Origin of the sequence: Allofournierella massiliensis (assembly GCF_004345265.1) — a bacterium.
GTDB lineage: Bacteria > Bacillota > Clostridia > Oscillospirales > Ruminococcaceae > Allofournierella > Allofournierella massiliensis.
The window spans coordinates 57268-114779 of sequence record NZ_SLUM01000004.1 but is presented as its reverse complement, the minus strand read 5'-3'; the positions used below and the strand labels follow the sequence as shown (position 1 = coordinate 114779).

Genomic DNA, 57512 nt, shown 5'->3' with positions numbered 1-57512 from the left:
CGGAGCCGATGTCCTTGTGGACGGCGAAGCGGCGGGTCAGACCCTTTTGCAGCAGAGCAACGGCACCCTTTGCCTGGGTTCGGTTCAGGCGGGCCAGACGGTCACCGTGGAACTGCACCCGCAGGCGGACACGCTTTCTCTGGGCGGCTGGAGTTTCGCCGTGGAGGACAGCCGGGCACTGGCCGATGCCTGCGCCCGCCTGCAGCAGCAGGGACTTCAGGTGGAGACCTTTGCCCCCGGCCTTGTGCGCGGAACCATTCAGGTGCCCCAGGGCTGCACCACCCTGTTCACCAGCATTCCCGCCGAGCCCGGCTGGCAGGTGCTGGTGGACGGTGAGCCGGTATCCACCGGCACAGGCTGGGGCGCACTGCTCACCGCGCAGATCACCCCCGGCGAGCATCAGGTCACCCTTTGCTTCACCCCCGCCGGGCTGAAGGCCGGCACGGCAGTCAGCCTGTGCAGCCTGGGCGCTGCAGCTGCCTGGCTGACGGCGCGCCGCCTTGGTCATACAGCCCAGAAAGCCCGGCCCCGCAGCCAAAAACCCTTGTAACAACGCCCAATGCTGTTAAAAATCATTTGTATATTCTTGACAAACCTTTTTTCCTGCTTTAGTATAGGTAAGGTTACGAATAGATGTAATTATATAAGAAGCGATCCAACTTAGCGATCCAATTCAGAAAGGATAACAATATGGAACGTAAAGATTTGCGCAACATTGCCATCATCGCCCACGTTGACCATGGTAAAACCACCCTGGTGGACCAGATGCTGAAGCAGAGCGGCGCGTTTCGTGAAAATCAGCAGGTGGCCGAGCGCGTGATGGACTCCGGCGACATCGAGCGGGAGCGCGGCATCACCATTCTGGCCAAGAACTGCTCCACTGTGTACAACGGTGTGAAGATCAACATCGTGGACACCCCGGGCCACGCCGACTTCGGCGGCGAGGTTGAGCGTGTTCTGAAGATGGTCAACGGCGTGCTGCTGCTGGTGGATGCCGCCGAGGGCTGCATGCCCCAGACCCGTTTCGTGCTGCAGAAGGCCCTGCAGCAGAACCTGAACCTGGTCATCGCCGTAAACAAGATCGACCGGCCCGACGCCCGCATCAAGGAAGTAATCGACGAAGTTCTGCTTCTGCTCATGGATCTGGGCGCCACCGACGAGCAGCTGGACAGCCCCATGGTGTTCTGCTCCGGCCGCGCCGGCACCGCCAGCTACAGCCCGGATGTGCCCGGCACCGACCTGAAGCCCCTGTTCGACACCATTCTGGAATACGTGAAGGGCCCCGAGGGGGACCCGGACGCTCCCTTCCAGATGCTGTGCTCCAGCGTGGACTACAACGAGTTCGTGGGCCGTATCGGCATCGGCCGCATCCAGAACGGCCGCATGAAGGTTGGTCAGGACGTGCAGGTTTGCGACTGGCACGACCCCAGCGTTTCCATCAAGGGCCGCATCACCAAGCTGTACGAGTTCAAGGCCAATGGCCGTGAGCCCGCCGAGGAAGCCTCTGCCGGCGATATTGTCGCCTTCTCCGGCATCACCGATGTGACCATCGGCAACACCCTGTGCGATCCCGCCAACGTGGAGCCCCTGCCCTTCGTGAAGATCAACGATCCCACCGTGGAGATGACCTTCGCCGTAAACGACAGCCCCTTCGCCGGCCGCGAAGGCAAGTTCGTGACCAGCCGCCAGATCCGCGACCGCCTGCAGCGCGAGCTGCTGAAGGACGTGGCCCTGAAGGTTGAGGACTCCGCCACCAGCGATTCCTTCCGCGTAATGGGCCGTGGCGAGATGCACCTGTCCATCCTGATCGAAACCATGCGCCGCGAAGGCTACGAGCTGCAGGTCAGCCCCCCGAAGGTTCTGACCCACGAGGAGGACGGCCAGCTGATGGAGCCCTTCGAGCGCGTTGTCATCGACACCCCCACCGAGTATCAGGGCGCGGTCATGACCGCTCTGGGCTCCCGCAAGGCCATCCTGCAGCAGATGGAGCCCATCGGTACCCGCGTGCGTCTGGAGTTCCGTATGCCCAGCCGCGGCCTGTTCGGCTACCGCAGCCAGTTCCTCACCGATACCCACGGCGAGGGCATCCTGAACACCATTTTTGACGGCTACGACGCCTGGTGCGGCGACATCACCTGCCGCAGCACCGGCAGCCTGGTGAGCTTCGAGACCGGCGACGCCGTGACCTACGGCCTGTTCAACGCCCAGCAGCGCGGCACCCTGATCGTGACCCCGGGCGAGAAGGTCTACGAGGGCATGGTCATCGGTTACACCCCCACCGGCGAGGACATCAGCGTGAACGTCTGCAAGACCAAGCACCTGACCAACACCCGTGCTTCCGGTTCCGACGACGCCCTGCGTCTGGTTCCCGTTTCCAAGTTCAGCCTGGAAGCCTGCCTGGAGTTCCTGGCTCCCGACGAGCTGCTGGAGGTTACCCCCGAGAACCTGCGCATCCGCAAGCGCATCCTGAACCACGACATGCGCATGAAGCAGCTGAAGGGCAAGAAGAACGGCTAAGCCGCTCCCCTTCTCTGAATCGAGCATCCGCCCCTGTGCCACCCGGCGCAGGGGCTTTTTGTATTCTTCCCGTTGACAAGCCCCCTGCCCCGCTTTATGATGAAAACAGAATTCAATGCAACGGAGGGCTCTTTGCCATGGAAGAACTGTTTGGAACCAAAAAACTGGGGTTCGGCTGCATGCGCCTGCCCCTTACCGGCCCCGCCGCCGACCCGACCAGTCAGGTGGATTTTGAAAAGACCTGCCGCATGGTGGACGATTTTCTGGCAGCAGGCTTCTGCTATTTCGACACCGCCCACGGCTACCTGAACGGCAAAAGCGAAACCGCCCTGCGCCACTGCCTGACCAGCCGCTACCCCCGGGAGCGTTACCTGCTGGCAGACAAGCTGTCCAACAGCTTTTTCAAAAGAGAGGAGGAGATCCGTCCCCTGTTCTTTTCCCAGCTGGAGGCCTGCGGGGTGGAATACTTTGACTTCTACCTGATGCACGCCATGAACGCCAACTACTACCCCAAATACTGTGCCTGCAACGCCTTCGCCGTGGCCCGGCAGCTGAAGGAGGAAGGGTACATCCGGCACATCGGCATCTCCTTCCACGACAAGCCCGCCCTGCTGGAGCAGATTCTCACCGAGCAGCCGGACATTGAGGTGGTGCAGATTCAGTTCAACTACGCCGACTACGACAGCCCCAGTGTGGAAAGCCGGGTACTGTATGAGATCTGCCGCCGCTTTCAAAAGCCCGTGATCGTGATGGAGCCGGTGCGGGGCGGCGCACTGGCCAACCTGCCTCCGCAGGCAGCCGAGAGCTTTGCCGGCATGGAGGGCAGCCCCGCCGGCTATGCCCTGCGTTTCGCCGCCAGCTTCGCGGGCGTGGGCATGGTGCTCAGCGGCATGAGCGACCCGGCCCAGATGGAGGAAAATCTGGGCCTGTTCCGGGACTTCCGGGCCCTTTCGCCCCGGGAATGGCAGGCGGTGAACGGCGCCCGGGCGGCGCTGGCCGGGCTGAAGAGCATCGGCTGCACCGGCTGCCGCTACTGCGTGGACGGCTGCCCCAAGGCCATTGCCATCCCCGAGCTGTTTGCCTGCGCCAACAGCCGGAACCTGTTCAACGACATGGGCGCCGCCACCTATTACGGCGTATGCACCCGTGGCGGCCACGGCAAAGCGGCGGACTGCATCGGCTGCGGCCAGTGCGAAGCCGCCTGCCCCCAGCATCTGCCCATCCGCCAGCTGCTGGCCCAGGTGAGCGCCCAGTTCGACACCCCCGCCGAATGATATTGGAAAGCAAATCAAAAAGCGCGGGCTCCCGTTCCAGCGGAAGGGAGCCCGCGCTCTTTTTTCTTTTTGCTTCGATCAGCGGGTCAGCGCCGCCTGTCGGCTGCCTGCCCTGCGGGTGCGCACCAGCTGCCAGACCGCTGCCGCGGCCAGCGCCAGCGTACTGAGGCCGCTCACCCAGTCCGACACGTGCTGCAGCGTGGTGCCGGTGTAGCTCACCCGCACCTGACCCGCCGGGGCATTCTCCGGCATGGTCAGCTCCACCCGACCGCCGCCGTCCTTGTGCAGCTCCAGCTGGATGGGTTCGCTGCCGTCCGCCGGGGTGAGGATGGCAGAATAGCCCTTGTACCACAGCTTGGGGATACCGTAGGGGCCGGATACCTGGCCGTCAAAGTCGAACACAAAGTCGCCATTCGGCAGATAATTGCCGGTGTAAACACCGGAGGTGTTGCTGTACTGAGCGCCCGGCTCAAAGGCGAAGGCTTTGGCGTCCACCCCGGCGGGCACCCACTCGGCACCCACCAGATAGAAGGTTTCGCCCCGCTGGCTGGTGAAGTAGTTGGAGGGGTAGTTCACCTGCTCGGGGAACTGGGTGGCGCTGACCGCCAGATCCGCCGCCCCCACCGCGAAGGCCGCCGCCAGCACCAGCACCCGGGCCCGGCGGGAGTCAAGCCCCGCCAGCAGCAGGGTAAGCGCCAGGCACACCGCCAGCTGACCGAAGGCGTTGAGCCGCCAAGGGAACTGGATGCTGTTGAGAAGGGTATCGTCCAGCATACTCCAGGGCACGAAAGGCAGCACCAGAACCGTGAGCACCACGCCCACCGCCAGAAAAACCCCGGCAGCCCGGCGTGCGCCGCTGCGCCGCCCCAATGGGCTCAGCAGCAGAGCCACCACAACCAGAATGCTCACCATGCCGGTGAGCCCAAGGCCCATGTAATTGTTCGGGGTAAACAGCCCGGCCAGATTCACCGTGTTCCAGGAAACCTGGGTCAAAGGCTCTTCGGTGACGGCGAACTTGTCGCTGGCAAACTGCTCCATCATGGGCAACCAGTAATAGCAGCTTACCAGAAGGCAGGCCCCCGCAGCGCCCAGACCGCTCAAAATCGCCCGGCGGTTCAGCACCCGGGGCAGCCGTACCAGCACCCACACAATGGCCAGCAGGCCCGCCAATGCCAGACTCACCGTATGACTGAGCACAAGGCCGGTGAAGCCCAGCCAAAGCACCCAGGGGCGTTTGGCCCCCTCCTCGGTTAAATCCCACAGGCCCCAGACCACCAGCGGCAGGAACACCATGGCCTGCACCTCGCCCACCGCGCTGCGGATGTAAAGGTTGGTAAAGTGATAGTGGCACAGGCCGTACAGCACCATCAATAAACAGCCGCCGAAGTGCTTTTTGGTGATGGCTCGCCCGGCAAAATAGCTGGTGACGCACTGAGCCGCCACACAGCCCAACATCAAAAATTTGAAGGCCAGCTCCGGCCCAAGGCCCGCCACCCGGGCCAGCGCCGCCGGATACAGAAACAGATCCGGATAGAACAGGCCGCTGGCGTAGCCGTAGCCGCCCAGCATCAGCGAATAGATGCGCACCGGCAGGCTGGAATGCCCGCCCAGCGCAGCGGCCAGCCCCTCCAGCCGCAGAATGTGGAACACGCTGTCGTGCCCGGCCACCAGATCCCGGCTGGCAAAGGGCAGCGCGCAAAGCAGCAGCACCAGCCCGGCGCAGGCAAGGCCGGTGACAAGCTCGTATCGAATGGTTTTGGTTCGCATGGATCGTTTCCGCCTTTTTCTACAATTTATGCGTATTTTTTATTATAGCACACAGCGGCGGGAATTTCCGCCCCAAAAGTTGGCATGGGCGCAAAAATGCCCCGGCGGGCCGGAAGCTGGCAACCCGCCGGGGCATTGCGCGTTTTATACGGTTATTTCATCTGGGTGTATTTCGGGGGCTGGTTTGCGCCGTCTGTGCCGGGCTGCTTTTGTGCGGAGGGCCGGGGATGCTTTTTCGCCGCCCGCCGGGCCAGCAGAACCACCACGACAATCACCACAGCCGCCACCACCAGGAAGGGCAGCAGGTAGATCAGCCCGATCACCAGCTCCTGCACCACGGCCACAAAGCCGTTCCAGCTGCCCCGGAAGGCGGAGCCCACCCGGCTGACAAAGCTGGGGCTCTGGGGGGTGAGCTCGGTGACCTCGTCCAGATAGACCTCCACCGTGCTGTATGCAATCTGATCCTTCAGAACGTTCATCTGGCCGGTGTAGCTTTCGATCTCGTACTGCACCTGGGTGCGCTGGTTCTCGATGGCCAGAAGATCCTCCAGATTTTCGGCCTTGGCGGCCAGCTCATCCAGCCGCTGGCGCTGCTGCTCCAGGCTGGCCAGCCGGGCCTCCAGATCTACGTATTCGGCGGTCACGTCCTGAGTGGACTCGCTGCGCCGGGTAAGGTTGGCGGCCTGCCCCGCCGCGTTCAGAAATTCGCTGTAATGCTCCGCCGGCACGCGCAGGGTGTAATACACGCTGCGGTCGCCCCGCTCGGCGCTGCCGCTGGTCTCGCTGCTCTGCACATAGGCCCCCGCCTGACTGGCCGCTTCCAGCAGGGCGGCGCTGGCCTGATCGTATTGTTTTGTCTCCAGCCAGAGGGTGGCGTTGTAGATGATCTTGCGGCTGTCCTGCGGGGTGAGCGCGCCGGAATCCAGGCTGGTCTGGCCGCCGGTTCCGTTGGCGGTATCGGCCACCGCACCGGCTTCCCCGCTGCCCTGTGCGATCTCCTGCACGGCAGCGGTACTGGTGGCCGTTGCGCCGGATGCTCCCCCGCACCCGGTGAACAGGCCGGTGAAAAGGGCGGCGGCAAGCGCCGCGGCGATCCATTTCTTCCTGTGCTTCATCTGTGTTCCCTCCTTGTTTTTTGGCAAAACCACCAAGTTTTCCATGCAAAGAATGTTGCCTGTCTGACCCTTATACGAAATTGCCGGGGGGATTATTGCAGCTCTTCTATAAATAAGATACAATAAAAGGCGTTGTGTCACAAGGGGGCGAACGGGTGCCCCGCTTTTTGAAGAAGGAAGTGTATTTTTGATGGGTATGAATTTTCTGGTGGGGCAGAGCGGCGGCCCCACCGCGGTGATCAATTCCAGCCTGGCGGGCGTGTATGAAACCGCTCGTGCCTGCGGCGCCGGGCGCATTTACGGCATGCACTACGGCATCGAGGGCCTGCTGGCAGAAAAGCTGCTGGATCTGGACCAGCTGCTGGGCAGCGCGCTGAACATCGAGCTGCTCAAGCGCACCCCCTCCTCCTATCTGGGCAGCTGCCGGTACAAGCTGCCCACCCCCGAGCAGGACGAAGGCGTATACCAGACGCTGTTCCGCCTGTTCGAGCGTTATCAGATCGACGCGGTGCTCTACATCGGCGGCAACGACAGCATGGACACCATTGCCAAGCTGGCCGCCTACGGCAGCCGCATCGGCAGCCCCATCCGGTTCATCGGTGTGCCCAAGACCATCGACAACGACCTGATGCTCACCGACCACACCCCCGGCTTTGGCAGCGCGGCCAAGTACATCGCCACCGTGATGAAGGAGATCATCCGGGATTCCAACGTGTACGACCTGAAGAGCGTGACCGTGACCGAGATCATGGGCCGCCACGCGGGCTGGCTGGCAGCCTCCGCCAGCCTTTCCAAGGGCGCGGACTGCGATGGCCCGGACCTGATCCTGCTGCCGGAGGTTCCCTTCAGCGAGGAGCTGTTCCTGCGCCGCGTGGATGAGCTGCGCAGGGAGAAAAACAACATCGTGATCGCCGCCAGCGAAGGTGTGCGCCGCAAGGACGGCGCCTTCCTGTGTGATCTGGCAGGCGGCGACGGTGCGGTGGACGCCTTCGGCCACAAGGTCACCCTGTCCGGCACCAGCCGGTATCTGGAGGGCCTGATTCGCCATCATCTGGGCTGCAAGACCCGGGCCATCGAGCTGTCCACCCTGCAGCGGTGCGCCAGCCACCTGACCAGCCGCATCGACGTGAACGAGGCCTATCAGGTAGGCGGCATGGCCGTGCAGGCCGCCGTTCAGGGCCAGACCGGCCGGATGAGCGCGCTGGTTCGCCGTCAGGACGCCCCCTATGTGGCGGACTGCGAGACCGTGGACGTGCAGGCCGTGGCCAACAAGGAAAAGACCATCCCCGCCAGCTGGATTGCTCCGGACGGCATGCAGGTGAACGGTTCCTTCGAGGCTTATGCCCGGCCCCTGATTCAGGGCGAGCAGATCCCCATCTATGTGAGCGGCGTGCCCCTGCACACCCGGCTGTAAGCAGCCTTTCCCCCAAACCACAAAACACCCCCAACCGGCCGGTTGGGGGTGTTTTTCTGTTTTGCTTTGCCTGCACGGCTCACAGCCTGCGCAGGGCCACGGTGCTGCCGCCGGGGGTCTTGGTGACCACCAGCTGATTCTCGATGCGGCTTTTCAGCTCCGGCACATGGCTGATGATGCCCACCATCCGCCGGCCCTGCACCAGACTGTGCAGGGTGGCCACCGCCTGCTCCAGACTTTCGGCGTCCAGCGTGCCGAAGCCCTCGTCCACAAACAGCACGTCCAGCTCCACGCCGCCGGCATAGTTCTGAATCACGTCGGACAGGCCCAGCGCCAGTGCCAGCGCCGCCTGGAAGGTCTCGCCGCCGGAAAGGCTGCCCACGCTGCGCAGCTTGCCGGTGTAGTTGTCCAGCACATCCAGATCCAGCGCCGCCTGAGTTTCGGCGGCGGTCATCTGGTGGCATTCCAGCTGATAGCGCCCGCCGGTCATGGCAAACAGCCGCTGGTTGGCCGCTTCCACCGCATCTGCAAAGTAGGTGGCCAGCACATACTGCTCAAACTTCTGCTTGCCCAGCCCGCCGGACAGCTTGCCGTTGGCGGTGGCGTCCAGCTGCTGAATCAGCTGCTGGCGCTGCTGGGCCTTTTCCAGCCGCTGGCCCGCGGTGCGCACGTCCGCCATGGTGCTCCGGTTGGCGTTCAGCCGCCCGGTTATGCGGGTGCGGGCGTCGTTCAGGGCCTTCCGCCGCTGCTCCTGCTCTTCCATCGCCTGTTCCAGCTGCCCAGGCACGCAGCCGGAGACCGGGGCGCTTTTCTGCTGCTCGCGTAGCTGGTTGTACAGGGCTTCAGTCTCCTGCCGGGCTCTGCGTGCCTGCTCCAGCTCCGTGCGCAGCCGGTCGATTTCCTCTTCGGTGTGCCGTGCGGCGGCAAAGGCATCCGCGTCCATTCCGCTTTCCGCCAGCGCCTGCTCCCAGTGCCCGGCAGCCTGCCGGGCCTCGTCGGCCGCCTGCTCCCGGGTGTTCTGCCGTTCCTTTTGCAGGCTTTCGGCCGCGGCCAGCAGCTGCTGGTATTTCTCCAGCGCCTGCTGTGTTTGCCTGATGCTCGCATCCAGCTGCTTTTGCTGCTGCTTCAGGGCGGAAAGAGTCGCTTCCGCCTCGGCCCGGCTGGCCTGGGGCAGAGCGGCCTGCAATTCAGCTGCCCGCCGCGCGGCCGAATCCCGCCGGGCGGCGGCTTTCGCCTGCTGCTCCCGCAGTTCGCTGCGCTGCCGGCGGGTCGCTTCCAGTGCTTCCCGGTCGCCGACCAGCTGATTGACCGCCGCACCGGCGGCTTCCACCGCCGCCTGCCGCTGCTGCCCCAGAGCCTCGGCCTGTTCCAGCAGCTGATCCAGTCGGCCATCCCAGTCCAGCACCAGCCGGGAAAGGGCCTTCACATCCTCCGGCGGGGGCAGCTCCTGCTCCAGCTCCGCCAGCGCCTGCCGGGCAAGCCGGATGTACTGCTCCCGGGCGCTGCCCGCCTGCGCCGTGAGGGTGCTGCTGGTTTGCAGCGCATCGTTATAGGCATTGCGGGCGGTTTCCATGGCAGTGGCCAGCGCTTCCAGCTGTTCCTTGTCCGGCGCGCCGGTCACGCCCCGGGCCGGGCTGGGATGATGCACACTGCCGCACACCGGGCAGGGCTTGCCCGGGGTGAGCTCTCGGGCCAGCAGCCCCGCCTGATCCCGCCGGTACAGCTGATCCGCGCTCATGTAAGCCTGCTGGGCCCCGTCCAGCGCGTCGCTTGCCTGCTGCAGCGTCTGGCGGGCGGCCTGCTCCTGCTTTTGCAGCTTCACCAGCTCCTGCATCTGCCGGCGCACCTCCGCCAGCGTTTTCCGGGCCTGCTGCCAGCGTTCCAGCTCCTTTTGCGCTGTCTGGGCGGCGGCGAGGGCCGCGGGCAGACTGTCCGCCAGCGCCTGTGTTTTTTCCAGCGCGGCCGCCTGCTGCTCTTCCAGCGTCTGGGCCTGCTGCTGCGCCGTTTGCAGCCGCTCCAGCTCCTGCTCGCAGGCCATCTGCTCCGCCTTCGCCTGCTCCATCCGGTCGTACTGCTGAAGGGCTTCGGCCTGCCGTTCCAGCTGAACGGTCAGCCGGGCGGCGGTCTGCTGGTCTGCATTCAACTGTTCCCGGGCCTGCGCCCACCGGGGCCCCTGAGCATTCAGCTGCGCCAGCCGGTCGCTCGCCTGCTCATACAGCCGCTCGGCCTGCTGCGCCGCCAGCCGGGCTTTTTCGCTGCCGTCCCACACCGGGGCCAGCCGGGCGGCGGTCTCCCACTGCTTCAGCCGGGCCTGCGCCGTCAGCTGTTCAGGCTCGGCGGCGCGCTGCTCCGCCAACCGCTTTTCCAGCTCCGCCAGCTGCTGCTGGCGCCGGGCGGCTTCCCGGGCGCTTTGCAGCAGACCGGCGCTCTGCTTGATGGTCTCGTCCAGCCCGGCAATCTGTTCATCCAGCCCGGCCAGTTCGCTTTCGTCCATTTGACAGATGTGCTCCGCCAGCTCCAGCACCCGGGCGCTGCGCCAGACGCAGCCCTCGTCCGCCAGCAGCTCGGCCAGCTCCGCCGCTTCCGGCTGGGGCGGTTGCCCTTCCTCCATTTCGGGCAGACGCAACCCCGCCAGATACTGGCGCAGGGAATCCACCTGCTTTTCCGTCTCGGCCCGGCTGGCGGAGGCCATCTCCTTCAGCCGCGTCTGCAGTGCGTCGCACCGCTCGGTGGCGAACACCTGCCGCAAAATGGCGCTGCGATCCCGGCCGGATTTGTTCAGCAGCTCGGCAAACTGGTTCTGGGCGATCATGGCAATCTGGCGGAACTGGTCCACCTGAATGCCCAGCAGCTCCTCCACTGCCGCGTCCACCTTTTCCTTGCCCTCGGCCACCGGGATGGCGGTTTCGCCCTCCAGGCGTTCCAGCAGTGCGTCCGCCGTGATCTCCCGGGTGCCCTCGCCCCGCTTTTTGCGCCGGGTCTGGGCGGGGCGGCGCCAGATGCGCCATACCTGCCCCCGGTGAGAGAAGGTGAGCTGAGCGCTGGTTTCCAGCGTGTCGTCCGCATAGTCGCTGCGGATCATCTTCTCGCTGCGCACCCGGCCGGTGAGCTTGCCGAACAGGGCATAGCACACCCCGTCAAACAGGGTGGTCTTGCCCGCGCCGGTGTCGCCGGTAACCAGAAACAGCCCGCCTGCACCGGCGGCTTCAAAATCCACCGTCTGACTGCCAGCGTAGGCGCCGAAGGCGGTCAGAGTCAGGGTCATTGGTCTCATGCTTCCACCTCCCGGCAAACCGGCTCCAGCACCGCCTGTTCCTCTTCACTGAGCGGACGGCCGTGCACCGACTGATAAAAATCCGCGAACTGGTCCAAAAGGCCCGCCCGCTGCAGCTGCCTTGCCCGCTGCCGGGCCTCCGCCTGCCGTGGCTGCAGCTGGGGTGCAAGCTCCAGCTTGACCAGATTGGGGTACACGCTGCGCATCCGGGCGGCAGCGTTGGGGGGAATCTGCTGGTCAGTGAGCACCGCATGCACAAAATCCCTGCAGCCCGGCTCGGCGCTTGCGATCAGCTCCTCCAGCGGGCCCTGCACCCGGCGCAGCGGCCGCAGCGGCGCAAAGGGCAACGCCTGCCAGTGCACATTTCCCTTTTCGCCCAGCTCCACCAGCACCGCCCCCTTATGGTGGCGTACCTCGCTCACCGAGTAAGCCAGCGGCGAGCCGCAGTAGCGGATGTGCTCCGCCCCCACCTTCTGGGGCCCATGGATGTGCCCCAGCGCCACATAGTCAAAACCCTCGAACGCCGCCGCGTCCACGTTGTCCAGCGTGCCCAGGTTCAGCGTCTCGGAATCGCAGGTCTCGGGGCTCTTTCCCCCGCTGGTGACAAACTGGTGGGCCATGATCAGATTACGGGCGGAAAAATCCGGCCCGGCGGCCCGGATCAGAGCGGCCACCGCGTCGGTATAGCTTTCGATGGTTTCCTCCGGCAGAGCGGCCCGCACCTGGCTGGGCCGGATGAAGGGCAGCGCCCACAGATGCACCGGGCCGAATTCATCCTCCAGCACATAGTGCTCCAGCCCGCCGGAAAACACCGCCGCCAGATGCACCCCGCCCGCTTTCAGCAGCTGGCTGCCAAAGCCCAGCCGGTCGGCGCTGTCGTGGTTGCCGCTGATCAGATACACCGGAATCTTCGCCCGGCACAGGCCGGTGAGAAATTCGTCCAGCAGCGCCACCGCGCCCACGGTGGGCACGCTGCGGTCGTACACATCGCCCGCCACCAGCACGCCGTCCACCCGGTGCTCGGTTGCCATGGCAAGGCACTGGTTCAGAATGTGGCGCTGATCCTCGTAAAGATCCACTTCGCAGAGCCTTCGCCCCAGATGCAGATCGGATAAATGCAGAAATTTCATGGTTCTTTGCCTTTCTTTGGCGCCGCATATCGCGGGCCTGCCTTGATTATACCAGAGCTGCCGCCCACTTGAAAGCCCCGCCGCCCTGTGCTACCATAGGGGCAAACCATAAAGGAAAGGCGGGAGCGAATGGATGGAACTGCGCTTGGAAGCACCCCGGCCGGAGCATCGGCAGCTGGTGGAAGACTACCGGCGGGAATTTTTGAACAGCGGCGACTCCATCGACGGCTCGGCGGGCCTTGCCTGGTGCAGCGGCTTTGACGAGTGGATGGCCCTTCTGGCCGACAATTCCCGGGACGAGACCGCCCGCCCCGGCTGCGTGGCCACCAGTGTATTTCTGGCCTTCGACGGGCCGCAGCTGGTGGGCATGGTGGACATCCGCCACCGGCTGAACGACTATCTGCGCCGGTACTGCGGCCACATCGGATACAGCGTGCGCCCCGCTTTGCGCCGCCGGGGCTATGCCACCGCCATCCTTTCGCTCGCGCTGGAGGAATGCCGCCGGCTGGGCCTTGCCCGGGTGATGCTCACCTGCGAAAAGCAGAACGTGGCCTCGGCCCGCACCATGCTGCACTGTGGTGCGGTTTTGCAGGACGAGCTGCTCATGGGCAACATCACCATTCAGCGGTACTGGATCGAGCTGTGATCCCCACCGGCGCGCCCTGTTTTTCCATGGCAGATTCACGCCGCCGTTTTTTCCTTTTCAGGTAAAACGGCGGCGTATATTTTATGGCAAACGCCATATATTAAACCATTGTTTCTCAAAAGTGTAGAATATTTTTTAGTTAATTTGTTTAAATGCCCATTGCTCCACCCTTCAAAAAGCGTTATAATAGTATCAAAATTTCATCGCAAACGCGGCCCTTCGGGCCACGGGCCGGGCCCAGTTTTGGCCCGGCCCTCGCCCTTTGCTGCGGGAAAGGAGCTCTTAGCATGAATGCCACCAACGAACTGCTGCGGGCAATTTTAAAGATGGATGAGGAGGAGCGGCTGCGCACCCAGGCCACCGAGGAATACCGGCGCGGCGCCCAGACCCGCCTGACCGAGGCAGCCCGCACTCAGGAGGCCGAGATCATGGCCGCCATGCGCACCCGGGTGGACGCCTTTTCCGCCGGGGAAAAAAACCGGGCTGACGAACGCCTGGCCAAACTGGAGGCCGGCAAACAGCAGGCCCTCAGCCGGATGGAGCAGCTTCGGGCGGACAAGCGGGAGGAATGGGTGAAAACCATCACCGACCGGGTGCTGGGGCGGGAGGCGTAAGCCATGGGCAACACGCAGGCCTCCAACGCCATTCTGGCCAAAAGCCGCGCGCTTTACGGCCGCCGCCTCACCGGGCAGGATTACCAGCAGCTGATGAACTGCCGGGATCTGCCGGAGGTGATCACCTATTTAAAAAGCCGCACCGCCTATGCCCGCGCACTGGAGGGCGCGGACCCCACCCGGGTACGCCGGGCGGAGCTGGAGGTTCGGCTGCGGCAGAATCTGTTCGACCAGTACGCGGCGCTGTGCCGGTACGAGATGAACATCGGCCACGATTTTTACCGCTACTTTATTTTAAAGGCGGAGGTTCGGGCGCTTGCCAACCGGCTGCAGGAGCTGGCCGCCCCCGGCAGCGAGACGCTGCGGCTGTATCAGATACCGGAATTTATCCGCCGCCATTCCAAGCTGGATGCCGCCGCGCTGGCCGCCGCCCGGGATCTGGCGGGGCTCACCGCCGTGGTGGAGGGCACGGTTTACCACCCCATTCTTCTGAGCTTCTGCGAGAAAGCGGGCTTTGTGCTGGATAAGGACGGCGTTTTGCAGGTGCAGGCCGCGCTGGATCAATTGATCTACAACACCATGGAGGAGCTGGTGGCGAAAAAGCTGCACGGCGCCGCCAAAAAGGATATGGACTACCTGCTGCGCCGCAAGAGCGACCTTGCCGCCATCGTCTACATGTATCGGCTCAAACAGATGACCGGCGCCGACCGGGCCTATCTGTTGCCCCGGCTGGCGGTGGGGTACAGCAACATGAGCCAGAAACAGCTGCTTTACCTGATGGACGCGGCGGACTGCGAGGACTTTGTGCACCGGCTGGCCCGCACCCCCTATGCACGGGAGGTTTTCGGCTCGTCCTTCACCCGTGTGGAGGACGCGGTGCAGCGGCTGGACTACCGCTGGCATCTGAAAAAACTGCGCTTTTCCACCGATCCCAGCGTGGTGCTGTTCTGCTACATCTTTCTGGCGGAAAACGAGCTGACCAACCTGACCCACATTATCGAGGGCGTGCGCTACCACCTGCCGCCGGAAAAGATCGCCCCCCTGCTGGTGGGCGTGGGCGACTGAACGGAGGTGCAGAGCGATGCTGTTTGAACCCAAAATGCAGCTGGTGTGGGTGAACGGGCCCATCGGCCGGCTGACCGATTTTCTTGAGCGCTGCTGCCTGAATCAGGGCACGGTGCACCCCGCCCGGGCGCTGGACAACATGACCCCGGCTGCGGGCTACGCGGCACCACAGACGGACGAAAGCTGGACCGCGCTGGTGGCCCGGCTGGAGGCGGACGCCGGGGACGATTCCCTGCCCCTGACCCACCCCTGTGAGGAATTCTCGCCCCGGCAGCGCCAGCTGCTGGAGGAGCTGGAGCACCAGCTGGCCGAGAGTGACGCGGATTTGAAGCTTTTAAACGACCAGCTCACCCTCTGCCGCATCGGCAGCGACCAGTTCCGCCAGTTCGCGGGGCTGGAGGTGCCGGTGGATCAGCTGGAGCAATGCCGCTTTGTGCAGGTACGCTTCGGCTGCATGCCCCAGCGGGGGCTGGAAATGCTGCAGCGGGATTATTCCAAAGACTGCCTGCTGTTTTTGCCCTGCGGCCAGAACGAACAGGGCTGCTGGGGCGTCTGCCTTGCCCCCATGGTGGAGGCCGCCCGCATCGACGGAATCCTGGCCGAGCTTCGGTTCGAGCCGGTGCATCTGCCGGGCGCGGCGGGCACGCCGGCTCAGATCGTGGAAAATCTGGAGCGGAACATCCGGCTGCTGGAAGCCGAGAAGGCCGCCGCGCTGGATCACCGGTCGGCGCTGTGGCAGCAGGCAAAGCCCTGGGCCGCTCCCCTTTACGCGCTGGCCTGCCGAAGGGCCCGCGTGGAGGAGCTGCGCCGGTGCGCCGCGGTGCGCGGCGAGCGGTTCTTTTACTGCGTATGGCTGCGCCAGCCGGATCTGGCGGCTTTTGAAGCCTCCTGTCGGGGACTGGGCCAGCTGGATCTGCTGCCGGACCGGGTGCTGGCCCGCCGGGCCTGGGAGCAGGAAACAGGAAGAAGCGAACGAAAGTGAGATGAGAACACCTTGGCCATTGAAAAAATGAAGCTGGTTCGGGTGGACGGGCTGCTGCCTCAGCTGGACGAGCTGATTGCAGCCTGCTGCCTGAACGGCGATTTCCATCCCGAGCCCGCGGTGCAGCACATGTCCGGTTCGCTGGGCTATGTGACCCTGAGCGAGGATAACCCCTACACCCCGGATGTGCAGCAGATGGAGGAGCTGTTCCGGCTGGCCGGGCAGACCGAGCTGCCTGCCATCACCGGCAAGCCCCGCCACATCCGGGATGAGGAATTTGAACTGGTGCATCAGGTGGCACGGCAGCTGCAGGATCTTTCTGCCGAGCGGGATGCGCTGGTGGACGAGAAAAACAAGCTGGCCCAGCAGCGGGATCAGTTCGCCCACTTCTCCGGGCTGGACGTGCCGCTGGAGGATATTCTGGGCTGCGAGTATATCAAGATTCGGTTCGGCTTTCTGCCCAAGGCCAGCTACGCCCGCATGACGGTGGCCTACGCGGAAAACCCCCACGTGCTGTTCGTCACCTGCGGCGAGGAGGCCGCCGGATACTGGGGGTTGTATTTCACCCCCCGGGAAACCGCCGACGAGATCGACGGCATCTTCTCCACCCTGTTCTTCGAGCGGCTGCATCTGCCCGCCGCCACCGGCACCCCGGCCCAGATCGTGAGCCAGCTGGATGCCCAGATGGCCGAGCTGGACAAAAAGCTGGCGGACGTGGCCCGGCGCACTGCCGATTACTGGGCCGAAGAGGAAAAACCGCTGGCGGACATCTACCGCCAGCTGAAATGGCACCAGAGCGTATTCGACATGCGCCATTACGCCGCCTGCCGCGACAACTACTTCTTCTTCGTGGGCTGGGTGCCTGCCGACAAGGCCCCGGAATTCGAGAAGAAGGCCAAAGCCATTCCCCACATGCGGGTCACGGTGAGCGACCCGGGCGAGGTGGAGGAGTCCACACCGCCCACCCTGCTCAAAAACCCCTGGTTTGTGCGCCCCTTCGAGATGTTTGTGGACATGTACGGCCTGCCCAGCTACGGCGAGATGGACATCACCGCCTTTGTGGCCATCACCTTCACGGTGCTGTTCGGCATCATGTTCGGTGACCTGGGGCAGGGCGCGGTGCTGGCCATCGGCGGCTTCGCGCTGTGGAAGTGGAAAAAGATCGGTCTGGCCCGGCTGGTGGTGCCCTGCGGCATCTCCAGTATGGTGTTCGGTTTCCTGTTCGGCTCGGTGTTCGGCTTTGAAGAGGCCCTGAACCCGGTATACGAGGCCCTCGGCTGGAGCGGCAAGCCCATCAGCTGGTGGCCCGGCGCCCCCCATTCCGTGCTGGACACCGCCGCCATCAATCCCATTCTGATCTGCGCCATCTTCATCGGCGTGGCCATGGTGTTCCTGGCCATGCTGCTGCATGTGTATGCGGCAGTGCGCAAAAAGCACTGGGGCGAGGCGATCTTCTCCAACAACGGCCTTGTGGGCATGCTGGTATACGCCGCCGGCGTTTCGCTGGTGAGCGGCTTCATGAAGGGCCCCGTCTTCCTGCCAAGCGGCGTGGCGCTGGTCATTCTGGTGGCGGGCCTTGTGGTGCTCTTCTTCCAGGAGGTGCTCATCGGTCTGGTGGACCACCACCCCCACTGGAAACCGGAAAGCTGGGCCGACTACTGCATGCAGAATGTGTTTGAACTGCTGGAATATGTGCTGAGCTATTTCAGCAACACGGTATCCTTTTTGCGTGTGGGCGCCTTCGTGTTCGTGCACGCGGCCATGATGATGGCCATCTTCAGCCTGGCGGGCGACCCGCCCAACATGATCGTGGTGGTGCTGGGCAATGCCCTCATCATTGCGCTGGAGGGCCTGCTGTCCGGCATTCAGGGCCTGCGCCTTGAATTTTACGAAATGTTCAGCCGCTGCTACGAGGGCGGCGGCCACCCCTTCCGGGGCGTGGACCTGACCAAAAAGGCGCAGCAGGGCTGATCGCCCGCCGCCTTTGAGATAGTTATTTGGAGGTAATGATTTATGAATCCCGTAATCACCGCTCTGCTCGTTCTGCTGCCCCTGGCCCTGATCATGGGCTGCGCCGCTTATCTGGCCAAACGCTCTGCTGCCGGTATGCCGGTGAAGCGCACCCTGGCCATCAACCTGAGCTGTTTTCTGGTTGTGATGCTGATTGCCGGCTGCTTCGCCTTTGCGGTCAGCGCTGAGGACGCCGCCACTACCACCGCCGCGATGACCGCTGCGGAAAAGGCCGCCAGCAACGAGAGCATGGGCCTTGGCCTGCTGGCCGCTGCGCTGGTTACCGGCCTTGCCGGCATCGGCGGCGGTCTGGCCGTTGCCGCCGGCGCTCCCGCCGCCATCGCCGCCGCCAGCGAAGATCCCAAGAGCTTCGGTAAGAGCCTGATCTTCGTTGCTCTGGGCGAATCCATCGCCCTGTACGGCGTGGTTATCTCGATCCTGATCCTGAACAAGCTGGTCTGACCCGGCGGTTTTGTAACCCGAAGGGAGGGCAGACCATGCGGTTTTATCTGATCAGCGACAATACCGATACCCAGACCGGCATGCGGCTGGCGGGCATCGAGGGCGTGGTAGCCCATCAGGCCGACGAGGTGAGCGCCGCGCTGGAGCATGCGCTGGCCCAGCCGGACGTGGGCATGATTCTGGTAACAGAAAAAATTGCCGACGATTTTGAGGCCATTGTGAACGAGGCCAAACAGGCCCCGGACGCCCCGCTGATTCTTGCCATTCCGGACCGGCACGGCTCGGCCCTGGGCAAGGATCGCATCACCCGCTATGTGCGGGAGGCCATCGGCGTAAAGATTTAACCCGATGACCGCAAACCAACCAAAAGAGGTGTAAGCCATGATCGACGAAAACGAGCGGGCCGCGCAGTTTCTGCAGGCCATTCAGCGGGACGCCGAACACCGGCGCAGCGAGATCGTGAAGGCCATCGACGCCGAGACCGCCGCCGAGCTGGAAAAGAAGCGAACCGAGGCGGAAAAGAAGGCCGCCCGCATGGAGGAATACGAGACCCAGCGCGCCACCGAGAACGCCAACCGGCTGCTTTCGCAGAGCGTGCTGGATGCCGGGGCGGAGCTTGCCCGCCGCCGGGGCCAGATCGCAGACGAAGTGTTCGCCGCCTGCGAAAAGGAGATCACGAACTTTGTGAGCAGCCCTGATTATGGGCCGTTTTTGAAGGAGAACGCCGCCGGGCTGCTGAAGCTGCTCCGGTGCGACGCGGCCCAGTTCTTTGCCCGGCCCCAGGATCTGGAGCTGGCCCGGCAGAACCTGCCCGCCGACTGCACCGTGGAGGCGGACGCGACCATCCGCCTGGGCGGGCTGCGGGCCCGTGCGGGCAGCACCGAGGCGGATGACACGCTGGACATCCGCATGGAAAACCAGAAGGACTGGTTCCTGCGCTCCTGCGGCATGTCCATTGCGCTGGAACAGTTGTGAGGTGAAGGGAATTGGCAGAAAATCTCATTTATAGCATCAACGGCCCGGTTGTGACCGTGCGGGGCAAGACCGGCTTCTCCATGATGGAGATGGTGTATGTGGGCGAGGCCCGGCTGGTGGGCGAGGTAATCCGCTTAAGCGAGGACGCCGCCACCATTCAGGTATACGAGGAGACCGGCGGCCTTGCCCCCGGCGAGCCGGTTTATTCCACCGGCGGCGCGCTGGCCGTGACCCTTGGCCCCGGCATCCTGCGCAACATCTACGACGGTATCCAGCGCCCGCTGCCCGCTCTGGAAGAGCTGAGCGGGGCCTTCATCGGCCGGGGCTGCTCCGCCCCCGCGCTGGACGAGACCGCCCGCTGGGAGGTGACGGTGCTGGCAAAGCCCGGCGACCGGCTCACCCCCGGCCAGATCTACGCCACCTGCCCCGAGACCCCCGCCATCGAGCACCGGTGCATGGTACCGCCCAACGTATCCGGCACCGTGACCTGGGTGGCTCCAAACGGCAGCTACACCGTGAATGACACGGTGGTAAAGCTCACCGACGACCGGGGCAACGAGCGGGTGCTGACTCTGTGCCAGAAATGGCCCATCCGAATCCCCCGCCCGGTATCCCGCCGAATGCCCGCCCAGCGGCCGCTGATCACCGGCATGCGCGTGGTGGACACCATGTTCCCCATCGCCAAGGGCGGCGCGGCAGCCATTCCCGGCGGCTTCGGCACCGGCAAGACCATGACCCAGCACCAGCTGGCCAAATGGTGCGACGCGGACATTATCATCTATGTGGGCTGCGGCGAACGCGGCAACGAGATGACCCAGGCGCTGACCGAGTTCAGCGAGCTGATCGACCCCAAGACCGGCCGGCCTCTGACCGACCGCACCGTGCTGATTGCCAACACCTCCAACATGCCGGTGGCCGCCCGTGAGGCGTCCATCTACACCGGCATCACGCTGGCGGAATATTACCGGGACATGGGCTACCATGCCGCCATGATGGCCGACTCCACCTCCCGCTGGGCCGAGGCTCTGCGCGAGATCAGCGGCCGTCTGGAGGAGATGCCCGCCGACGAGGGCTACCCTGCTTATCTGCCCAGCCGTCTGGCCCAGTTCTACGAACGGGCCGGCTATGCACAGGCGCTGTGCGGCCAGGAAGGCTCGGTAACCGTAATCGGCGCGGTCAGCCCCCAGGGCTCCGACTTCTCGGAGCCGGTGACCCAGAACACCAAGCGGTTCACCCGCTGCTTCTGGGCGCTGGACAAGGCCCTGGCCTACGCCCGCCACTACCCGGCCATCAACTGGAACACCAGCTACAGCGAATATCTGGGCGATCTGTCCCCCTGGTACTACGACAATGTGGGCCCGGACTTCATGCAGTGCCGCGAGCGCATTGCCGGCCTGCTGCTGCAGGAGACCAGCCTGATGGAGATCGTGAAGCTGATCGGCTCCGACGTTCTGCCGGATGACCAGAAGCTGATCATTGAAATCGCCCGCGTTATCCGCGTGGGCTTTTTGCAGCAGAACTTCTTCCACGATCAGGACACCTATGTGAGCCTGGAAAAGCAGCTGAAGATGATGCGGGTGATTCTGCATCTGTACGAAAAGAGCCAGGTGCTGGTGGCAAAGCAGGTGCCCATGAGCCGGGTACTGCGCACCGGCCTGTTCGGCAAGCTGGTCAAGATGAAGTACGACATTCCCAACGACCATCTGGAGCTTTTCGACGATTATACCGCCGAGATCGATCAGAAGATCGGCGAACTCATGCGCCCATGACCGGCGCCGGAAAGGAGAGATTTGTACCATGCTCTTAGAGTATGTTGGCCTCAGCCAGATCAACGGCTCGCTGGTGATTCTGGATGGGGTGAAAAACGCCAGCTACGACGAGATGGTGGTGCTGCGCCTTGACGACGGCAGCCAGCGCATCGGCCGCATCGTGATGATCGAGGGCGAAAAATGCGTGATTCAGGTATTTGAGGGAACCACCGGGTTCTCGCTTTCCAACACCCGCACCACCCTGACCGGCCATCCCATGCAGGTGGACCTGAGCCCGGAGCTTCTGGGCCGCACGCTGGATGGTCTGGGCCGCCCCATCGACGGCCTGGGCGCCATCTACCCGGAATGCCGCCGGGACGTGAACGGCGCGCCCATCAACCCGGTGAGCCGGGTCTATCCCCGCAACTACATCTGCACCGGCATTTCCGCCATTGACGCGCTGACCACCCTGATCCGCGGCCAGAAGCTGCCCATCTTTTCCGGATCCGGCATGCGCCACAACGAGCTGGCGGTGCAGATCGTGAAGCAGGCCAACGTATCCGACGGCGAGGATTTTGCCATTGTGTTCGCGGCCATGGGTGTAAAGAACGACGTGGCGGATTATTTCAAGAGCTCCTTCGAGGCCGCCAACGTGATGGACCGGGTGGTCATGCTGCTGAATCTGGCGGGCGACCCCATCGTGGAACGTATCATCACCCCCAAAGCAGCGCTGACCATTGCCGAGTATCTGGCCTTTGATCTGGGCAAGAACATTCTGGTCATTCTCACCGACATGACCAGCTACTGCGAAGCCCTGCGGGAGTTCTCCTCCTCCAAGGGCGAGATTCCCGGCCGTAAGGGTTACCCCGGCTACCTGTATTCCGATCTGGCCAGCCTGTACGAACGGGCGGGCATCGTGAAGGGCAAGAAGGGTTCCGTGACCCAGATTCCCATTCTGACCATGCCCAACGACGACATTACCCATCCCATTCCGGACCTGACCGGATACATCACCGAGGGCCAGATCGTGTTGGATCGCAATCTGGACGCCACCGGCGTGTATCCGCCCATCAGCGTGCTGCCCAGCCTGTCCCGTCTGATGAAGGACGGCATCGGCAAGGGCTACACCCGCGAGGATCACAACCCACTGGCCAACCAGCTGTTCGCCACCTATGCCCGGGTGCAGGACGCCAAAGCACTGGCCAGCGTCATCGGCGAGGAGGAGCTTTCGCCCAGCGACAAGCGGGTGATGGAGTTCGGCCGCGCCTTTGAGGAAAAATTCGTGGGTCAGGGCAACACCAGCCGGACCATTGAGGAGACGCTGGATCTTGGCTGGGAACTGCTGAGCATGCTGCCCAAGGAAGAGCTGGATCGTGTGGATCAGGTATTGCTGGACCACTACTACAAGCCCAAGACCGACCCGAAGCAGCGGGAGCTGGGGCTGCGCCGCGCTTTCCACGACGACGCCGAGTAACCGGGCAAATACACCGAGAAAGGAGGCCGCGTTTTGGCACAGCAGATATTCCCCACAAAAAGCAACCTGATGGCGCAGCAGAAAAGCCTTGCGCTGGCCAGCCAGGGCTATGAGCTGATGGACCGCAAGCGCAACATTCTGGTGCGCGAGATGATGCAGCTCATCGACCGGGCCGCCGCCATTCAGGATCAGATCGCCGCGGCCTATGCGGAGGCTTATGCTGCTTTGCAGCTGGCCAATGTGACGCTGGGCGTGGTATTGGGTTTTGCGCACACGGTGCCAGTGGAAAACGGCCTTTCGCTGGACTGGCGAAGCGTGATGGGTGTGGAGCTGCCCATGGTGAAGCTGGAGGAGACCGCACCCCAGAGCCTGTATTATGGTCTGGGCGGAACCAACAGCCAGCTGGACGAGGCATACCGCAAGTTCTGCCAGGTGAAGCGGCTCACGGTGGAGCTGGCCGAGGTGGAGAGCAGCGTATACCGTCTGGCACAGGCCATTCAGAAAACCCAGAAGCGGGCCAACGCCCTGAGCAACATCATGATTCCTCAGTTCAATTCCAACATCAAGTACATCACCGAAGTGCTGGAAGAAAAGGAACGCGAGGATTTCTCCCGCCTCAAAGTAATCAAATCTTCTTTTTAGCGGACTCGACCGGTAGCGGGGGGCGGTACGTTGACCGGTACGCACCGGATTTTCCTCAGCGAAATACGCCAGCTGCCTTTGGCGGACCCGACCGTTGGCGGGGGCGGCACGGCAATCGATACGCGCCGGATTTTTTTGGCGGACTCGACCGTTAGCGGAGTGCGGTACGGTAACTGGTACGCACCGGATTTTCCTCAGCAACGTACGCTAGCCCCCATGGGGCGTGCCCGACCATTGACAGAATGTGCTACCCGATATATGCCGGGTAAGTCTCAGCAAAATAATGCTAACTGCCTTTGGCGTGCTCTGCTGGTTCTTTGCCGGGTTCCAAGGGTTTGAAACAAAATCCCTTTTCCCCTGCCGGGATCGCAATCCAGTTCGTTGAATCAGGAGAAGAATTTACAGTTAGTGTTTAAACGCACACCTGCACCTCGCTCTTTGGGGCGGGGTGCTTCTTTGTGTGTGTGAATCTTTTTGGGAATCTTCTTGGGTATCTTATTGGGAATCTTATATTGCTCTTCCGGTTTCGTCACTTCCAAGCAACGCATCCGGCGGTTGGTAGAATCGAAACTGTTGTTTCCATGTTTCAAATCTGCAACATGGAAATAACGCAACGGGCACAGGGGGTTCGGCATGGAACGCACGGGTGTTTTCCTCCTTCGTTTTTCTGTAAAATTTCCGGGAACAAACAGGCAGAAAAAAACCGGCGGCGCATGGCAAAACCAAGCCATACACCGTCGGTTTTCTGTTTGTTCCAGTTTACAGTATAGCACAGGAAGAACCGGGCTTTCCAAGGGTCAAAACAAGGTTTTATCCGGGCTTTTCGACGAAAATTCGGGTAAACTACACTGCAATCAGCCTGCCCCGGTCGAGTCCGTAAACGGGTGTTCACGTACCCGTAAACGTCCCGCACCCCGTCAACGGTCGAGTCCGCTAAAAATGGGTGTTCGCGTACGTCGCTGAGGAAAATCCGGTGCGTACCGGTTACTGTACCGCTCCCCGCTGCCGGTCGAGTCCGTCAAAAAAATCCGGTGCGTACCCGTAAACGTACCGCTCCCCGCCAACGGTCGAGTTGTTAAAAAAACCAGGAGGGGAGCCAGCGGGCGGAGAGAATCCAGCTTTCCGATACCGGGATACCGGTCACTGCCGGGTAGAACCAGAGGAACACCACCGCCGCCGCAATCAGGATTCCCAGCGCCAGCCGCCGTGCCAGCCGGGGCTGATCCCGATCCAGCTTCGCCAGCATCAGAACCAGCGCCGCCACCGCAAACCACAGGCTGGGGAAATAATGATACAGGAAGGTGCACCGGGTCACCAGTACCCAGGGCAGCAGCTGCGCCAGATACAGCACCAGCACACTCCCCTGCGCCCGGCATGCCCGGCCGCTGATCTGCCGCCAGGCCAGCACGCACAGCCCGGCCAGCGCCGCCCACCACACGATGGGATTTCCCATACCCGCAATGGTCCCCCGCATCCCCGCAGGCAGCCCACTGGCGGAATAATACCATACAGGACGTAATAAGAACGGCCAGGTATACCAATTGGATTCATACGGATGAGTGCTCTTCAGCTGGCTGTGGTAGTTGAACATGGTCAGCTGACACTGCCACCACTCGCCCAGGCTGAATCCACCTTCCCGCCACCAGTATGGCAGATAGGCCGCAATGTAGATGATCAGCGGGATCAGCACAAAGAACAGCACGCCGCCCACAAGAGCCACGGTCAGTTCCCGGCCGAAGTTCGGCTTCTTCTGCCGCCAGCGGGCCCACAGCACACCGAAATACAGCACCGCCAGCCCGGCTCCGGCGTAGATTCCGGTCCACTTGCTGGCCGCGCCCAGCCCGAAGGCCACGCCTGCCAGCGCCATGGGCAGGATGCTTTGATCCACACCCTTTTCCAGCACGCTCTGGCAATACCACAGCATGAAATAGGCCCCCAGCAGGATGAAGAAGGTGCCGTAAATATCAATGGTGGCAATTCGGCTCTGGGCATAACGCATCAAATCCAGCCCGGCCAACAGGGCCGCAAAGCCCGCCCACCAGGGCGACCGGGTGAGCCGCCGCACAAAGAGGTACAGCACCGGCACCAGAGCGATGCCGAACAGCGCCCCCGCCACACGCCAGCCAAAGCCGGTCATGCCGAATACCGCGATGCCCAGCATGATGAACACCTTGCCCAGCGGCGGGTGGGTGGTCTCATACACCGGCATGCCGTGCAGATGCTCATAGGCAGTGCGGCCATGGTAGATCTCATCGAAATACATGCTGTTTTTGTAGCTGATGGTATCCGGCACCTGGGTCTGTTCGTCGAACAGAGCCCCGCTTTCGCCGGTAACGGGCAGGCACTCGCCCGCGTCGTTTTTAAAGGCCAGCTCCATCACACTGGCGTCGGTGAGGGTGATGGTGTAGCTCTCGTTGGCGGTGACCGGGAGGGACAGCCAGTGGAACACATTGCCGTAATCCAGAGACTGATTCACCAGCTCGGTGCCCCGGCTGTCGGTCACAATCAGCTGCCCGTTCCAGTTAATCTCCGGATAAATCCACAGGCTGGTCGCCTCTCCCTCCACCTGCACGGTGTATGTTTTGGTGCCCTGCACCACCTCCGGGTTCTGGGGCGCGGTAAAATCGCCCAGATTGGTCAAACTTACCACCGCCACCAGCAGGGTGCCGCCCAGCAGCCAGAGCAGCTCCGACCGGCTCCAGCGGGGCTGGGGTGCAGGCGGGGCCAGCGTCGGTACAGGAGACGCCTGCAACGGGCAGACCTTACCGCCCCGGCACAGCCGCAGGCAGGCCAGCCAGACCATCACGGTGCCTGCCAGATTGGCAAGGCTTACGATGGCGATCATCACGCGGGCGGTATCGCTGGTGAGGAACTGATCCTCGGTGCCGTTGGCTGCCAGAACCAGCGCCAGGTTCAAAAGGGTGGACATGCTGAGCACCGCCGTGCCTGCCAGCAGCCTGCGATCCGCCCAGCGGGCCACTGCCGCCAGCAGCAGCGCCAGCGCCGGAATCAGATACCGCTCGTGCATCCGGTGGCTCAAACAGAAGATAGCCGCGCCGTAAAAGCCCGCCAGCAGCATGGGGCAGAACCGGCCGCTGCGCACGCTCACCCAGGCCAGATACAGCATGGCCACAGTGGCAATCAGAATGCCCACACTGCCCAGCATCTGCCAGGTGATGGGCGTGCCGAACACGCCCTCGGTCTGCATGGTCCAGTTGCCGCCCAGCAGGGTGATCAGATTAAAGCCGTTCACACTGGCATAAGGGTAGCTGGACACGGTGCCGGTGTATTTTTCCACCAGCCAGTCCATGGGCTGGTCGCTCCAGAAGGGCAGCGCGCAGACCAGCACCACCGCCACGGCAGCCACAGCACCCAAAACAGCACGGCCCACGGTTCTGCCACGCTCAGCGGCCGGGCCGGTGAACAGCGGCAGCGCAAAGCAGACAGCCAGCACCGGCCCGAACAGCAAAGCCTGGGGCTTCAGAGCCAGCGCAAGGCCGTAAAGCAGAGCAGCCGGCAGGTATTTTTTATTGCTCAGCAGCCAGAACACACCCACCAGACAGAGGGCGGGCACGCTGTCCACCTGCTTCCAGACAGCGGTATCGTACAAAAAGGCCGGGCAGAAGGCGGTGAGAGCTGCAATGAGCATGGCCCGCTTTTCGTCCAGACGGGTGCGGGCGATGTGCCAGACCAGAGCGGTGAGCCCCACATCGCACAGAATAGGCACACTGCTGAGCAGCAGCACAAACGCCTTGCCGCTCACATCCATGCCCAGAAGTTTGCCCAGGCTGCCCAGTATCCAGAGTACCAGCATGTAGCCGGGTGGATAGTCCGCAAAATAATCCGGGGAATAAAACTGGCCCGGCCCCAGATCCGCCAGCCGCTGGGCCCATGCAGTAAAGCAGGCCACGTCGGTGGAATAGCCCTCGGTCACAAGGGCAAGGCCAAAGCGCAGCACACCGGCGCACACAAGCAGCACCAGCAGCGCGGCAGGCAGCCGCCGGGCGCGTTTGGGGGCATATAATTTGGCGTTTGCCATGATCTCTCTCCTTTGCACACACGCGGCCGCGCCGCGCAGGAATGGCCCACACAAAAGGTGGGCACTCTTATGTTCAGTATAGCCAAAACCTGCCATCCATTGCAAGGGGAAGGGTGTGGTTTTCCTGTGAAAGGGTGTGGTTTTCCTGTGAAAACGAAAAAAGGGCACAGAAAAGCCGGATGCGGTGAACGCTTCACCACACCCGGCAAAATGTCTGATTGAGCGAATCCACCCCTTTTTAGGGCCCTTTTGCATACAATCCGTATAATTCAGACGTAATATTACAGATTATCAGCAGCCGCATCCGCTAAAAAGGGTGCCGGCATACTTTGCTGATAAAAAACCGGTGCGTACCGGAAAACATACCGCACCCCGTCAACGGTCGAGTCCGCCAAAAAGGCAGTTTACGTATATCGCTGAGGAAAATCCGGTGCGTACCGGAAACCGTACCGCACTCCGTCAACGGTCGAGTCCGCCAAAAAGGCAGTCTGCGTATATCGCTGAGGAAAACCCGGTGCGTACTTGTAAACGTACCGCGCCCCGCTGCCGGTCGAGTCCGTTAAAAAATCAGGAGAGTTTGGAGACCTTGGGGCCCTGAGCGGTGTCCTCCACCTGCCAGCCCATCTCGGTGATCTGGGCGCGCAGCGCATCGGCAGTACCCCAGTCCTTGGCCTTCTTGGCAGCGGCGCGGCGCTCCACCAGCTCCATCACCTCGGCGGGCACTTCATTGGTCTTGCGGTTGTACAGCAGACCCAGCACGCCGGTCAGCTCGTCGAATACCTCGGCAGCCTTGGTCAGCGCAGCCTTGGACGCTTCCTTGCCCTGGGTGTTGATCTCCTTCACCAGCTCAAAGATGGCGGCCAGCGCATCCGGAGTATTCAAATCGTCATCCATGGCGGTGTTGAACTTGGCCTTGGCAGCATCAGCCTTCTCCACCAGCGCATCGCTGCCGGTCTCGGCGGCGTTCTTGATGAGGAAATCCAGATTCTCGCGGCAGGTGTACAGGCGCTCCAGACTGGCCTTGCAGGACTGGATCAGCTCCACGGTGTAATTCAGAGGCATGCGGTAACCGGCGGTGAGCAGGAAATAACGGATGGGCTCGTAGCCATAAGCGTCGGCAATCTCACGCACGGTGAAGAAGTTGTTGGCGCTCTTGCTCATCTTGTGGTTGTCGATGTTCAAAAAGCCGTTGTGCATCCAGTAGCGGCTGAAGGTGCAGCCGTTGGCGCACTCGGACTGAGCAATCTCGTTCTCGTGATGGGGGAAGATCAGATCCTGACCGCCGCAGTGCAGGTCGATGGTGTTGCCCAGATGCTTGCGGGCCATGGCGCTGCATTCGATGTGCCAGCCGGGCCGGCCGGGGCCGTAGGGGCTTTCCCAGGCAGGCTCGCCGGGCTTGGCAGCCTTCCAGACCGCGAAATCCGCCGGATCCTCTTTCAGATCGTCGTCCATCTGGCTGCGCAGCTCACGGTTGCCGCTCTCCAGATCCTCCAGATTCAGGTGGCTCAGCTTGCCGTACTCCTTGAACTTCTTGGCCCGGAAATACACGTCGCCGTTCTTGGCCACATAACCGTAGCCCTTTTCGATAATGTCGGCCACGATGCCCAGAATCTCTTCGATGTGCTCGGTGGCGCGGGGACGCACGGTGGGAGCCAGCACGTTCAGGCCCTCGCTGTCCTTGATATACTCGGCCTCATAACGGCGGGCGACCTCCTGCATGGGTACGCCCTCCTCCTGGCCCTTCTTGATCAGCTTGTCGTCAATATCGGTGATGTTGGAAACATAGATCACCTTGTTGCCCTGATACTCCAGATACCGGCGCAGGGTGTCGAACACCACCATGGGCCGGGCGTTGCCGATGTGGATGAATTTGTACACGGTGGGGCCGCACACATAAATGCGGTACTCGCCGGGCTTCTGAGGAACGAACTCCTCTTTTTTACGGGTGAGGGTGTTGAAGATCTGCATGAAGATTTGCACTCCTTAATCTTGCTCGGGCGGCAATGGCACCCGAACGCTTTCGGTTTTAAGAACTTGCTCTTATTATACCCTCTTTCCCCTGCCCGCGCAAGGCGTTGCGGCATTCCCGCCCTCCCCGTGCAAAAGAAAAAACGCCTCCCTGATCCGCCGGGCGGATCGGGAGGCATTGTGTTTTATGACAAGGGAAAAACGCAGCTTACAGCCACTTTTTCCAGCGGGCCAGAAATCCTGCGCCCAGAGTTGCCAGAACGGCGATGGCCAGCACGATCACGAACCCGAAGGGATTCTCTTCAAAGGGCACATGCACGTTCATGCCCCACAGGCTGGACACAATGGTGGGCACCGTGAGGATAATGGTCACGGCGGCCAGCAGCTTCATCACGATGTTCAGGTTGTTGGAAATCACGGAAGCAAAGGCATCCATGGTGCCGGACAGAATGTCCCGGTAGATGCTGCTCATCTCCATGGCCTGCTTGTTCTCGATGATTACATCCTCCAAAAGATCGGTATCCTCGGGGAAATCCCGCACAAAGTCCATGCGCAGCAGCTTCTCCAGAACGATCTCGTTGCCCTTCAGGGAGGTGGAGAAGTACACCAGGCTCTTTTCCAGGCCCAGCATCTGAATGAGCTCCTTGTTCTTCATGCTCTTGTGCAGCTCGTTCTCCACGCGGGTGCTGGCCTTGTCCACCTGACGCAGATAGAACAGGAACAGGCTGGCGTTACGGTAGAGCATCTGCAGAGCCATGCGCTTGCGCTTTTTGGTGCTGCAAGCCTTGACCAGGCCTTCCATGAAGGCGCGGGGCAGCGCGGTCTCCTTCAGAGACACGGTGATGATGTTATCCTCGGTGAGCACGATGCCGAAGGGAATGGTGGAGTATACGAAGCTGTGGCCCTCGGTCTGCACGATGGGGGTATCCACGATGATGAGGATGTGGCCGTTGTCCTCCACCTCAATACGGCTGCGTTCCTCTTCGTCCAGCGCGGCCCGAACCAGATCCGGATCCACATGCAGCTGGGCGCAGACCCGGCCGATTTCCTTCTCGTTGGGGTCACACAGATTGATCCAGGAACCGGGCAGGATCTGATCCTGCTCCAGCATGCGGCCACTGTCGCTCAGATAAATATTCAACATAAAAACACACCTGCTTTCTCAAACGTACCGGCCCGCTGGCCGGCCAGATTTGCGGCGCACGGCATTACAGCCGCCCCCGAAAAGCAGGTTCTCCGCCGATGATTTCAGCGCAGAATGCAGGACAGGGCAGCAAGGCCGGTTCCGCTGATAGTACGATCCACACATCTACTGGGGTCGCCGTCCATGCTGTCATCTCCTTGCATTAAATCTTGTTGCGGGCCCATCGGCCCTCAATTAGTGTATGCCCGCCGGGCGGGTTTGTCAAGCCATAAAACTCCAAAAAACGCCGCTTTTTGGCGCTAGGCCGTAAAAATCGGGTTAAAAGGCCAAAAACGCCCCAAAACGGGCAAATTCGGCCCGGTTTGGGGCAAGGCGGCAGATAAAAAATGCGTTGGGGCAGCCAGCTCCGTTGCCAGCCGCCCCAACGCGGTTTCATGGTTTTTTCTCTCAGCCCATCACATACACGTTCACTTCCTGCACGCCGTTCATCAGCGCCTCAGAGAAGCTGTCGTAATACAGATCCACCAGGCAGCTGCCGTTGAGCAGCGAAGCGCCGGTGTCGGTGGCGATGGCATAGCCGTATACCAGCTTGCCGTCGGTGCTGGTGATGTACAGCTTTGTACCGTACGGGATCAGCGCCGGATTCACGGCCACGGTGCCGCAGTAGAGCCCCAGACCGGAAGCACCGCGCCCGCGGCTGGAACTGTAACCGGTGGCACGGCCGGTGTAAACCGCCGTGTACCCGGTGGGCACACCGTCCACCACTTCAGGGCCTTCCAGCGGCGAAACCGGCGCCCCGGCCTGATAGGCCTTGATGATGGTGTTTTTGGGAGCCACAGTCTGCACCACGCTGATTACCTGGCTGGATTCCACCTGGCCGTCCACCACACGCTCGCGGTGGGTGATCTGGTTGGTGCCCTCATGGCCCTGCTGCACCAGCTGGGTGCGATTCCGGTTCTTGTAGAACAGGCTGGTGTACACATACTCGGTTTCGTAGGGGATGGATTCCTCCACCACGGTATCCCGGTATTCCACCCGGTGCACCTGCACGTTCATACCGTCCTCAATGGCGGTGTGCAGGCTGGGCTCGGTGTAGTCGTGCTCGCCCAGTTCCACACCGCAGGCGGTCAGTGCGTCGCTCACCGTGCCGTTGACCAGCCGCAGGTCGTGGGTCTGGCCATCCGCCGTGACGGTGAGATCCACCGCCCGCTGGATGTTCAGGCTGGCCTGATTGCCGTTGTAGGCAGTGTAGTGCACATCGTCGCCCTCTTCGGCCACGATGCCGCTCAGCTGCATCAGCTTCTGCGGATCGTCCAGATGGGTCATGACCACCTGGCTCGCGCCCTCGGAATCGGTGATGCGCACCAGATGCAGCGCCTGATGCAGGCCGACCAGGGTAAGTGCCAGGCAGCCCGCGGTGATCAGGCAGGCCCAGACCTTGACCGGCACCGCCAGAACCAGGCGGCGCAATTTTTTGATGATCGTAATCATGCAATCTCCTAACGTTCCATGCTGGTGGGCAATAGGGGCCGGAAACCGGCCCGCCGGCGGCCTGGAACATGGGGCCAGACCGCGCCCTGCTTTCAATGACCCTGTTCGCAAACCGCCAGATGCGGCCGTTCCGGGCACTTGTGGCATTGTAGCAAAAGCGGGGCGGGGCCGTCAAACAGGAAAGCTCCGCCGTTTTTTGCCGCATGCTTTCAAATTTTGCCGAAATATATTTGCGGTTCACCGGTTCTTTTAAAATCCTCGCTTTTTCGGCCTTTTTCTTAAGATTTCTTAAGATTCAAAACGATTGTATCAATATCACCACCTTTTGTACAACACCGAACACCTTCACCGCTCACAGAATCCTCTGCCTCGATTTTGTACATCTTCTACAATTTTTATTCCATCTTGGGCAATTTGTCCGGTAATGAAAATTGTTCGCATTTTCATTCTTTTCCTCCGTTTTCCGTTTCTTCACCGGGTTCTTCCGGCCGAAATTGCCGCCCTTTTCACCCTGTTTTTTCTCCGGGTTTCAGGTGCCCTGTTTCGGATTGTACGCCCTGCCCACCGGCGCATTTTGCCGAAGCGCGCCCTCCTCTTCCGTTTCGCTCTTTTTCCTCTTCCTCCGGCTCTTTTCCCCTGCCGGATTTGTCCCTATATAATGTAATATAAAGAAAGGGCGGCCCGACCAGTCAGACCGCCCCTCTTCTATTTACAAACCAATCGCCGCGCTCAGCCGGCAAACATCCCCAGCAGAGAGTAGCACACCAGCCCTGCGGCTCCGCAGCTTACCATCACCACAATGGGGTTCGGCTTTTTCCACCGCATCACCGCAAAGGCCGCCGCAAACAAAATGGTCGCAACCCAGTCCACATTCTGCTCCAGCCCGCCGGGCAGCACCGCCTGCACCAGCAGGCTCACACCGGCGCTGGCGATCATGGCCACCACCGCGGGACGCAGCCCTGCCAGCGCCCCCTGCATGAGCTTGAGGGAGCGGTACCGGTAATACAGCCAGGCCAGCACCGTAACGATCACACAGGCCGGCGCCACGCAGCCCAGAGTGGCCACCACCGAGCCCGGAATCCCGGCGATCTGCATGCCCACAAAGCTGGCCGAGTTGACCGCGATGGGCCCTGGCGTCATCTGGGAAATGGTCACAATGTCGGTAAACTGGGTGGGGGTAAGCCAGGAGTGCAGCTCCACCACCTGCTGACGGATCAGCGGCATGGCCGCGTAGCCGCCGCCAAAGCTGAACAGACCAATCTGGAAAAAGCTCACAAACAGCTGCCAGTAGATCATTTGCTCTCCTTCCCCCTCTCTTTGCGGAGCCGCAGGGTATCCACCATGCCGATGCAGCCACAGGCCAGCACCAGCGGGGCCGCGCCCACGCCCAGCATGGACGCCACAAAGCACACCGCCAGCAGCACCATCCAGATGGCCCGGCGCTGCTGCCACAGGGTCTGCGCCATCACCAGCACCACATCAAAAATCACCGCGACGACACCCGCCGCCATGCCCTGCATCACCATGCTCACCGCCAAATTGGAACGGAACGCCTCGTAAAACAGGGAAATCACCGACAGAATCACCATGGGCGGCAGCACCGTGCCCAGCACCGTGATCAGCGCGCCCACCACACCGGCAATCCGGTAGCCCACCAGAATCGCCGCGTTTACCGCAATGGCCCCCGGGGCCGACTGGGCAATCGCCGTCAGATCCATCATCTCGTTCTCGCTCAGCCAGTGATATTTTTCCACAAAGGTCTTGCGCATCAGGGGAATGATCACATATCCCCCGCCAAAGGTGAATGCGCTCAGCTTCAGCGACGAGAAAAACAAAACGCCCAGCATCTTTCCATCTCGCATTCTTTCCTCCTCCTTCCGCACACCAGTATAACACTTGCTTTTTAATGAGTAAAATTATATTATTTTATTGAAATCATAACTATTCACTTATAAAAGTAAAAAACAGGAGGAAATCCCCATGACGCTGCGGCACATCCGCATTTTCTGGGAGGTCTGCCAGCAGGGCAACAGCATCACCCGGGCAGCCCATTCCCTGTACATGACCCAGCCCGCGGTGAGCCAGGCCATCCGGGAGCTGGAGGAGCACTATGGTCTGCGGCTGTTCGAGCGGTATTCCCGCCGGCTTTACATCACCCCCGCCGGGCAGCGGCTGTATCAGCATGCGGGCCAGCTGCTGCAGCAGGTGGAGCGGATGGAAAAAAGCCTGCAAAGCGACGAGGACGGCGGCCCGCTGCGGGTGGGCGCCACCGTGACCATCGGCTCCCAGTTTCTTCCCTGCTATGTGGACGCCTTCCACAGCCTTCACCCTCAGACAAGGGTACAGGTGCGGGTGAACCCGGGCGACACGCTGGAGCAACAGCTTCTGCACAACCAGCTGGATCTGGCCCTGATCGAGAGCGGCGTAAGCGCCCCGGAGCTGCTGGCTGAGGCCTATCTGGAGGACACGCTGATCGCCGTGTGCGCCCCGGGCCGCCCCTTTGCCAGCGGCCAGACCGTGACGCTGGAGCAGCTGCGCGGCCAGAATTTCCTGCTGCGGGAAAAGGGCAGCGCCGCCCGCAAGGCCTTTGATGCCGCCGCCCTTGCCGCCGGTCTTTCGGTGGAGCCGGCCTGGGAAGCCACCAGCACCACCGCGCTTGTGAATGCCGCCGTGCACGGGCTGGGCATCGCGGTGCTGCCCCGGCACATGCTGCTCGGCCCGCTGGAGCGGGGGATTATCGCCGCCTTTCAGGTGCCGGAACTGGACCTGCGCCGCCGGTACTGGATTGTGTATCACAAGGACAAATTTCTCACCACTGCCGCCCGGGATTTCATCGCCCTGTGCAAAAGCTACGAGCAGGAGCACCCCGCCCCACATTATAATGGGCTGTATTGACCTTTTCCCGCCCCTTGACAGAAGCTTTCCAAACGAGTATACTTTATAAAGTTAAAATGCTGAGATGGAGACAGCGCACCGCACCCCTGGGTACAGAGAGAAGGTTCACCGGCTGAAAGGCCTTCCGAACAGAGCGGTGCGAATTCCCTCCGGAGCAGTTCGTGCCAACGGGCCTTTTGCGGCCTCAGTAGTGCGGAACGGTTCGCCCCGTTACCGGCGCCGAAAGTGCCGTCGCTTTTTGCGGCGGAATATGGGTGGTACCACGGAGTTTACAGCTTCGTCCCGTTGTGTTGCGGGGCGGGGCTGTTCTTTTTTATCATCGAAAATGAGGTGTATTATGGAAGCAAAGATCAATGCTCTGAAAGAGCAGATGGAGATTTCGCTTGGCGCTGTGCAGTCTCAGGAAGAGCTGGCCGAATTCTGGCAGGCTTACCTGGGCAAAAAGGGCAGCATCGCCGGGCTGATGAAGGAGCTGGGCAAGGTTTCCGCTGAGGAACGCCCCGCCATGGGCAAGGTAATCAACCAGTTCAAGGCCTACGCCGAGCAGCGTTATCAGGAAGTGCGCGCCGAGATGGACCAGAAGGAACTGCAGGCCCGCAACAAGAACGAGCAGGTGGATATCACCATGCCCGCTGTGAAGCGGCCCATGGGCTCGCTGCATCCCATCACCATCGTGAAGGACCAGATGGTGGACGTGTTCGCCGGTATGGGCTTTGAAATCTACGAAGGCCCCGAAATCGAGGACGACGACCACAACTTCACCCGGCTGAACGTGGCGAAGAACCACCCCGCCCGTGACATGCAGGATACCTTCTATGTGGCCGAGGACATCGTGCTGCGCACCCACACCAGCCCCGGGCAGATCCGCGTAATGGACGCCGAGAAGCCCCCCATCAAGGTGCTGGTACCCGGCCGCGTGTTCCGTTCGGACAGCGACGCCACCCACTCCCCCATGTTCCATCAGATGGAAGGTCTGGTTGTGGACAAGAAGATCACCCTGTGCGATCTGCAGGGCATGCTGGACGAGTTCGTGAAGAAGATCTTCGGCAGCGAGGTCAAGACCCGCCTGCGGCCCAGCTACTTCCCCTTCACCGAACCCAGCGTGGAGGTGGACGTGAGCTGCTTTGAGTGCGGCGGCAAGGGCTGCTCGCTGTGCAAGGGCACCGGCTGGATCGAGGTTCTGGGCGGCGGTATCGTGCACCACAAGGTGCTGGAGAACTGCGGCATCGACCCGAACGAATACTCCGGCCTGGCCTTCGGCATCGGCATCGAGCGTATCGCCATGCTGAAATACGGCATCAACAACATCGGCCTGCTTTATGAGAACGATCTGCGGTTCCTGAAGCAGTTCAAGGACTAAGGAGGCAAACCCATGAAAGTACCATTCAGCTGGCTGAAGGAATATGTAGACATTGACGTGACTGCCCAGGAGCTGGAGGAAAAGCTCTTCAGCTGCGGTTTTGAGGTAGAAGAACTGATCCCCGTGGGCAAGGATATCTCCGGCGTGGTGGTCGGCCATGTGGTGGAGTGCGAGAAGATTCCGGACACCCATCTGTCCCTGTGCAAGGTGGACGCTGGCACCGGCGAGCTGCTGCAGATCTGCTGCGGCGCCGACAATGTGCGCGCCGGGGGCAAGTACCCCTGCGCTCTGGTGGGCGCCACCGTGCTGGCCACCGGCAAGGACCACAAGACCGTGGAAGGCGTTCTGACCATCAAGAAGGGCAAGCTGCGGGGCTACGAGAGCTTCGGCATGCTGTGCAGCGGCGTGGAGCTGGGCCTGAACGACGACCTGTACCCCGGCGCCGATTATTTCGGCCTGCTGGTGCTGCCTGAGGATGCACCCGTTGGCGCGGACGTGAAGCCCCTGCTGGGCATGGACGATTACATCTTCGATATCTCGGTCACCGCCAACCGTGCGGACTGCCAGTCCGTGCTGGGCATTGCCCGCGAGGTGGCCGCTGTGCTGAACAAGCCCCTGAAGATGCCCGCCACCGACTACACCACCAGCGATTACACCTACCCCGGCCTGAACATCACCGTGGAGGCGCTGGACCTGTGCCCCCGTTATCTGGGCCACGGCGTGCGCAACATCACCCCCGGCCAGTCTCCCCAGTGGATGCGCCGTTATCTGGCCCTGTGCGGCCTGCGCAGCATCAGCAACGTGGTGGACATCACCAACTTCGTGATGCTGGAAATCGGCCAGCCCATGCACGCCTTTGACATGTCCACGCTGGAGAGCACCCAGATCATCGTGCGCCGCGCCCGCAACGACGAGTCCATCGTCACCCTGGACGGCAAGGAGTTCCAGCTGAACGACAGCAATCTGGTCATCTGCGATGGCGCAAAGCCCGTTGCACTGGCCGGCATCATGGGCGGTCTGAACAGCGAGATCACCGAGAACACCACCCAGCTGCTGTTCGAGTCCGCCAAGTTCATGCGGGATAACATCCGCAAAACCTCCCGCAGCCTGGGCCAGAGCACCGATGCTTCCAGCCACTACGAGAAGGGCATTTCCGAGTACACCTGCGAGCTGGGCATGGCCCGCGCCCTGCACCTGATTCAGGAGCTGGGCTGCGGCGAAGTAACCGCCAGCGCCTTCGACGTGAGCGCCGGCGCTCCCCGCGAGGGCAAGCGGTTCACCGCCACCATCAGCGGCATCAACCGGATTCTGGGCATTGAGGTACCCGCCGAGGCCATTCTGGACATCCTGCGCCATTTGCAGTTCGAGGTAAAGCAGGACGGCGACGTGCTGGACGTGACCGCGCCCCGCTACCGTGAGGACATTGAGATCGGTGAGCCCGATCTGGCCGAGGAAGTGATTCGTGAATACGGCTATGAGCACATCGTGCCCACCTTCCTGCAGGACTCCAGCGTGACCAACGGCGGCCTGAATCCCGCCCAGCAGCGCCGCGCCAAGCTCAAGCGCACCCTGTGCGGTCAGGGCTACTACGAGATCTCCACTCTGGCCTTCTATGCAGACGCCGATCTGGACGCGCTGCATCTGGCCGAGGACACCCCCGAGCGCCGGGTGATCCGCCTGCTCAACCCCATCACCTCCAACCTGACCATCATGCGGCCCCTGCTGGCCCCCTCCATGCTGAACACCGTGGTGGAGAACCTGAAGAAGGGCAACAACGCCGGCCGGCTGTTTGAGCTGTCCAACGTGTATGCCCCCAGGGAGCTGCCCGTGACCCAGCTGCCGGACGAGATCCCCCACCTGGGCTTCGCAGCCTTCGGCGACGAGGAGGATTTCTTCACCGTGAAGGGCACCATGGAAGCTCTGGCCGAGGCCTTCGGCGTTCGTTTCGACTACGAGCGCGCCGAGGACGTGCCCTACCTGCACCCCGGTATCTCCGCCTACATCCTGTGTGGTGGCAAACGGGTTGGCGTGTTCGGCAAGCTGGCCAATCAGGTAACCGGCGAGCTGAAGCTTCCCAAGGACAGCAAGGCCAACCACAAGATCTTCCTGGGTGAGATTGACTACAACGCCCTGTGCGCTCTGCTGCCCGAGGGCATGCGCTACCAGCCCATTTCCGAGTTTGCCACCGTGACCCGTGACCTGGCTCTGGTGGTGGAAGAGGGCATGGCCTGCGGCACTCTGGTGGATGCCATCCGTTCTGCCTGCAAGCAGGTGGGCGACGTGGAGCTGTTCGACGTGTACCGCAGCGAGCAGATTGGCGAGGGCAAGAAGAGCATGGCCTTCAAGATCTTCTTTGTTCCCACCGACAAGGCCCTCACCCCCAAGGATGTGGACCGCTTCATGAACAAGATTCTGGGCAACCTGAAGCACAAGCTGAACATCGACATGCGCTGATTGTTCCCTTTTGTTCCACCGGTTTGAACCCGGCAGCTTCGCACTGTTTTCGGTGCGAAGCTGCTTTTTGTTTGTGCATTCCCCAAAACCGCTCAAACATGCGTTGCAGCCGTACCGGTCGGCGGCTGCAAGTGCTGCGAACGGTTTTTATTCCACAGAGAAAGAAGATCCTATTTTTGAAAAAACAGGTTTTGTATCGCATTTTCTTTTATGTTCTGGGCCTTCTGATTCTGGCCCTGGGGCTGACCCTGAACACCAAGGCCGGCCTTGGTGTTTCCCCCATCATCTCGGTTTCTTACAGCGTGTCCCAGATTTTTACGCTCAACTTCGGCGACACCACCATGTTCCTCTACTGCGTGTTTGTGCTGGTTCAGCTGATTCTGCACGCCATTCAATGGAAGCAGCATCCGGAGACCAACCAGCGGCTGGTGCTGCTGATGGATGTTCTGCAGATTCCCCTCAGCCTTGTTTTTACCCGTTTTCTGAATCTGTTCGGGGCCTTTTTCCCGGATCTTTCCGCCGGGGCGGCGGGCTGGTCAGACCGGTTTCCCCTTCGCCTTGTGGTGCTGCTGCTGGCGATTCTGTTCACCGGCGTGGGCGCGGCCATGTCGCTTTCCATGCGGATTGTGCCCAACCCGGGCGACGGCATTGTGCAGACCCTCTCGGACTGCGTGCACCGGAGCGTCGGCTTCACCAAAAACTGTTTTGACCTTTGCAACATCACCCTCACCATCCTGTTGGGGCTGCTTCTCACCGGCCATCTGGTGGGCGTGGGGCTGGGCACGGTGCTGGCGGTGATCGGCGTGGGACGTGTCATCGCCCTGTTTCAGCACCTTGCGGGCCGAAAGATTGCCCTTTTCTCCGGCATGGCCGCCTGAGCCTGTTCGTCATGCCACTGCATCATAAAAAACGCCTGCCCGGATTATATTGGCCGGGCAGGCGTTTTGGTATAATATTGCCGGATTCATTCACTCTTGTGCCTGGAGCCACACGGTCACTCCAAGATCTCCGCGGAAAAGCCGCCTTTGTGCCGGTCAGCGGTGAAGCGCACCACCACATCTCCGGGCACCTCCACATCAAAGGCTGAGGTTGGGAGGTCTTCCTGTTCAAACAGAATTTCTCCATCGGCGCTTTCGATCTGGAGCGCGCAGCTGCCCGCATCGGTCTGCACCGTTACATGAAGCGTAGCGGGCTGCGTGGTTGGGTGCAAGGTTCGCTGCTGCCAGCCATCCCATAAAATATAATCCGCCGACCAGCTTTGGGCACTGCTTTTTTCCCAATAGCCGATTTGCAGATTCGCGGAAGATTTCTGAACTCCAATGCCCAGAGCCCCCATCACCTGAAGAAGCAAAACGATCCCCACCAGGATAAGAACCGCCATTTTAAAATTCATTTGTTTTCGCATTCTCTTCCCTCCTGCTTCCGAAATCCGGCCGCCTGTTTGCTCGCAGCAGTCACTTTTATTATAAAAGTCGCCCCGGTTTTTTACAATCCGCAGGCTACCGTCCGCCACCGCTGGTTCTACTGGAAGGCGCTGGAAATCATCATCCAATTGTAGTGCACTATGGATAGCAATACGCCGCTGGAATACTCCGGCAAGTCCACAAACAGTTCCTGCGTTTTCCTTCCGGCCAAAAGTGCGCAGAATGGTCAAGAACGTTGGGGTGGACCATCCCACTTTTGACAAAAAAGCATTGACTCCTGCGCCCTGTTGGTTCCTGTGTTTTTTTCTATTGAGGTGATTTTCATGAAAAAAACGTTCTATCCTTCTGGCCGCGGTTCTGGCCCTGATGCTGGCCGCCTGCTCGGCCCCGGCTTCCAGCACCCCCGCTTCCCGTGCACCGGCTTCTGCCCCGGAATCCTCCAGCGCATCCTCCTCCGCGGCCTCCGCACCTGCATCCTCCGGTGAAGCAACTTCCTCGCCGGAATCCTCCAGTGTCATCCACTTTGATAATTTCTATGTTGCCGAGGCCGACTCTTCCGCCTCGGATTTGGCGGACGCATCTGTCTCCGCGCCGGAACTCGTAACCCCGGATTCCGGCGCCTTCCAGCGTTTTGAAGATGGGCTTGCCGCTCTTGGAATTTCCTATTCCGAGCGTGTCACCATGGATGCAACATACATCGGCGGCGAAGCCGGATACAAATACCAGTGCGATGACTATAAGATCGAGCTGTACCAGTTTGACCCGGAGTCCGACGCATACAAAAAGGCGGAATCCGAAGGTATCGTGACGCTGGGGGGCTTCGGCGATTTTTCGGTCCTCGCCCACGACGGCCTGGTCCTGCTGAACAACGGCTCGCTTCCTCAGGAGGTCATTGATCTGTTCAACTCCTTATAAAACAATCGGAATAGGCCTGGCCGAGTTGCTTTTCCTCCGGGGCCGCGCTAAACCGCTTGCCCAAAACCGGCAACTGTGCTATGCTTAGATCAAATCATAAAGAAAGGGAAAGGTACAGCCGGAATGCGCATTCGCTGAAGATTTCACACAAACAGTATTCTGAACTGCAGAAGGGGTCTTGAACCCTTTGTTTGTGCTGGAACCGGGCGGATGTTGTCGGGCCTTTCCATGTGTTTCGGGGATGGTCTGGAAATATGCGGCATCGCGTGTTTCCAGGCTTTTTTGCGCCCAAATCGCCCTCCAGCGCCTTCTGCAAGGCCAGGGAGGTATTTTTATGTCCAAAATTTTGTTGTCTGCAAGCCACATCGTCCAGTATTTTGGGGAACGGAAAATTCTGGAATTTGAAAAACTCCATGTATCTGAAGGCGACCGAATCGGCATCGTGGGGGCCAACGGTGCAGGCAAAACCACGCTTCTGAACGTCCTGTCCGGGGAACTGATTCCGGACGAGGGAACCGTGATCCGCAAGGTACCGGTGAGCTATTTCCGGCAGTTTCGAAAACAGGTGGAACGGGCAGACCCGCAAAAATGTCGTGAACTGGGGCTTTCGGGAAAGCTTTCCCGGGAACACTTGAGCGGCGGCGAGATGACCCGTCTGGGTCTGGCGGCCATGAAGAGGGATTCCCTCTTAACCTTCGCGGATGAGCCCACCGCCAATCTGGATGCGGAGGGGGTGGAGCTCTGCTGCCGGATGCTGGAGCAGTGCCCCACCCTGTTGCTCATCAGCCACGATCGGGCCGTTCTGGATCGGCTGTGTACCCGCATCATTGAGGTAAGGGACGGGCAGCTTCATTTTTACACAGGTAATTTCACCGCTTACCGCAAGCAGCGGGAGGAAGCTTTCCGGCGGCAGGAATTCGAGTATCAGCAGTACCGCTGCGAAAAAGCCCGACTGAAACAAGCGGCCCGCCAGCGAAATCAGGCCAGCCAAAGCGTTCGAAAAGCCCCCAGCCGCATGGGCAATTCCGAAGCCCGGCTCCACAAACGGGCGGCGGGAGAAAAAATGGAAAAGCTGGACAGCGCCCGGAAAACGCTTTTATCCCGTCTGGAACAGCTGGAAGTAAAAGAAAAACCGCAGGAAAATCCCACGGTTCGAATCGATTTTTCTCTCACAGATCCGCCCGCCAATCGGGAAATCGTCACCGGCAGCCACATCACGTTCCGCTATGGAGATGTTCCGATTTTTGAAAACGCCTCCTTCTCCCTGCCAAAAGGGAGCAAAACCGCTCTGATCGGGCCCAACGGAGCAGGAAAAACCACCCTCATGGAGCTGATTGTGTCCGGTGCGCCGGGAATCCGCCTGGTTCCCAAAGCAAAAATCGGGTACTTCAGGCAAAGTCTGGATGCTCTGGACCCGGACAAAACGGTTTTGGAGAATGTGATGGAAAACTCCGTTCAGAGCGAGGGCACCATGCGTGGAATTCTGGCAAGGCTTTTGATCCGCCGGGAGGATATATTCAAAAAGGCGGGTGTCTTAAGCGGCGGCGAACGGGTCAAGCTGGCCTTTGCCAGGCTGTTTGGCTCCCCTGCCAACCTGCTTTTGCTGGACGAGCCCACGAACTTTCTGGATATGCCCGCCATTGAGGCACTGCAAAAAATGGTGCAGGATTACGAGGGAACCGTTCTGTTTGTCTCCCATGACCGGGCTTTTTCCGATGGCTGCGCCACCCGGATTCTGCGGATTGAAAGCAGAAAGCTCCTTGCTTTTGAGGGTAACCTTACCGCCTGGGAGAAAAAACAGATCGAAACAAAATCGGAAAAGAAAATCGACAAGGCCCTGCTGGAGCTGCGGCTGGCCGAGGTGATTTCGCGGCTGTCGCTTCCAGGCTGTGAGAACAGGGAAGAACTGGAAAAGGAGTTCGCGCGGCTGATTGCGCAGAAAAGGGCGCTTTAAAGGCAGCGACAAACTTTCACACAGGCACCAACGGCAAGTGAAAAGTGAAAAGTGAAGAGTGAAAAAGGAAAAAGCCCGAATGCTGTTGCATTCGGGCTTTTTATGGTGGAGATGGCGGGAATCGAACCCGCGTCCGAAAAGAAGTCCACGAGAGTATCTCCGGGTGCAGTTTGTCTACAACATTTCCTTTGTGCCAGGCCGGCAAACAGGCCGACACATTGGTAGCTTCATGAGTTCATGGCCGCCCGCAAAGCTTAAGGCTGCTCACGTTCAGTACCTAATCGATGCCCTGGCCCTGTTCGGTACTAAGACAGGCAGGACAGCCGCCTATAATTAGGCAGCGACAGCTAATTTATTGTTGTTAGCTATTTTTTCGGAGGCGTTTAAAGTGTGGCCCCCATCCACTACCCGCTGCTCGCGCTTTCCTCTCCCCGTCGAAACCTTTACATCCCCATAAAAGGGCGGAAATTCCGCCCGGAAAGCGAATCTGCGCTTTTTGAATCTGCGGCCTTACCGCCGCTGTGTTTTCATGGCCCGGTCAATGTCCCGCTGGGCGGCACGCTGAGCCGCGGTGGCCCGCTTGTCGTACAGCTTTTTGCCCTTGCACAGGCCAAGCTCCAGCTTTACCCTGCCATGCTTGAAATAAAGCGAAAGCGGAATCAGGGTATAGCCCTGCAATTTGATCTCCTGCGCCAGCTTGCGGATCTCGTTTTTATGAGCCAGCAGCCGCCGGGGCCGCAACGGGTCCCGATTGAAGATATTGCCCTTTTCATAGGGGCTGATGTGCATTCCGTACACGATCAGCTGCCCGTTCTCCACATCCACCCAGGAGTCCTTCATGTTCACCTGGCCCATGCGGAGGCTTTTCACCTCGGTGCCCACCAGCTCGATGCCCGTTTCCAGGCTTTCCATGACGAAATACTCGTGCCGTGCCTGCCGGTTGGCGGCGATCTGTTTGGTTTTCACCTGCTCGGGCATTTCGTCACCTCCTCCGGTGTGCGCCCCCAGCTTCTGTTTACAAAGTATAACCCGCTGCGGCCGGCTTTGTCAAGCCACTCACAGCTCGCCCCGGCCGCTGAGTGCCTTATACAGGGTGGTCTCGTCGGCGTATTCCAGGCTGGAACCCACCGGCAGGCCGTAGGCCAGGCGGGTGGTCTTGATGCCCAGGGGCTTGATGAGCTTTGCCAGATACATGGCGGTGGCTTCGCCCTCCACAGTGGGGTTGGTGGCCATGATGACCTCCTTCACCTCGCCGTCGTGCAGGCGGGCCAGCAGCTCCTTCACGCAAAGCTGATCGGCGCCGATGCCGTCCATGGGCGAGATCAGGCCGTGCAGCACATGGTACAATCCATTATACTCCCGGGTGCGCTCGAAGGCTGTCACATCCCGGGGGCTTTCCACCACACAGATCACCGAATGGTCACGCTTGGGCGAGGAACAGACCTTGCACAGGTCGTTCTCGGTGTAATCCTGGCAGATTTTGCACCGGTGCAGCTTGGTGTGCGCCTCCTCGATGGCCCGGGCCAGCTCCGCCGCCTCGGCGGCGGGCATGCTCAGCACCTGATAGGCCATGCGGGTAGCGCCTTTGCGCCCGATGCCGGGGAATTTGGAAAACTGTTCCACCAGCCGCTCCAGCGGCGCGGCGTTGTATCCCATGCTGATCGCTCCTTACAGGCCGGGGAAGTTGGCGTTGCCGGTCAGCTCCTGCATGGCCTTGTCGGAGTCAGCGTCCACCACACGAACGGCCTCGTTCACGGCAGCGGCCACCATATCCTCCAGCATCTCGATGTCGTCCTTGTCCACGATTTCAGGGTTGATCTTGATGGAGGTGATCTCGTGCTTGCCGGTCATGGTGATCTGAACCATGCCGCCGCCAGCGGAAGCCTGGTACTCGGTGTTCTCCAGCTCCTCCTGCTTGGCCTTCATCTCTTCCTGCATCTTCTGGGCCTGGCGCATCAGGGCGTTCACGTCGGGCTTGCCAAAGCCCTGGGGCAGTCTTGCTTTCATGGTTGTTCTCTCCTTAGCTTATTTGTCATTGTAGACCACGTCGACCCCTTGGGCCGCGAGTTCTTTTAAAGTATCTTCCACCGTGTGAGACACGCCGTTTGCCTTGGACTTGTCCACATAGGGGCCAATGCCGCAGCGCACGCCGGTCACCTCCTGGATGATCTGCTTTAAGATCTCCTGGGATTCCTTGTTCACACGGATGAAGTCACGGAAGGTTGGCCCGCCTTCGATCAGCACCCGTCGGCCGTCGTACACGGCGCGGGACTTGTGAAGGTGGGAATAGAGCTGTCGGTCCCGGGTTTCCAGAATGGCAACCACCTGGGGCCAGGGCTCAAAGGGCTGGGGCGGCTCGCCCTTGGCGGGGGCTGCAAGGCTCTGCCGTTTGGGCTGGGGCTGCTGCACCGGGGGCGGCACCTCTTTTTGCTGGATGGGCTCCGCCTCCCAGGGCAAAGGCTCCGGCTGCTGGGCCGCCGCGATGGGCGCCTCCGCCGGCTTTGCCATCTCCCGGGCCTCCTGTGCGCTCACAGGGGGCGTTTCCAGCTCCCAGGGAGGAAGATCCTGGCTCTGGGCCGGAACGCTCTGCTGAGCGCTGTTTTGGGCGGTTTGCGGCTGCGCCGCAAGCTCAGCCTGCTGGCGCACCGCGAAGGGTGCGGGATCGGCGGCAGCGAAGGGAGCAGCCGCAAAGGGGGCTGCGCTCTGCTGCCCAAAGGCCGGGGCCTGCTGAACCGGAGCATTTTGCACCGGCGCCGTCTGAACCGGCTGCTGGGCAGCCTGCGGCGTTTCGGTCAATGCGAAGAGGGCCAGCTCCAGCTCGATGCGCTGGTCGGTGCCGCGGCCCATCTTTTCCAGCGCGGAGCCCAGCAGGCAGATGGCCCGCACGCTCTCGCCCTGTCGGATGCCCTCGGCAGTTTGCAGATACCGGGCTTCCTCCTCCGGGGCCACCCCGCTGAGCAGGGCCTTGCCGCCGGGAAGAGCAGCCAGCATCAGGTTGCGGTAATGGCTGATCAGCTCCTCGCACAGGCGCTTCATGTCCACCGACTGCTGGCGCAGCTGAGCCACCTCGGCCAGCGCCTCGGTGGCATTTTTGTTGTGCAGCGCGTCGCTGATCCGGAACAGGTAGCTGCGGTCGGTCACACCGGCCATCCGCCGCACCAGCTCCTCGTCAATCTGGGTGGACACGCCCGCGCAGGTATCCAGAATGGACAGCGCGTCACGCAGTGCGCCGTCCGCCAGACGGGCGATCAGCGCCGCCGCGCCCTCGGTCAGCTCCAGCTGCTCCTGGGTGGCCACATAGCTCACCCGGGCGGCGATGTCCTCCGGCTTGATACGGCCGAAGTCATACCGCTGGCAGCGGGACAGAATGGTGGCCGGCACCTTGTGAATCTCGGTGGTGGCCAGAATGAAGATCACATGACTGGGCGGCTCCTCCATGATTTTCAGCAGCGCATTGAACGCCGCAATGGAGAGCATGTGCACCTCGTCGATGATATATACCTTATAGGCGCAGGCGCTGGGGGTATAGGCGGTCTCATCCCGCAGGTCGCGGATGTTGTCCACGCCGTTGTTGGAGGCGGCGTCGATCTCCACCACGTCCAGAATGGAGCCATCATCAATGCCCTTGCAGATCTGGCAGACGCCGCAGGGATCCGGGCTGGTTTTGTCCTGGCAGTTTACTGCCTTGGCAAAAATCTTGGCGCAGGTGGTCTTGCCGGTGCCCCTGGTGCCGGTGAACAGATAGGCATGGCCCACACGGCCGGTAGCGATCTGGTTTTTCAGGGCCGCCACGATGCCCTGCTGGCCCACCACGTCCTCGAAGGTGCGGGGCCGCCATTTGCGGTAAAGCGCCCGATACATCCTGCCGTGCCCTCCTTTCTGCCGGTACAAAAAACGGACAGGCCCGCAAGCGCCAATGCGCCTGCCTTTGCGCTGCTTGGCATACGGATGCAGGCTACCTGCGGCGCACAGGGCAGACCACTTAATGCTGCTCGGTTCCCCGCCTGACATGGTTCATGGGGCCCCATCGCACAGGGCCCGCATCCGTATGCCGAACAGCGCACCGTTTTGGCTCTGTCCGAACAGTGCTATTATATAATAAAACCACCATAAATGCAAGAGATTTTCTGTTGCATTTTCCCCTTGCCCTTTTGCGTGAATTCCGTTATAATATTCGGCGGCCATTTTCTATGATGCTTTTTTCCATTTATAATGTAATAAAAGGAGTACTTCATGAACCAGACCTCATTTGCCCTGAAGGGCAATATCTTCTTCACCCCTGCTCCCGGCCAGCTGGCCATCTACCCGGAAAGCTATCTGGTATGCGTGGATCAGAAGGTGGCGGGCGTATTCGCCCAGCTGCCCGAACAGTATAAGGATCTGCCGGTGGAGGACCACAGCGGCAAGCTGATTCTGCCCGGTCTGGTGGACCTGCATGTGCACGCCAGCCAGTACGCCTACCGGGGCCTGGGCATGGACATGGAGCTGCTGCAGTGGCTGGAAGCCAACGCCTTCCCCGAAGAGAGCAAGTTTGCCGATCTGGAATACGCGGAAAAGGCCTACGGCATCTTCACCCGGCAGCTGCTGCACAGCGCCACCACCCGTGCCTGCATCTTTGCCACCATTCACCGCCCCGCCACCCTGAAGCTGATGGAGCTGCTGGAAAAGGCCGGCCTGTGCTGCTATGTGGGCAAGGTAAACATGGACCGCAACAGCCCGGACATTCTGCGGGAAACCTGCGAGGAATCCCTGTCGGAAACCCGCCAGTGGCTGCTGGACAGCGCCGCTTTTACCAAGAGCAAGCCCATGCTCACTCCCCGCTTCACCCCCAGCTGCACCGACGAGCTGATGGCCGGTCTGGGCGAGCTGCAGAAGGAGTTCGGCGTGCCCATGCAGTCGCACCTGTCGGAAAACCTTTCCGAGATCAAGTGGGTGAGCGAGCTGTGCCCCGGCACCCGCTTCTACGGTGAAGCCTACGAGCAGTTCGGCCTGTTCGGCGGCGAGTGCCCCACTGTGATGGCCCACTGCGTGTGGAGCGGCGCGGAAGAGCGTGCCCGCATGAAGGAGAACGGTGTATTCATCGCCCACTGCCCCCAGTCCAACATGAACGTTTCCTCCGGTATCGCTCCCATCAAGAGCTACCTGCTGGAGGGCCAGAAGGTAGGCCTGGGCAGCGACGTGGCCGGCGGCGCACACCTGTCCATCTTCCGGGCCATGACCGACGCCATCCAGTGCTCCAAGCTGCGCTGGCGGCTGGTAGACCAGAACACCCCTGCCCTGACCATGCCGGAGGTGCTGTATCTGGCCACCAAGGGCGGCGGCGCCTTCTTCGGCAAGGTGGGCAGCTTCGAGCCCGGCTATGAGTTCGACGCCATCGTGATGGACGATTCCAACCTGCCCACTACCCGGCTGTGCAGCCTGCCCGAGCGGCTGGAGCGGATGATCTATCTGGGCGACGGCGCTCCCTGTGCCAAGTATGTGCAGGGCCAGCGGCTGTTCTGATTTTTCGATATGCAAACGCCGAGGGCGGCGCCGGAAGCAAAACCGGCGCCGCCCTCTGGCATTTTCGTTATGGAGGGTTATGTGGAAAACAGCAGCTTCCCCGCCCGCCGCAGTGCGGCATCCCCAAAGGCGGTGCGCTGTCTTTCTGAGGTTAGCATAAGCTAACTCTGTGAAACCATCATACACTTTTTCCCCGTTTTCGTCCATCAAATCCTTGCACCGGATTTTTCCATCCTTGGCCCGCTGCCTGCCTTTTCGTACCTGCTCGGAGTGCACAGAGTGCGCAGCTTTCTGCTTTCGCAAAAAATGAAAATTTTTTCAAATTAGGTATTGACGATCAATGGAAGTCCTGCTATAATAAACAAGCGGTCGCAAAACGGCCGCAAACATCTGGGGGTATAGCTCAGCTGGGAGAGCGCTTGAATGGCATTCAAGAGGTCAGCGGTTCGATCCCGCTTATCTCCACCAAAAAACCTCGTTCCTTTGGGAACGGGGTTTTCTTTTGCTTAATTTTCTTCCGACAGAAAAGCCCCCCGGCCTGATGGTCGGGGGGCTTCGTTTTGGGCTATGATGCGTTTTTGCCCTGCTGAGGATCCGCCTTTACAGGTGAACCCACTGCACATATTCTTTGGTGGCATTCTCTGCCTGCTGGGCCAGCTGATCCAGCGGCTGATCCAGCGCGAATGCGATTTCCGCAAAGGCAGAAAGGTTCAGCCCTGCCACGGTTTCCTGAGAAGCATTTTCCACCGATAGCTTGATGCACTCGTTGAAAGGCGTGCCGCCCACCATATCGCAGCAGAACAGGATCGGTTGCCCGCCACATTGCCCGATGGCATTCTGCAACTTCTGGCGCAGTATATCGGCAGAATCCTCCGGTTCAAAGTCGATAAAATACATTCCGGGCGTTTCACCGTAAATCATGCTCAAGCTGCGCTGAACCGATGTGCCGTAAATTCCGTGCCCGACAACAATCAAATTACACATTCCTGTTATCCTTCCTCATGCTGAATACAGCGTCTTACGTAACCATGTTCCCGCTGAAGCGTCTCCTCGGCCTCTGTGCGCGGCATTCCGGTCATTCTCATCACAATTGCTGTTTTAATGGAATTTCCCGCATCCTGCAGCGCCTGCTCCGCGTCCTGCTCCTCGCAATGAGTGGTGGCCATTACGATTCGTCTGGCCCGGTTTCTCAGCTTTTCATTTGTGGCCTTCATATCCACCATATAATTTCCAAACACTTTGCCCACACCCACCATGGATGTGGTGGAGATCATGTTCAGAATCAGTTTCTGGCAGGTGCCCGCCTTCAGGCGTGTGGAGCCGGTCAGTACCTCCGGCCCCGCATCCACTTCAATGGCCACATCCGCAAACTGCGAAATGGCCGCGTTTCTGTTGCAGGCAAGGCTGATGCAGCCCGCACCCACGCTGCGTGCCTTTTTCAGTGCGCCGATGCAGTAGGGTGTGCGGCCTGATGCCGCGATGGACAACACCACATCGCTGGATTTGAGATTCACCTGCTCCAGATCCTGCGCCGCCAGCTCCTGCGAATCTTCCGCGCCCTCTCTGGCTTTTACAAAGGCGCTTTCTCCGCCTGCCATAACGGCGGTCACTTCATCGGTTGTGGAGAAGGTTGGGCTGCACTCCACGGCATCCATCACACCAAGACGTCCGCTGGTGCCCGCGCCGATATAAATCAGTCGTCCGCCCGCCTGAATGGCTGCGACCACCATCTCCACTGCCCGTTCAATGGCAGGGATGGCTTCCCGCACAGCGCGTACCGCATTCTGATCTTCGTCATTCATCAGCATAAGCAGATCCCGGACGGCCATCTGATCCATATTCGCTGATCTTGGATTGGGGGTTTCGGTACTCAGAGCTGCCAAACATTCGTCAGTCATCGCTACACATCTCCCTCCTTGCGTTCATTTTCCTTTTGCATATAGGTTTTCTGGGCCTGCAGCACATGCTCGTCAAAGTGGCGGTTGATGTAAGCGGTATACAGAATGTCCACCACATTCAGCTGCGAAATTCGGGAGGACATTGCCCCACTGCGCACAAGCACCTCCGATGCAGCCACATAAAGATTGTAGTCCGCCAAACGAACCAGGCTGGAATCCGCAAACCGTGTGATGGCAATCAGCGGCGCGCCCTTCCGTTTGGCTTCGTTTGCACATTCCAGGATCTCCTTGGTCATTCCGGAATAGCTGATGGCAATGGCCACATCCTGCTCGGTCAGATTCTTGGCATACAACAATTGCATGTGCCAGTCATCCGCCACGAGGCACGTTTTGTTCACCCGCAAAAATTTCTGGCAGGCATCCCGCGCCACCAGCAGCGAGGAGCCCAATCCAAACAGCGCAATGTTGGTGCAATCCTCCAGAAGATCCACGCACTGGCAGATGGTTGCTTCGTCCAGCAGCTTCCCTGTGGTTTCCAGCGAATCGATATTCTTGTAGGTTACCTTGGCAATGATCTGCTCCAGACTGTCGTCCCGCTGGATGTCCGCCTGGATCTGCTCCTCTTTTTTCTGTTTTGCGGAAAGATCCCGAATCAGCGCCTGCTGCATGGCCTTGTAGCCGGAAAACCCGATCTTTTTACAAAGCCTGACCACTGTGGCCGGCGAGGAAAAAGCCGCCTCAGCAAGCTGGTGGGAATTGTATTCCAGAATTTTTTCCGGAGCTTTCAGCACAAGCTGAACGATCCCCCGCTCTGCACTGCTTGCATGGGGTTCATATTCCCGGAATCGCACGATCACATTCTTCATGAAACATCACCTTGCCGTCATGTGTATCGGCATCAGCCAGATCAGGTGTATACGCCGAACAGATAGCCAATACCGGTCACGGCCAGCGCCAGAACCAGAATCACGCCCATCAGTTTCAGGGGAGACCACTTTTTCTTGGCATACAGATAATAAACCCCCAGGGTCAACAGCAGCGGCAGCAGATGGGGGAAGATGCCGTTCAGCATGTCGTCCGCATTGAAGAGCACAACGCCCTCCAATATCTCGCCGGTGCTTGCATCAAAAACATCCTTCACAATCTGAATGGGCAGAGGGAAGCTCACATAGGAAGCGGTAAGCGCGCCAGTCACAATCAGGCCAAGAATCGTCATGGCATTGGTCAGCTGATCCAGCCTGCCGCTGCTCATCATCGACTGCATGCCGGTGAGCCCGGAGCGATACCCCAGCCGGAACAGCCACCAGCTCAGCAGGAAGGTGCCGATGGGATAAACAATCATGTACAGAACTGCGCCCATCCAGGAAATCGCCTGATTCGCCTGGGAAATGGACATGCAGATGGTAAGCAGGATGGGAATGATGGTGGCAACCCACAGGGAATCACCGATGGCGGACGTGGGGCCGATCAGCGCCACCTTCACCGAATCGATCACCTCCGAGGTGCACTGCTTGTTCGCCTTGGATTCCTCCAGACCACAGACAATGCCGTTGCAGATGGAGCCCACCTGCGCCTCGGTATTGAACAGGGTGATGTTGCGCTGCAATGCTTCTGCCTTTTCTTCTTTGGTATCATACAACTCGTCGATCACCGGGGACATTGCATGCCCGAAGGCCATACCAAGCATGGATTCTGCCTGCTGGGAACAGCCGTTGAAGAAAAACCAGGTGAGAAACGATTTCTTCAGCGTTTTCGGGCTGATTTTTTTCGTGACTTCACTCATGATTTGATGCCCTCCCTATTCTCCGTGTTGGAAAACCCGTAAAAATAAAGAACTGCGATGATCACGCCGATGACTGCAACCGCCATCATGCTCAGTTCAAAGTAGGTAACCAGAATAAAACCAGCCAGGAAAATCACAATCTGATACTGCTTTTTCCACAGGAAGGAAAGGATGATTCCCATACCAAGAGCAGCCATCATACCGCCAAAAATACCCAGTGCGGTGGTAACCCAGCCCGGGATCAGCGAGGCGAAATCTGCCTGCTGGCTGGCCGCGGTCATGGAAGTAAGAACAATCAGAGCAGGTACAACCCTGCAAAGGAAACCAATGGTCTGTGCCAGTGCCACATTGGGAATCCACATTTTTCTGGTTTCGCCCTGTGCCGCATACTTCTGCGCAATGCGGTTCAACGGCAGGTTCAGTGCATAGGAAACGTTCCACATCAGCTGGCCAACCAGACCACCAATGCCCGCAAAGATAACTGCCATGCCGATCAGCTCCGTGGAATCCAGCCCCTTGCCGAACACCAGTGCACCGGCCGTTCCGATGTAGGTGGCGTAGGAAAGATCCCATGCGACCGCACCGCCGGGAGTCACGTTGCCCATATACATGATCTGCAGGGCAATACCCACAATCATGGCACTCTGCACGTCCTGCATGATCAGACCTACAATGAACGCCGCAACCAGCGGGCGCCCCAAGGTATACCAGCCGATGGTATTGCCCACAATCGAACCAATGGAACCCAGATAAATAAACAGTGCAATCAGAATAATTTGTAGCGTCGTCATGTTCTTTCCTCCTCTGGATCAAAGTGATTTGACAAAGGAATCCCATTCCGTTCTTGTGGAAGTGGGCAGCTGTTGAAACGCAATTTTAAAACCGCTGGCCGCCAGCGTATTCAGGTTCGCGACGTCCTGATCGCTCAGATAGAAAATGCCGGTTGCGCCGGTCATCTGATGGTTGGTATCCGCCCGTTTTGCAATGTTGCCCAGATAGATCTGTTCACAGCCTGCAATCTCCTGTTGAATCTCCATCAGTTTTTCCGGGAACTTGACGATGACCAGCCGGTTTCCCTGGCAGGGTGTTTGAAGCAGCTCCCGTGCCTCCTCCACCGTAACGATGTGCGTATCGTAGATTTTGGGAACGCTCATGGCCAGGATGGAGCGCAGCATCGGGTTGGAGGCGCTCACGTCATCGATTGCAATAATCTGCTTGATGCCCAACGTGGGGCACCAGGCCACAATGGTCTGGCCGTGGATCAGTCGGTCGTCCACGCGCACATAAGTCTCGCTCATTGAACCTTCCTCCTTTACCAAAGCTCATTTTCAATCAGACTTGCGTACATATAGCACACGGTTGCCCCGCTGCTTCCGGATTCGATCTGTCGGATCTGCAAATTGGTGGGATAATACTTCTGATAGGGGAAATCGTTCACTCCGCCCCGGAACACAGTGTACGTGTTCAGTGCCTTATACCACTGGGCCACCTCTTCCTCGGTAAGCACAAAGTACGCCTGGGGAATGAAGCCCACCAGATCCTCAAAGGTCTCACCGTAAACCAGTCGAATCCGGCTGTCCTTCTGCCGCAGGCGTTTGACCGCCGTGACCACGGCATCGTGGGTATTGATATGCCGCGGATGCATGGATCCCCGCCAGTGGGTGATCACAAGATCCACCTTTTCTTCCACAAAGTACTGTTCCAGCCGGTCTGCAAAATCATTCAGACTGGGCATATTACTGGATACATAACCCAACCAGATGGTATCTGCCCCCAATTCGGCAGCCGCCTTCCGGTTCTGAACCAGAAGCTCCTTCAGGTATGCGTCCTTCTCCTCCTGGGTGGCATTGGGATCTTCCAGCCGACCCTGCGTCACATGAATGCAGGTGCAGTGTGCGCCCTGCTTTGCATATTTCAGCAGCAGCGGGCCGCCCAGAAGTTCTGCGTCAAGGGAATGCGCACCAATGGACACCACACGTTTGATTTCGCTCACCACTCTTCACCGCCTTATTCACTCGATTTCTTTTTTGTAGGTAACAAATTCGCGAAATACCCGCAAGCCCTGGCGTTCATAGTATCTGCGTCCCGGGTCGTCGGTCGTGACAAAATACATGTGATAAACGCCCTTCTTACACATTTCATAGCACTGAACATCCAGCAGGATGGTGCCAAGGCCCTCGTTGCGCTGGGCAGCTGCAATTCCGATGGGGCCAAAACGCATGGGATTGCCATCAATTGCCCGCATGCAGAAGCCGCAGATCCGCCCATCCGGAGCAAGCACCAGCTGAATCAGATCCTCCGCCTGATTGTTCTGCATGGCAATCAGTGCGTTCCGTTTCCATCCACCGCCAAATTCCACCTTCAGAAATTCCAGCAGCTCCAGCGTATAGGAATAATCAAAGCCCACAAAACGGAACCCTTTCGCCTCGGCAGATGCCTTGCGTTCCAGTATATTCTCCGGAATCTGATAGCCATGAAGATCCTTTTCCATGGAGTAGTGCTTTTCCAGCGGCTGGTAGCCGTGCTTTTCAAAGAAATGCACCGCCTGAGGATAGTTTCCGGGATCAACGCCCCAGAAAAAGTAGTTGGGCGAATATGCTCCCAGCGTAATGTTTTTACATCCCAACTCTCTGAGTGCCGTTTCGCACCGTTCCAGAAGCTGACCTCCGATGCCCTGCCGCCAGTAAGCCCGATCCACAAAGAGCACATTGATCCAGCCCCGCTCCGGTTCCAGCCCCCGCTCCAGATAAGGGAACTTCCGCTTTGTGGCAAACACAAACCCGACAACCGTTTCCCCGTCCAGGGCCACCCAGCTCAGGCTCGGATCGAAGTTCTCATCCAGAATCGCCTGCCGGCGGAATTTGCGGACGTCAATGGCGTCAAAGACACAGCTTCGATTCCAAAGATCAACTACCTGCGCCTCATCGCTCTGCGTGTAGTTGCGAATATCCATTAAAATGCTCCTTTCTGACCGTTCTCTGTTTATGGCTTTATTATACGTTTTAAAAAAACGTAGTCAAGATATTCAAAGAATCATGAAATGTTGTTTCAGAATATGGCGTAAACACACTATTTTTTTACTTTTCAGGAAACAAATCTGTGAAATCTGATCATTTCTGCTATCGTAACACTCCGATTCCTTCTGTTTTCTCTTTCCTGTGTTTCGGAGGCTCCTCTCCCTGATGTATGCTGTTTTCCAAAATAAAAATACCCCCTGTTCCAAGTGAACAGGGGGTATTTTTATTGCTGCAAATGCAATCTCTTACTTAACGATCTCGCCCTCGTTGGCGCCCAGGCAGGCATTGGACTCGTCGGTATCGATGTGCATGGCGGTGGCGAACTTCTCGCTCACACGAATCACAACGTCGTCGAATACCAGCTTACGGCCTTCCTTGCCGCAGGCTACCTTTACGATCTCCTTGTCCTGTACGCCCAGCTTCTCGGCGTCCTCAGGAGTCACATGGATGTGACGCTTGGCAACGATCACGCCTTCCTTCAGCTCAACCTCGCCGCAGGGGCCAACCAGCTTGCAGGCGCCGGAACCGGCGATGTCGCCGGACTCACGAACGGGAGCGGCAATGCCGATGGAACGGGCATCGGAAGCGGACAGCTCCACCTGATCCGCATTGCGGCAGGGGCCCAGGATGGACACATTGGCCAGCTCCTTCTTGGGGCCAACAACGGTCACGCGCTGCTCGGAAGCATACTGGCCGGGCTGGCTAAGCTCCTTCTTCACGGTCAGCTCAAAGCCTTTGCCAAACAGGGTCTCCAAGGTCTCTTTGGTCACATGTACGTGACGGGCAGAAGTCTCAACTAAGAATTTCATATGTCATTTCCTCCCTTGGGTCGGATACGTTCCGGCCGCTCATATTTATTGTATCAAGCGCCAATCAAAACTTCAAGACAAAAACCGCCCATTTGTGCTATAATATTTTTATAACAAACTGCAATCAGCAAAGCGAGGTGCCGTGGATGGATTTTGAATCCCTGAAGCAGGAATGTCTGGCCTGCCGCAAATGCGGCCTGTGTGAGACCCGCCACAACGTGGTGTTCGGCATGGGCAGCCCCACTGCCGAGGTCATGTTCATCGGTGAGGGCCCCGGCCAGAATGAGGATGAACAGGGCCTGCCCTTTGTGGGCCGCAGCGGCAAGCTGCTGGATCAGTATCTGGAAGCGGTGGATCTCTCCCGGGAGAAAAACGTCTTTATCGCCAACATCGTGAAATGTCGCCCGCCCCAGAACCGGGATCCTCTGCCGGAGGAATGGGATGCCTGCCTGCCTTGGCTGCGGGAGCAGTTCCGGCTGATCCGCCCCAAAATCGTAGTCTGCCTGGGCCGCATTGCCGCCCAGCGGCTGATCCGGCCGGACTTCTCCGTGACCAAGGAACACGGTCAGTTCATCGAAAAGAACGGTGTTCTCTTCATGGCAACCCTGCACCCTGCTGCTCTGCTGCGCAATCCCAAGCAGAAGCCTATGGCCTTTGGGGACTTCGTCGCTCTGCGGGAGATGATCGGCAAGGTGTGCGATCACACCTACTGACATTCCCCTGCCCTTCTCTGTTTCTTCCGGGGAATTTCTTCTTACGGAGCTCTTCACTCCTGCGGATATTTCCTCCACCGGAACCGGGCATCTTCCGATTCCCGGTTTGACTCCGTGAAGCAGAACAGTGTTTTCCCGCTTCACAAATCAATCTGCAAACACAGCATTCTATAGCCGCGGCTTTTAGCCGGCGTGACATAAGAAAACAACACCGGAAAAGGCCCGCTTTTGCGGGATTGCAGCGTCAAATCCCCTTGACAACCACCAAGGGTGCCGGGGCGGTGCAAGCCGCGAAGAACCCGGTAGGTTCTTCGACCGGCCAGGGCGATCTGCGAAGCAGGGCGGGCGCACGATTGACGCGCCCGCAGCCCACTGCGGGTCTTTTCCTTTCACTCCCATCAAAATCAGCTCTTTTCCGGTGCTGTGCAGTTCTGCCCCAGGATTTTGGATGCAGAAAGTGCGAAAAGGGGCAGGCAAGCCTTAGTGGCTTGCCTGCCCCTTTGAACATTTTTTGCGTCAAAATCCTAAGGCAGAACCGTCGTTTTCTTATGCCACACCGGCCTTCTGCCGCGGTTTTTTTGCGCAAAAAAGCCCCCCGCTTTGCAGCGGGGGGCTTTGAAGCTCACAAAATCAGAGAATCAAAGATTACTCGTAGATCTTGGAAACAACGCCGGAACCAACGGTGCGGCCACCCTCACGGATAGCGAAACGCAGGCCTTCGTCCATGGCGATGGGGGTGATCAGCTCAACGTCCATATCAACGTTATCGCCGGGCATGCACATCTCGGTGCCTTCGGGCAGAGTGATAACGCCGGTAACGTCGGTGGTACGGAAGTAGAACTGAGGACGGTAGTTGTTGAAGAAGGGGGTGTGACGGCCGCCTTCATCCTTCTTCAGGATGTAAACGTGGCCCTGGAACTTGGTGTGAGGATGAATGCTGCCGGGCTTAGCCAGAACCTGGCCACGCTCGATGTCGGAGCGCTGAACGCCACGCAGCAGAGCACCAACGTTGTCGCCAGCCTCGGCGAAGTCCAGCA

The 57512-nt window shown here is 60.1% G+C and carries 49 protein-coding genes, 1 tRNA gene, 2 other RNA genes and 1 other annotated feature (2 of these 53 only partly in view); of the genes, 24 read left to right on the top strand and 28 right to left on the bottom strand.

The features are described from left to right. The 3 genes from EDD77_RS03385 to EDD77_RS03375 form a co-directional block, all read left to right on the top strand. Positions 1 to 550 carry the 3' end of a YfhO family protein gene (locus EDD77_RS03385; RefSeq protein ID WP_058965901.1) on the top strand. Its footprint begins 1994 nt before the window's first position, so 550 of the gene's 2544 nt are visible here — the last part of the coding sequence; the start codon falls outside the window, past its left edge; it ends in the stop codon at positions 548 to 550. A gap of 140 nt (positions 551 to 690) precedes the next feature. Continuing rightward, on the top strand, positions 691 to 2517 hold the full coding sequence (typA, locus tag EDD77_RS03380; protein ID WP_058965899.1) for a translational GTPase TypA: 1827 nt from the start codon (positions 691 to 693) through the stop codon (positions 2515 to 2517). Between the two features lie 137 nt (positions 2518 to 2654). Further along, on the top strand, positions 2655 to 3791 hold the full coding sequence (locus EDD77_RS03375; RefSeq protein WP_058965897.1) for an aldo/keto reductase: 1137 nt from the start codon (positions 2655 to 2657) through the stop codon (positions 3789 to 3791). A 78-nt stretch (positions 3792 to 3869) separates the two neighbouring features. Here the strand turns inward: EDD77_RS03375 and EDD77_RS03370 are convergent, their stop codons facing one another. Together EDD77_RS03370 and EDD77_RS03365 are read right to left on the bottom strand one after the other, a co-directional pair. Further along, positions 3870 to 5558 (bottom strand): hypothetical protein, encoded by a 1689-nt coding sequence (locus tag EDD77_RS03370; RefSeq protein ID WP_058965896.1) that lies wholly within the window; start codon positions 5556 to 5558, stop codon positions 3870 to 3872. Between the two features lie 152 nt (positions 5559 to 5710). Further along, a complete protein-coding gene (locus EDD77_RS03365) occupies positions 5711 to 6673 on the bottom strand; it encodes a DUF4349 domain-containing protein (protein ID WP_058965894.1) in 963 nt (320 codons plus the stop codon). Between the two features lie 190 nt (positions 6674 to 6863). On the opposite strand from EDD77_RS03365, the gene EDD77_RS03360 reads away from it, so the two are divergent. Further along, positions 6864 to 8087: a 6-phosphofructokinase gene (locus EDD77_RS03360; protein WP_058965893.1), complete on the top strand. Its 1224-nt coding sequence runs from the start codon at positions 6864 to 6866 to the stop codon at positions 8085 to 8087. A gap of 79 nt (positions 8088 to 8166) precedes the next feature. Here the strand turns inward: EDD77_RS03360 and EDD77_RS03355 are convergent, their stop codons facing one another. Then, a complete protein-coding gene (locus EDD77_RS03355) occupies positions 8167 to 11361 on the bottom strand; it encodes an AAA family ATPase (protein ID WP_132587308.1) in 3195 nt (1064 codons plus the stop codon). After that, positions 11358 to 12491, bottom strand: coding sequence for an exonuclease SbcCD subunit D (locus tag EDD77_RS03350; protein WP_058965889.1), 1134 nt, complete (start codon positions 12489 to 12491; stop codon positions 11358 to 11360). The genes EDD77_RS03355 and EDD77_RS03350 overlap by 4 nt, the downstream gene beginning before the upstream one ends. 133 nt (positions 12492 to 12624) lie before the next feature. Here EDD77_RS03350 and EDD77_RS03345 point away from each other — a divergent pair, with 133 nt between their 5' ends. From EDD77_RS03345 to EDD77_RS03295, 11 genes are all read left to right on the top strand, one after another. Further along, positions 12625 to 13137, top strand: coding sequence for a GNAT family N-acetyltransferase (locus tag EDD77_RS03345; protein ID WP_058965887.1), 513 nt, complete (start codon positions 12625 to 12627; stop codon positions 13135 to 13137). 287 nt (positions 13138 to 13424) lie between these two features. Further along, positions 13425 to 13751 carry a hypothetical protein gene (locus tag EDD77_RS03340; RefSeq protein ID WP_058965885.1) on the top strand — a complete coding sequence of 109 codons (327 nt, stop codon included), beginning with the start codon at positions 13425 to 13427 and terminating at the stop codon, positions 13749 to 13751. Between the two features lie 3 nt (positions 13752 to 13754). Then, positions 13755 to 14816 (top strand): V0D/AC39 family V-type ATPase subunit, encoded by a 1062-nt coding sequence (locus tag EDD77_RS03335; protein ID WP_058965883.1) that lies wholly within the window; start codon positions 13755 to 13757, stop codon positions 14814 to 14816. 16 nt (positions 14817 to 14832) lie between these two features. After that, positions 14833 to 15798, top strand: a complete 966-nt coding sequence (locus EDD77_RS03330; RefSeq protein ID WP_058965881.1) for a V-type ATP synthase subunit I domain-containing protein — start codon at positions 14833 to 14835, stop codon at positions 15796 to 15798. Between the two features lie 12 nt (positions 15799 to 15810). Further along, complete coding sequence (locus EDD77_RS03325; RefSeq protein WP_058965879.1) at positions 15811 to 17769, top strand: V-type ATP synthase subunit I; 1959 nt, start codon at positions 15811 to 15813, stop codon at positions 17767 to 17769. 42 nt (positions 17770 to 17811) lie between these two features. Beyond that, a complete protein-coding gene (locus tag EDD77_RS03320; protein WP_058965877.1) occupies positions 17812 to 18270 on the top strand; it encodes an ATP synthase subunit C in 459 nt (152 codons plus the stop codon). Positions 18271 to 18305: 35 nt separating this feature from the next. After that, complete coding sequence (locus tag EDD77_RS03315) at positions 18306 to 18614, top strand: V-type ATP synthase subunit F (protein WP_058965875.1); 309 nt, start codon at positions 18306 to 18308, stop codon at positions 18612 to 18614. A 37-nt stretch (positions 18615 to 18651) separates the two neighbouring features. Further along, positions 18652 to 19245, top strand: a complete 594-nt coding sequence (locus EDD77_RS03310; RefSeq protein ID WP_058965873.1) for a V-type ATP synthase subunit E — start codon at positions 18652 to 18654, stop codon at positions 19243 to 19245. An 11-nt stretch (positions 19246 to 19256) separates the two neighbouring features. Continuing rightward, complete coding sequence (locus EDD77_RS03305; protein WP_058965871.1) at positions 19257 to 21014, top strand: V-type ATP synthase subunit A; 1758 nt, start codon at positions 19257 to 19259, stop codon at positions 21012 to 21014. A gap of 28 nt (positions 21015 to 21042) precedes the next feature. Next, the gene (locus tag EDD77_RS03300; RefSeq protein WP_058965870.1) at positions 21043 to 22467 is read left to right on the top strand and encodes a V-type ATP synthase subunit B; all 1425 of its coding nucleotides are present in this window, start codon (positions 21043 to 21045) and stop codon (positions 22465 to 22467) included. Between the two features lie 33 nt (positions 22468 to 22500). After that, positions 22501 to 23109 (top strand): V-type ATP synthase subunit D, encoded by a 609-nt coding sequence (locus EDD77_RS03295; RefSeq protein ID WP_058965868.1) that lies wholly within the window; start codon positions 22501 to 22503, stop codon positions 23107 to 23109. Between the two features lie 386 nt (positions 23110 to 23495). Here EDD77_RS03295 and EDD77_RS03290 read toward each other — a convergent pair whose 3' ends face one another. The 7 genes from EDD77_RS03290 to EDD77_RS03260 all read right to left on the bottom strand — a co-directional run bounded on the left by EDD77_RS03290 (position 23496) and on the right by EDD77_RS03260 (position 33613). After that, entirely contained in the window at positions 23496 to 23753 is a 258-nt protein-coding gene (locus EDD77_RS03290) for a hypothetical protein (RefSeq protein WP_132587307.1), read from the bottom strand. 431 nt (positions 23754 to 24184) lie between these two features. Beyond that, a complete protein-coding gene (locus EDD77_RS03285; protein ID WP_058965866.1) occupies positions 24185 to 27148 on the bottom strand; it encodes a phospholipid carrier-dependent glycosyltransferase in 2964 nt (987 codons plus the stop codon). Between the two features lie 567 nt (positions 27149 to 27715). Then, positions 27716 to 29116 (bottom strand): cysteine--tRNA ligase, encoded by a 1401-nt coding sequence (gene cysS / locus EDD77_RS03280; protein WP_058965864.1) that lies wholly within the window; start codon positions 29114 to 29116, stop codon positions 27716 to 27718. 208 nt (positions 29117 to 29324) lie between these two features. Continuing rightward, positions 29325 to 30260 carry a magnesium transporter CorA family protein gene (locus tag EDD77_RS03275; protein ID WP_058965862.1) on the bottom strand — a complete coding sequence of 312 codons (936 nt, stop codon included), beginning with the start codon at positions 30258 to 30260 and terminating at the stop codon, positions 29325 to 29327. Between the two features lie 447 nt (positions 30261 to 30707). Then, positions 30708 to 31751 carry a 3D domain-containing protein gene (locus EDD77_RS03270; RefSeq protein WP_082669647.1) on the bottom strand — a complete coding sequence of 348 codons (1044 nt, stop codon included), beginning with the start codon at positions 31749 to 31751 and terminating at the stop codon, positions 30708 to 30710. 729 nt (positions 31752 to 32480) lie between these two features. Then, on the bottom strand, positions 32481 to 33047 hold the full coding sequence (locus EDD77_RS03265; RefSeq protein ID WP_058965860.1) for a chromate transporter: 567 nt from the start codon (positions 33045 to 33047) through the stop codon (positions 32481 to 32483). Further along, positions 33044 to 33613 carry a chromate transporter gene (locus tag EDD77_RS03260; RefSeq protein ID WP_058965858.1) on the bottom strand — a complete coding sequence of 190 codons (570 nt, stop codon included), beginning with the start codon at positions 33611 to 33613 and terminating at the stop codon, positions 33044 to 33046. The genes EDD77_RS03265 and EDD77_RS03260 overlap by 4 nt, the downstream gene beginning before the upstream one ends. Positions 33614 to 33731: 118 nt before the next feature. Between EDD77_RS03260 and EDD77_RS03255 the strand changes: the two genes are divergently transcribed. The 4 genes from EDD77_RS03255 (at position 33732) to EDD77_RS03240 (ending at position 39338) form a co-directional block, all read left to right on the top strand. Next, positions 33732 to 34646: a LysR family transcriptional regulator gene (locus tag EDD77_RS03255; RefSeq protein ID WP_058965856.1), complete on the top strand. Its 915-nt coding sequence runs from the start codon at positions 33732 to 33734 to the stop codon at positions 34644 to 34646. Between the two features lie 52 nt (positions 34647 to 34698). Beyond that, positions 34699 to 34934: a binding site (T-box leader), on the top strand. Positions 34935 to 34983: 49 nt separating this feature from the next. Then, positions 34984 to 36006, top strand: a complete 1023-nt coding sequence (pheS, locus tag EDD77_RS03250; RefSeq protein WP_058965854.1) for a phenylalanine--tRNA ligase subunit alpha — start codon at positions 34984 to 34986, stop codon at positions 36004 to 36006. Between the two features lie 12 nt (positions 36007 to 36018). Then, a complete protein-coding gene (gene pheT, locus EDD77_RS03245) occupies positions 36019 to 38460 on the top strand; it encodes a phenylalanine--tRNA ligase subunit beta (protein WP_058965852.1) in 2442 nt (813 codons plus the stop codon). 176 nt (positions 38461 to 38636) lie between these two features. Then, a complete protein-coding gene (locus tag EDD77_RS03240) occupies positions 38637 to 39338 on the top strand; it encodes a DUF6198 family protein (protein ID WP_058965850.1) in 702 nt (233 codons plus the stop codon). A gap of 116 nt (positions 39339 to 39454) precedes the next feature. Here the strand turns inward: EDD77_RS03240 and EDD77_RS03235 are convergent, their stop codons facing one another. Continuing rightward, on the bottom strand, positions 39455 to 40402 hold the full coding sequence (locus tag EDD77_RS03235; RefSeq protein ID WP_156417384.1) for a hypothetical protein: 948 nt from the start codon (positions 40400 to 40402) through the stop codon (positions 39455 to 39457). Between the two features lie 163 nt (positions 40403 to 40565). Between EDD77_RS03235 and EDD77_RS17990 the strand changes: the two genes are divergently transcribed. Further along, complete coding sequence (locus EDD77_RS17990) at positions 40566 to 40799, top strand: hypothetical protein (RefSeq protein ID WP_156417383.1); 234 nt, start codon at positions 40566 to 40568, stop codon at positions 40797 to 40799. 334 nt (positions 40800 to 41133) lie between these two features. Then, positions 41134 to 42753, top strand: coding sequence for a ribosomal protection-like ABC-F family protein (gene abc-f, locus EDD77_RS03225; protein WP_058965845.1), 1620 nt, complete (start codon positions 41134 to 41136; stop codon positions 42751 to 42753). A 103-nt stretch (positions 42754 to 42856) separates the two neighbouring features. On the opposite strand, the gene ssrA is transcribed toward abc-f, so the two are convergent. From ssrA to ffs, 6 genes are all read right to left on the bottom strand, one after another. Next, positions 42857 to 43206: a transfer-messenger RNA gene (gene ssrA, locus EDD77_RS03220) on the bottom strand. 57 nt (positions 43207 to 43263) lie between these two features. After that, positions 43264 to 43731 (bottom strand): SsrA-binding protein SmpB, encoded by a 468-nt coding sequence (smpB, locus tag EDD77_RS03215; RefSeq protein WP_058965841.1) that lies wholly within the window; start codon positions 43729 to 43731, stop codon positions 43264 to 43266. A 78-nt stretch (positions 43732 to 43809) separates the two neighbouring features. After that, positions 43810 to 44409, bottom strand: a complete 600-nt coding sequence (gene recR / locus EDD77_RS03210; RefSeq protein WP_058965839.1) for a recombination mediator RecR — start codon at positions 44407 to 44409, stop codon at positions 43810 to 43812. 12 nt (positions 44410 to 44421) lie between these two features. Beyond that, complete coding sequence (locus tag EDD77_RS03205) at positions 44422 to 44760, bottom strand: YbaB/EbfC family nucleoid-associated protein (RefSeq protein ID WP_058965836.1); 339 nt, start codon at positions 44758 to 44760, stop codon at positions 44422 to 44424. Positions 44761 to 44778: 18 nt separating this feature from the next. Continuing rightward, positions 44779 to 46614, bottom strand: coding sequence for a DNA polymerase III subunit gamma/tau (gene dnaX, locus EDD77_RS03200; protein ID WP_058965834.1), 1836 nt, complete (start codon positions 46612 to 46614; stop codon positions 44779 to 44781). An 84-nt stretch (positions 46615 to 46698) separates the two neighbouring features. After that, positions 46699 to 46797: signal recognition particle sRNA small type (ffs, locus tag EDD77_RS03195), an RNA gene on the bottom strand. 189 nt (positions 46798 to 46986) lie between these two features. Here ffs and EDD77_RS03190 point away from each other — a divergent pair. Further along, entirely contained in the window at positions 46987 to 48255 is a 1269-nt protein-coding gene (locus tag EDD77_RS03190) for an amidohydrolase family protein (RefSeq protein WP_058965832.1), read from the top strand. 392 nt (positions 48256 to 48647) lie between these two features. Continuing rightward, positions 48648 to 48723, top strand: a tRNA-Ala gene (locus EDD77_RS03185). 132 nt (positions 48724 to 48855) lie between these two features. Here the strand turns inward: EDD77_RS03185 and EDD77_RS03180 are convergent. The 9 genes from EDD77_RS03180 to EDD77_RS03140 all read right to left on the bottom strand — a co-directional run bounded on the left by EDD77_RS03180 (position 48856) and on the right by EDD77_RS03140 (position 55762). Beyond that, a complete protein-coding gene (locus tag EDD77_RS03180) occupies positions 48856 to 49239 on the bottom strand; it encodes a PTS sugar transporter subunit IIA (RefSeq protein ID WP_082669645.1) in 384 nt (127 codons plus the stop codon). Positions 49240 to 49244: 5 nt separating this feature from the next. Continuing rightward, positions 49245 to 50153 carry an N-acetylmuramic acid 6-phosphate etherase gene (gene murQ / locus EDD77_RS03175; protein WP_058965828.1) on the bottom strand — a complete coding sequence of 303 codons (909 nt, stop codon included), beginning with the start codon at positions 50151 to 50153 and terminating at the stop codon, positions 49245 to 49247. A 2-nt stretch (positions 50154 to 50155) separates the two neighbouring features. After that, positions 50156 to 51019, bottom strand: coding sequence for a MurR/RpiR family transcriptional regulator (locus EDD77_RS03170; protein WP_058965826.1), 864 nt, complete (start codon positions 51017 to 51019; stop codon positions 50156 to 50158). 41 nt (positions 51020 to 51060) lie between these two features. Further along, positions 51061 to 51936, bottom strand: a complete 876-nt coding sequence (locus EDD77_RS03165; RefSeq protein ID WP_058965824.1) for a PTS system mannose/fructose/sorbose family transporter subunit IID — start codon at positions 51934 to 51936, stop codon at positions 51061 to 51063. After that, entirely contained in the window at positions 51933 to 52727 is a 795-nt protein-coding gene (locus EDD77_RS03160) for a PTS mannose/fructose/sorbose/N-acetylgalactosamine transporter subunit IIC (RefSeq protein ID WP_058965822.1), read from the bottom strand. The genes EDD77_RS03165 and EDD77_RS03160 overlap by 4 nt, the downstream gene beginning before the upstream one ends. 18 nt (positions 52728 to 52745) lie before the next feature. Beyond that, the gene (locus EDD77_RS03155; protein WP_058965820.1) at positions 52746 to 53234 is read right to left on the bottom strand and encodes a PTS system mannose/fructose/N-acetylgalactosamine-transporter subunit IIB; all 489 of its coding nucleotides are present in this window, start codon (positions 53232 to 53234) and stop codon (positions 52746 to 52748) included. A gap of 14 nt (positions 53235 to 53248) precedes the next feature. After that, on the bottom strand, positions 53249 to 53929 hold the full coding sequence (locus EDD77_RS03150) for a PIG-L deacetylase family protein (RefSeq protein ID WP_058965990.1): 681 nt from the start codon (positions 53927 to 53929) through the stop codon (positions 53249 to 53251). Between the two features lie 18 nt (positions 53930 to 53947). Beyond that, the gene (locus tag EDD77_RS03145) at positions 53948 to 54889 is read right to left on the bottom strand and encodes a GNAT family N-acetyltransferase (RefSeq protein WP_058965819.1); all 942 of its coding nucleotides are present in this window, start codon (positions 54887 to 54889) and stop codon (positions 53948 to 53950) included. A gap of 309 nt (positions 54890 to 55198) precedes the next feature. Beyond that, positions 55199 to 55762 carry a PduL/EutD family phosphate acyltransferase gene (locus tag EDD77_RS03140; protein ID WP_058965817.1) on the bottom strand — a complete coding sequence of 188 codons (564 nt, stop codon included), beginning with the start codon at positions 55760 to 55762 and terminating at the stop codon, positions 55199 to 55201. Between the two features lie 146 nt (positions 55763 to 55908). On the opposite strand from EDD77_RS03140, the gene EDD77_RS03135 reads away from it, so the two are divergent. Continuing rightward, positions 55909 to 56475 carry a uracil-DNA glycosylase gene (locus tag EDD77_RS03135; protein WP_058965815.1) on the top strand — a complete coding sequence of 189 codons (567 nt, stop codon included), beginning with the start codon at positions 55909 to 55911 and terminating at the stop codon, positions 56473 to 56475. A gap of 645 nt (positions 56476 to 57120) precedes the next feature. Here EDD77_RS03135 and tuf read toward each other — a convergent pair. Further along, positions 57121 to 57512 carry the final stretch of an elongation factor Tu gene (gene tuf / locus EDD77_RS03130; protein WP_058965813.1) on the bottom strand. 811 nt of this gene lie beyond the right edge of the window, so 392 of the gene's 1203 nt are visible here — the last part of the coding sequence; its start codon lies beyond the right edge, outside the window; it ends in the stop codon at positions 57121 to 57123.

Excerpts from the sequence above, each read along its gene's own strand:
- typA (WP_058965899.1), top strand. The coding sequence starts at position 691 with ATGGAACGTAAAGATTTGCGCAACATTGCCATCATCGCCCACGTTGAC.
- EDD77_RS03375 (WP_058965897.1), top strand. The coding sequence starts at position 2,655 with ATGGAAGAACTGTTTGGAACCAAAAAACTGGGGTTCGGCTGCATGCGC.
- EDD77_RS03370 (WP_058965896.1), bottom strand. The coding sequence starts at position 5,558 with ATGCGAACCAAAACCATTCGATACGAGCTTGTCACCGGCCTTGCCTGC.
- EDD77_RS03365 (WP_058965894.1), bottom strand. The coding sequence starts at position 6,673 with ATGAAGCACAGGAAGAAATGGATCGCCGCGGCGCTTGCCGCCGCCCTT.
- EDD77_RS03360 (WP_058965893.1), top strand. The coding sequence starts at position 6,864 with ATGGGTATGAATTTTCTGGTGGGGCAGAGCGGCGGCCCCACCGCGGTG.
- EDD77_RS03355 (WP_132587308.1), bottom strand. The coding sequence starts at position 11,361 with ATGAGACCAATGACCCTGACTCTGACCGCCTTCGGCGCCTACGCTGGC.
- EDD77_RS03350 (WP_058965889.1), bottom strand. The coding sequence starts at position 12,491 with ATGAAATTTCTGCATTTATCCGATCTGCATCTGGGGCGAAGGCTCTGC.
- EDD77_RS03345 (WP_058965887.1), top strand. The coding sequence starts at position 12,625 with ATGGAACTGCGCTTGGAAGCACCCCGGCCGGAGCATCGGCAGCTGGTG.
- EDD77_RS03340 (WP_058965885.1), top strand. The coding sequence starts at position 13,425 with ATGAATGCCACCAACGAACTGCTGCGGGCAATTTTAAAGATGGATGAG.
- EDD77_RS03335 (WP_058965883.1), top strand. The coding sequence starts at position 13,755 with ATGGGCAACACGCAGGCCTCCAACGCCATTCTGGCCAAAAGCCGCGCG.
- EDD77_RS03330 (WP_058965881.1), top strand. The coding sequence starts at position 14,833 with ATGCTGTTTGAACCCAAAATGCAGCTGGTGTGGGTGAACGGGCCCATC.
- EDD77_RS03320 (WP_058965877.1), top strand. The coding sequence starts at position 17,812 with ATGAATCCCGTAATCACCGCTCTGCTCGTTCTGCTGCCCCTGGCCCTG.
- EDD77_RS03315 (WP_058965875.1), top strand. The coding sequence starts at position 18,306 with ATGCGGTTTTATCTGATCAGCGACAATACCGATACCCAGACCGGCATG.
- EDD77_RS03310 (WP_058965873.1), top strand. The coding sequence starts at position 18,652 with ATGATCGACGAAAACGAGCGGGCCGCGCAGTTTCTGCAGGCCATTCAG.
- EDD77_RS03300 (WP_058965870.1), top strand. The coding sequence starts at position 21,043 with ATGCTCTTAGAGTATGTTGGCCTCAGCCAGATCAACGGCTCGCTGGTG.
- EDD77_RS03285 (WP_058965866.1), bottom strand. The coding sequence starts at position 27,148 with ATGGCAAACGCCAAATTATATGCCCCCAAACGCGCCCGGCGGCTGCCT.
- cysS (WP_058965864.1), bottom strand. The coding sequence starts at position 29,116 with ATGCAGATCTTCAACACCCTCACCCGTAAAAAAGAGGAGTTCGTTCCT.
- EDD77_RS03275 (WP_058965862.1), bottom strand. The coding sequence starts at position 30,260 with ATGTTGAATATTTATCTGAGCGACAGTGGCCGCATGCTGGAGCAGGAT.
- EDD77_RS03270 (WP_082669647.1), bottom strand. The coding sequence starts at position 31,751 with ATGATTACGATCATCAAAAAATTGCGCCGCCTGGTTCTGGCGGTGCCG.
- EDD77_RS03265 (WP_058965860.1), bottom strand. The coding sequence starts at position 33,047 with ATGATCTACTGGCAGCTGTTTGTGAGCTTTTTCCAGATTGGTCTGTTC.
- EDD77_RS03260 (WP_058965858.1), bottom strand. The coding sequence starts at position 33,613 with ATGCGAGATGGAAAGATGCTGGGCGTTTTGTTTTTCTCGTCGCTGAAG.
- EDD77_RS03255 (WP_058965856.1), top strand. The coding sequence starts at position 33,732 with ATGACGCTGCGGCACATCCGCATTTTCTGGGAGGTCTGCCAGCAGGGC.
- pheS (WP_058965854.1), top strand. The coding sequence starts at position 34,984 with ATGGAAGCAAAGATCAATGCTCTGAAAGAGCAGATGGAGATTTCGCTT.
- pheT (WP_058965852.1), top strand. The coding sequence starts at position 36,019 with ATGAAAGTACCATTCAGCTGGCTGAAGGAATATGTAGACATTGACGTG.
- EDD77_RS03235 (WP_156417384.1), bottom strand. The coding sequence starts at position 40,402 with ATGACACTGGAGGATTCCGGCGAGGAAGTTGCTTCACCGGAGGATGCA.
- EDD77_RS17990 (WP_156417383.1), top strand. The coding sequence starts at position 40,566 with ATGGATGCAACATACATCGGCGGCGAAGCCGGATACAAATACCAGTGC.
- abc-f (WP_058965845.1), top strand. The coding sequence starts at position 41,134 with ATGTCCAAAATTTTGTTGTCTGCAAGCCACATCGTCCAGTATTTTGGG.
- smpB (WP_058965841.1), bottom strand. The coding sequence starts at position 43,731 with ATGCCCGAGCAGGTGAAAACCAAACAGATCGCCGCCAACCGGCAGGCA.
- recR (WP_058965839.1), bottom strand. The coding sequence starts at position 44,409 with ATGGGATACAACGCCGCGCCGCTGGAGCGGCTGGTGGAACAGTTTTCC.
- EDD77_RS03205 (WP_058965836.1), bottom strand. The coding sequence starts at position 44,760 with ATGAAAGCAAGACTGCCCCAGGGCTTTGGCAAGCCCGACGTGAACGCC.
- dnaX (WP_058965834.1), bottom strand. The coding sequence starts at position 46,614 with ATGTATCGGGCGCTTTACCGCAAATGGCGGCCCCGCACCTTCGAGGAC.
- EDD77_RS03190 (WP_058965832.1), top strand. The coding sequence starts at position 46,987 with ATGAACCAGACCTCATTTGCCCTGAAGGGCAATATCTTCTTCACCCCT.
- EDD77_RS03180 (WP_082669645.1), bottom strand. The coding sequence starts at position 49,239 with ATGTGTAATTTGATTGTTGTCGGGCACGGAATTTACGGCACATCGGTT.
- murQ (WP_058965828.1), bottom strand. The coding sequence starts at position 50,153 with ATGACTGACGAATGTTTGGCAGCTCTGAGTACCGAAACCCCCAATCCA.
- EDD77_RS03170 (WP_058965826.1), bottom strand. The coding sequence starts at position 51,019 with ATGAAGAATGTGATCGTGCGATTCCGGGAATATGAACCCCATGCAAGC.
- EDD77_RS03165 (WP_058965824.1), bottom strand. The coding sequence starts at position 51,936 with ATGAGTGAAGTCACGAAAAAAATCAGCCCGAAAACGCTGAAGAAATCG.
- EDD77_RS03160 (WP_058965822.1), bottom strand. The coding sequence starts at position 52,727 with ATGACGACGCTACAAATTATTCTGATTGCACTGTTTATTTATCTGGGT.
- EDD77_RS03155 (WP_058965820.1), bottom strand. The coding sequence starts at position 53,234 with ATGAGCGAGACTTATGTGCGCGTGGACGACCGACTGATCCACGGCCAG.
- EDD77_RS03145 (WP_058965819.1), bottom strand. The coding sequence starts at position 54,889 with ATGGATATTCGCAACTACACGCAGAGCGATGAGGCGCAGGTAGTTGAT.
- EDD77_RS03140 (WP_058965817.1), bottom strand. The coding sequence starts at position 55,762 with ATGAAATTCTTAGTTGAGACTTCTGCCCGTCACGTACATGTGACCAAA.
- EDD77_RS03135 (WP_058965815.1), top strand. The coding sequence starts at position 55,909 with ATGGATTTTGAATCCCTGAAGCAGGAATGTCTGGCCTGCCGCAAATGC.